At 69.3% G+C, this 57671-nt stretch carries 52 protein-coding genes and 1 riboswitch (1 of these 53 running past the window's edge); of the genes, 29 read left to right on the top strand and 23 right to left on the bottom strand.

What is annotated here, in order from left to right; translation table 11 throughout:
- Both GT354_RS36815 and GT354_RS36810 read right to left on the bottom strand, forming a co-directional pair.
- On the bottom strand, positions 1-717 hold the 5' end (the start) of the coding sequence (locus GT354_RS36815; RefSeq protein WP_161360737.1) for an acetate--CoA ligase family protein. 1479 nt of this gene lie to the left of the window's left edge; only the first 717 of its 2196 coding nucleotides appear in the window; it begins with the start codon at positions 715-717; its stop codon lies off the left edge, out of view.
- Between the two features lie 220 nt (positions 718-937).
- Complete coding sequence (locus GT354_RS36810; protein WP_161360728.1) at positions 938-2455, bottom strand: class I adenylate-forming enzyme family protein; 1518 nt, start codon at positions 2453-2455, stop codon at positions 938-940.
- Positions 2456-2698: 243 nt separating this feature from the next.
- Here GT354_RS36810 and GT354_RS36805 point away from each other — a divergent pair, with 243 nt between their 5' ends.
- Complete coding sequence (locus GT354_RS36805; protein ID WP_161360727.1) at positions 2699-3832, top strand: acyl-CoA dehydrogenase family protein; 1134 nt, start codon at positions 2699-2701, stop codon at positions 3830-3832.
- 122 nt (positions 3833-3954) lie between these two features.
- On the opposite strand, the gene GT354_RS36800 is transcribed toward GT354_RS36805, so the two are convergent.
- Both GT354_RS36800 and GT354_RS36795 read right to left on the bottom strand, forming a co-directional pair.
- Positions 3955-4605, bottom strand: coding sequence for a TetR family transcriptional regulator (locus GT354_RS36800; protein ID WP_161360726.1), 651 nt, complete (start codon positions 4603-4605; stop codon positions 3955-3957).
- Positions 4606-4609: 4 nt separating this feature from the next.
- The gene (locus tag GT354_RS36795; RefSeq protein ID WP_161360725.1) at positions 4610-5413 is read right to left on the bottom strand and encodes an SDR family oxidoreductase; all 804 of its coding nucleotides are present in this window, start codon (positions 5411-5413) and stop codon (positions 4610-4612) included.
- A 215-nt stretch (positions 5414-5628) separates the two neighbouring features.
- Here GT354_RS36795 and GT354_RS36790 point away from each other — a divergent pair, with 215 nt between their 5' ends.
- The 5 genes from GT354_RS36790 to GT354_RS36770 all read left to right on the top strand — a co-directional run bounded on the left by GT354_RS36790 (position 5629) and on the right by GT354_RS36770 (position 11714).
- Entirely contained in the window at positions 5629-6387 is a 759-nt protein-coding gene (locus GT354_RS36790; RefSeq protein ID WP_237535817.1) for an enoyl-CoA hydratase family protein, read from the top strand.
- A gap of 102 nt (positions 6388-6489) precedes the next feature.
- Positions 6490-7359, top strand: a complete 870-nt coding sequence (locus GT354_RS36785; protein ID WP_161360723.1) for a CoA transferase subunit A — start codon at positions 6490-6492, stop codon at positions 7357-7359.
- Complete coding sequence (locus GT354_RS36780) at positions 7356-8129, top strand: CoA-transferase (protein ID WP_161360722.1); 774 nt, start codon at positions 7356-7358, stop codon at positions 8127-8129. Before GT354_RS36785 ends, GT354_RS36780 begins: the two co-directional genes overlap by 4 nt.
- Positions 8126-9211, top strand: a complete 1086-nt coding sequence (locus GT354_RS36775; protein ID WP_346012342.1) for a nitronate monooxygenase family protein — start codon at positions 8126-8128, stop codon at positions 9209-9211. The genes GT354_RS36780 and GT354_RS36775 overlap by 4 nt, the downstream gene beginning before the upstream one ends.
- A gap of 301 nt (positions 9212-9512) precedes the next feature.
- Positions 9513-11714 (top strand): MMPL family transporter, encoded by a 2202-nt coding sequence (locus GT354_RS36770; RefSeq protein WP_161360721.1) that lies wholly within the window; start codon positions 9513-9515, stop codon positions 11712-11714.
- 296 nt (positions 11715-12010) lie between these two features.
- On the opposite strand, the gene GT354_RS36765 is transcribed toward GT354_RS36770, so the two are convergent.
- Complete coding sequence (locus GT354_RS36765) at positions 12011-13177, bottom strand: acetyl-CoA C-acetyltransferase (protein WP_161360720.1); 1167 nt, start codon at positions 13175-13177, stop codon at positions 12011-12013.
- Between the two features lie 171 nt (positions 13178-13348).
- Between GT354_RS36765 and GT354_RS36760 the strand changes: the two genes are divergently transcribed.
- Both GT354_RS36760 and GT354_RS36755 read left to right on the top strand, forming a co-directional pair.
- On the top strand, positions 13349-14491 hold the full coding sequence (locus GT354_RS36760; protein WP_161360719.1) for an acyl-CoA dehydrogenase family protein: 1143 nt from the start codon (positions 13349-13351) through the stop codon (positions 14489-14491).
- A 13-nt stretch (positions 14492-14504) separates the two neighbouring features.
- The gene (locus GT354_RS36755) at positions 14505-15533 is read left to right on the top strand and encodes an acyl-CoA dehydrogenase family protein (protein ID WP_161360718.1); all 1029 of its coding nucleotides are present in this window, start codon (positions 14505-14507) and stop codon (positions 15531-15533) included.
- A gap of 140 nt (positions 15534-15673) precedes the next feature.
- On the opposite strand, the gene GT354_RS36750 is transcribed toward GT354_RS36755, so the two are convergent.
- Positions 15674-16450 carry an enoyl-CoA hydratase/isomerase family protein gene (locus GT354_RS36750; protein WP_161360717.1) on the bottom strand — a complete coding sequence of 259 codons (777 nt, stop codon included), beginning with the start codon at positions 16448-16450 and terminating at the stop codon, positions 15674-15676.
- 149 nt (positions 16451-16599) lie between these two features.
- Here GT354_RS36750 and GT354_RS36745 point away from each other — a divergent pair, with 149 nt between their 5' ends.
- Positions 16600-18234 carry a FadD3 family acyl-CoA ligase gene (locus GT354_RS36745; protein ID WP_161360716.1) on the top strand — a complete coding sequence of 545 codons (1635 nt, stop codon included), beginning with the start codon at positions 16600-16602 and terminating at the stop codon, positions 18232-18234.
- Between the two features lie 68 nt (positions 18235-18302).
- On the opposite strand, the gene GT354_RS36740 is transcribed toward GT354_RS36745, so the two are convergent.
- Positions 18303-19142: an enoyl-CoA hydratase/isomerase family protein gene (locus GT354_RS36740; RefSeq protein ID WP_161360715.1), complete on the bottom strand. Its 840-nt coding sequence runs from the start codon at positions 19140-19142 to the stop codon at positions 18303-18305.
- A gap of 153 nt (positions 19143-19295) precedes the next feature.
- Between GT354_RS36740 and GT354_RS36735 the strand changes: the two genes are divergently transcribed.
- Positions 19296-20240: a TIGR03619 family F420-dependent LLM class oxidoreductase gene (locus GT354_RS36735; protein ID WP_161360714.1), complete on the top strand. Its 945-nt coding sequence runs from the start codon at positions 19296-19298 to the stop codon at positions 20238-20240.
- A gap of 68 nt (positions 20241-20308) precedes the next feature.
- The gene (locus GT354_RS36730; RefSeq protein WP_161360713.1) at positions 20309-21097 is read left to right on the top strand and encodes a glucose 1-dehydrogenase; all 789 of its coding nucleotides are present in this window, start codon (positions 20309-20311) and stop codon (positions 21095-21097) included.
- Between the two features lie 307 nt (positions 21098-21404).
- Here GT354_RS36730 and GT354_RS36725 read toward each other — a convergent pair whose 3' ends face one another.
- The 4 genes from GT354_RS36725 to GT354_RS36710 all read right to left on the bottom strand — a co-directional run bounded on the left by GT354_RS36725 (position 21405) and on the right by GT354_RS36710 (position 24992).
- The gene (locus tag GT354_RS36725; RefSeq protein WP_161360712.1) at positions 21405-21887 is read right to left on the bottom strand and encodes an SUKH-3 domain-containing protein; all 483 of its coding nucleotides are present in this window, start codon (positions 21885-21887) and stop codon (positions 21405-21407) included.
- Positions 21884-22834, bottom strand: a complete 951-nt coding sequence (locus GT354_RS52945) for an SUKH-3 domain-containing protein (protein WP_202512692.1) — start codon at positions 22832-22834, stop codon at positions 21884-21886. Before GT354_RS52945 ends, GT354_RS36725 begins: the two co-directional genes overlap by 4 nt.
- Positions 22835-22848: 14 nt before the next feature.
- Positions 22849-24036 (bottom strand): YwqJ-related putative deaminase, encoded by a 1188-nt coding sequence (locus tag GT354_RS36715; RefSeq protein WP_161360711.1) that lies wholly within the window; start codon positions 24034-24036, stop codon positions 22849-22851.
- Positions 24037-24293: 257 nt separating this feature from the next.
- A complete protein-coding gene (locus GT354_RS36710) occupies positions 24294-24992 on the bottom strand; it encodes a hypothetical protein (protein WP_161360710.1) in 699 nt (232 codons plus the stop codon).
- Between the two features lie 499 nt (positions 24993-25491).
- Here GT354_RS36710 and GT354_RS36705 point away from each other — a divergent pair, with 499 nt between their 5' ends.
- Positions 25492-27216 (top strand): D-aminoacylase, encoded by a 1725-nt coding sequence (locus GT354_RS36705; RefSeq protein ID WP_161360709.1) that lies wholly within the window; start codon positions 25492-25494, stop codon positions 27214-27216.
- 204 nt (positions 27217-27420) lie between these two features.
- Here GT354_RS36705 and GT354_RS36700 read toward each other — a convergent pair whose 3' ends face one another.
- Positions 27421-28161: a TetR/AcrR family transcriptional regulator C-terminal domain-containing protein gene (locus GT354_RS36700; protein ID WP_161360708.1), complete on the bottom strand. Its 741-nt coding sequence runs from the start codon at positions 28159-28161 to the stop codon at positions 27421-27423.
- Between the two features lie 98 nt (positions 28162-28259).
- Here GT354_RS36700 and GT354_RS36695 point away from each other — a divergent pair, with 98 nt between their 5' ends.
- The 6 genes from GT354_RS36695 to GT354_RS36670 all read left to right on the top strand — a co-directional run bounded on the left by GT354_RS36695 (position 28260) and on the right by GT354_RS36670 (position 34949).
- Complete coding sequence (locus GT354_RS36695; protein WP_161360707.1) at positions 28260-29318, top strand: ATP-binding cassette domain-containing protein; 1059 nt, start codon at positions 28260-28262, stop codon at positions 29316-29318.
- A complete protein-coding gene (locus GT354_RS36690) occupies positions 29315-30106 on the top strand; it encodes an ABC transporter permease (protein WP_161360706.1) in 792 nt (263 codons plus the stop codon). Before GT354_RS36695 ends, GT354_RS36690 begins: the two co-directional genes overlap by 4 nt.
- A gap of 104 nt (positions 30107-30210) precedes the next feature.
- Positions 30211-30426 carry a type II toxin-antitoxin system VapB family antitoxin gene (locus tag GT354_RS36685; RefSeq protein ID WP_161360705.1) on the top strand — a complete coding sequence of 72 codons (216 nt, stop codon included), beginning with the start codon at positions 30211-30213 and terminating at the stop codon, positions 30424-30426.
- Entirely contained in the window at positions 30423-30842 is a 420-nt protein-coding gene (locus GT354_RS36680) for a PIN domain nuclease (RefSeq protein ID WP_161360704.1), read from the top strand. Before GT354_RS36685 ends, GT354_RS36680 begins: the two co-directional genes overlap by 4 nt.
- Before the next feature lie 202 nt (positions 30843-31044).
- On the top strand, positions 31045-33642 hold the full coding sequence (locus tag GT354_RS36675) for a bifunctional FO biosynthesis protein CofGH (RefSeq protein WP_161360703.1): 2598 nt from the start codon (positions 31045-31047) through the stop codon (positions 33640-33642).
- Between the two features lie 203 nt (positions 33643-33845).
- Positions 33846-34949, top strand: a complete 1104-nt coding sequence (locus tag GT354_RS36670) for an ADP-ribosylglycohydrolase family protein (protein ID WP_161360702.1) — start codon at positions 33846-33848, stop codon at positions 34947-34949.
- Between the two features lie 115 nt (positions 34950-35064).
- On the opposite strand, the gene nagA is transcribed toward GT354_RS36670, so the two are convergent.
- Both nagA and GT354_RS36660 read right to left on the bottom strand, forming a co-directional pair.
- Complete coding sequence (gene nagA / locus GT354_RS36665; RefSeq protein WP_161360701.1) at positions 35065-36207, bottom strand: N-acetylglucosamine-6-phosphate deacetylase; 1143 nt, start codon at positions 36205-36207, stop codon at positions 35065-35067.
- Positions 36204-37169 (bottom strand): ROK family protein, encoded by a 966-nt coding sequence (locus tag GT354_RS36660; protein WP_161360700.1) that lies wholly within the window; start codon positions 37167-37169, stop codon positions 36204-36206. Before GT354_RS36660 ends, nagA begins: the two co-directional genes overlap by 4 nt.
- A 234-nt stretch (positions 37170-37403) precedes the next feature.
- Between GT354_RS36660 and GT354_RS36655 the strand changes: the two genes are divergently transcribed.
- The 4 genes from GT354_RS36655 (at position 37404) to GT354_RS36640 (ending at position 41818) form a co-directional block, all read left to right on the top strand.
- On the top strand, positions 37404-38195 hold the full coding sequence (locus GT354_RS36655) for a DeoR/GlpR family DNA-binding transcription regulator (RefSeq protein ID WP_161360699.1): 792 nt from the start codon (positions 37404-37406) through the stop codon (positions 38193-38195).
- A 403-nt stretch (positions 38196-38598) separates the two neighbouring features.
- Positions 38599-39909: an extracellular solute-binding protein gene (locus GT354_RS36650; RefSeq protein ID WP_161360698.1), complete on the top strand. Its 1311-nt coding sequence runs from the start codon at positions 38599-38601 to the stop codon at positions 39907-39909.
- Positions 39910-39989: 80 nt separating this feature from the next.
- A complete protein-coding gene (locus GT354_RS36645) occupies positions 39990-40901 on the top strand; it encodes a sugar ABC transporter permease (protein WP_161360697.1) in 912 nt (303 codons plus the stop codon).
- On the top strand, positions 40898-41818 hold the full coding sequence (locus tag GT354_RS36640; RefSeq protein WP_237535816.1) for a carbohydrate ABC transporter permease: 921 nt from the start codon (positions 40898-40900) through the stop codon (positions 41816-41818). Before GT354_RS36645 ends, GT354_RS36640 begins: the two co-directional genes overlap by 4 nt.
- A 90-nt stretch (positions 41819-41908) precedes the next feature.
- Here GT354_RS36640 and GT354_RS36635 read toward each other — a convergent pair whose 3' ends face one another.
- Positions 41909-42253 carry a cupin domain-containing protein gene (locus GT354_RS36635; RefSeq protein WP_161360696.1) on the bottom strand — a complete coding sequence of 115 codons (345 nt, stop codon included), beginning with the start codon at positions 42251-42253 and terminating at the stop codon, positions 41909-41911.
- Between the two features lie 258 nt (positions 42254-42511).
- Between GT354_RS36635 and GT354_RS54940 the strand changes: the two genes are divergently transcribed.
- Both GT354_RS54940 and GT354_RS56020 read left to right on the top strand, forming a co-directional pair.
- The gene (locus tag GT354_RS54940) at positions 42512-42934 is read left to right on the top strand and encodes a DUF3263 domain-containing protein (RefSeq protein WP_346012341.1); all 423 of its coding nucleotides are present in this window, start codon (positions 42512-42514) and stop codon (positions 42932-42934) included.
- Positions 42935-42946: 12 nt separating this feature from the next.
- A complete protein-coding gene (locus tag GT354_RS56020; RefSeq protein ID WP_161360695.1) occupies positions 42947-43705 on the top strand; it encodes a LytR C-terminal domain-containing protein in 759 nt (252 codons plus the stop codon).
- A gap of 93 nt (positions 43706-43798) precedes the next feature.
- Here GT354_RS56020 and GT354_RS36620 read toward each other — a convergent pair whose 3' ends face one another.
- From GT354_RS36620 to GT354_RS36595, 6 genes are all read right to left on the bottom strand, one after another.
- Positions 43799-45037: an MFS transporter gene (locus tag GT354_RS36620; protein WP_161360694.1), complete on the bottom strand. Its 1239-nt coding sequence runs from the start codon at positions 45035-45037 to the stop codon at positions 43799-43801.
- Positions 45034-45684: an HAD-IA family hydrolase gene (locus GT354_RS36615; protein ID WP_161360693.1), complete on the bottom strand. Its 651-nt coding sequence runs from the start codon at positions 45682-45684 to the stop codon at positions 45034-45036. Before GT354_RS36615 ends, GT354_RS36620 begins: the two co-directional genes overlap by 4 nt.
- 84 nt (positions 45685-45768) lie before the next feature.
- On the bottom strand, positions 45769-46953 hold the full coding sequence (locus GT354_RS36610; protein WP_161360692.1) for a GNAT family N-acetyltransferase: 1185 nt from the start codon (positions 46951-46953) through the stop codon (positions 45769-45771).
- Positions 46954-46998: 45 nt separating this feature from the next.
- On the bottom strand, positions 46999-48114 hold the full coding sequence (locus GT354_RS36605; protein WP_161360691.1) for a DegT/DnrJ/EryC1/StrS family aminotransferase: 1116 nt from the start codon (positions 48112-48114) through the stop codon (positions 46999-47001).
- Positions 48111-48593: a cupin domain-containing protein gene (locus GT354_RS36600; RefSeq protein ID WP_161360690.1), complete on the bottom strand. Its 483-nt coding sequence runs from the start codon at positions 48591-48593 to the stop codon at positions 48111-48113. Before GT354_RS36600 ends, GT354_RS36605 begins: the two co-directional genes overlap by 4 nt.
- A 38-nt stretch (positions 48594-48631) precedes the next feature.
- Positions 48632-49774, bottom strand: a complete 1143-nt coding sequence (locus GT354_RS36595) for a tagatose-6-phosphate kinase (RefSeq protein ID WP_161360689.1) — start codon at positions 49772-49774, stop codon at positions 48632-48634.
- A 783-nt stretch (positions 49775-50557) separates the two neighbouring features.
- Here GT354_RS36595 and otsB point away from each other — a divergent pair.
- Positions 50558-51421, top strand: a complete 864-nt coding sequence (gene otsB, locus GT354_RS36590) for a trehalose-phosphatase (protein WP_161360688.1) — start codon at positions 50558-50560, stop codon at positions 51419-51421.
- A 3-nt stretch (positions 51422-51424) separates the two neighbouring features.
- Here the strand turns inward: otsB and GT354_RS36585 are convergent, their stop codons facing one another.
- Positions 51425-52900: a trehalose-6-phosphate synthase gene (locus GT354_RS36585; RefSeq protein WP_161360687.1), complete on the bottom strand. Its 1476-nt coding sequence runs from the start codon at positions 52898-52900 to the stop codon at positions 51425-51427.
- A 119-nt stretch (positions 52901-53019) separates the two neighbouring features.
- Positions 53020-54006, bottom strand: a complete 987-nt coding sequence (locus tag GT354_RS36580; protein WP_161360686.1) for a glucosyl-3-phosphoglycerate synthase — start codon at positions 54004-54006, stop codon at positions 53020-53022.
- A gap of 193 nt (positions 54007-54199) precedes the next feature.
- A riboswitch (SAM riboswitch) is annotated at positions 54200-54348 on the top strand.
- Positions 54349-54364: 16 nt separating this feature from the next.
- Between GT354_RS36580 and thrC the strand changes: the two genes are divergently transcribed.
- The 4 genes from thrC to GT354_RS36560 form a co-directional block, all read left to right on the top strand.
- The gene (gene thrC / locus GT354_RS36575) at positions 54365-55654 is read left to right on the top strand and encodes a threonine synthase (protein WP_161360685.1); all 1290 of its coding nucleotides are present in this window, start codon (positions 54365-54367) and stop codon (positions 55652-55654) included.
- On the top strand, positions 55651-55929 hold the full coding sequence (locus tag GT354_RS36570) for a MoaD/ThiS family protein (RefSeq protein ID WP_161360684.1): 279 nt from the start codon (positions 55651-55653) through the stop codon (positions 55927-55929). Before thrC ends, GT354_RS36570 begins: the two co-directional genes overlap by 4 nt.
- 495 nt (positions 55930-56424) lie before the next feature.
- A complete protein-coding gene (locus GT354_RS36565) occupies positions 56425-56628 on the top strand; it encodes a cold-shock protein (RefSeq protein WP_161360683.1) in 204 nt (67 codons plus the stop codon).
- Positions 56629-57162: 534 nt separating this feature from the next.
- The coding region (locus GT354_RS36560) for a TCP-1/cpn60 chaperonin family protein (RefSeq protein ID WP_272923947.1) at positions 57163-57671 on the top strand (509 nt) is incomplete at its 3' end.

Here is a 57671-nt window from a genome sequence, read left to right as displayed (position 1 = left end):
CACCCCGACCTCCTCCTGGTCGGAGAAGTGCCGGACGAAGTCCGCGATCTCCAGGTCGGCCTCGTTGCCGACCGGGGCCCAGTGCGAGACGCGGATGCCGATCTCCTGCGCCGCGAAGACCGGGCGACCCTGGTGGCCGCTCTGGGTGATCAACGCGATGGCGGGGCCGTCGAGGTCGGTGCGGAACTCCTCGAAGGCGTTGAGATTGGTGTTGGGCCCCAGCAGGCGCAGCGAGCCCCCTTGGGTGAGTTGCGCGAGCCGGTCCTGCGCCTGCGCCCCCGCGGCGCCGGCCTCGGCGAAGCCGGCGGCGAACACGACCGCGAAACCCACGCCCGCGCCCGCGAGTTGCTCCAGTACCTCGGCCGGGTCACCGACCAGCACCACCGCGAGATCGATCTGTTCGGGCACCGCGGCGATGTCGGGGTGACAGGGCAGCCCGGCGATGCGCTCGTGCTTGGGGTTGACCGGGAACAGTCGAGCGCCCACGCGCTCGGCCCACGCGATCAGTTGCGCGGTGATCCGCGCGCCCGGTCGGCCCTCGGTGTCGGACGCACCGATCACGGCGACGGTGCGCGGTCGGAAGAAGCGATCCAGGTCGGCGGGGCGGAGCGCGAGTGGTCGGCCGGTCACGTCGAGTTCGGCCGACGGATCCGCGTTCGCGGTGACGCTGGTTCGAGTGTGCCCCGGGAAGTGGTGTCCTCTGCTGTCGTGAAGCATCATCGCGCCCGTCCCTTTTCGATCTTTCGTCGCCGCCAGATCCGATCGACACCCGATCGAGGCCAGAATCGAGCTGACGGTTAGTCAGTTAGCTTGCTGATGGGACGTCAGGGCTGTCCACTGTCTCACCGGCCCGGTCCCGACGCATCTGTCCGATCACCTGGACATTTGCTGACTTGGTCAAAGATGTAGCGGCTGTCTGCTGGTCATCGATTGGTTACTACACGTCCCCAAAGGACTTCTCACGCTCCGTCAGGGACTTGCGGTCCACTTTGTCCATCCCGGTCAACGGCAACTCCGGCACGACGCGGACCGCTTCGGGGAGCTTGTGCGCCGACAGTCTCGGAGCCGCGAACTCGCGCAATGCGGCGAGTGACGGCGCGGATGCTGCACGTGACACCACCACCGCGACGCCGATCTCTCCCATCACCCGACTCGGTCGTGGGACCACCGCCACGGCGGCCACGTCGGGATGGTCGAGCAGCACCGCCTCCACCTCCTGCGGGTACACGTTGTACCCGCCGCGGATGTACATCTCGGTCATCCGCCCGGTGATCCGCAGGCAGCCCGCGGCGTCGATCAGGCCGAGGTCGCCGGTGCGCAACCGACCCTCGTCGTCGAGGGCCGCGGCCGTGGCCCCGGGGTTGCGCCAGTAGCCCGCCATCACGGCGGGCGAGCGCAGGCAGATCTGTCCTTTCTCCCCCGGGGCGACGAGCTCGCCGGTCTTGGGATCGCGAATCTCCAGCTCGGTGCCCGGTCGGGGACGGCCGACCGTGAACAGGGCCTCGGAGTCGGGGGCGTCGAACGCGGTGAGGGTACCGAGTCCGCCGGACTCCGTCGACGAGTAGCGAATCGAGTAGCCCGCCCCGAATCGGGTCCGGGCCTCGTGCACGACCGGGGCGGGGGAGGGACCGCCGCCCACGATCAGCCCGCGCACGTGCGCGAGGTCGTAACGGTCGAACTCCGGGCGGCCGAGCAGCAGCGAGACCTGCGCGGCGACGCCGCCGACGTACGGGATGCGCTCGCGGGCCACGACGCGCAACGCGTCCTGGGCCCGCCAGCGGCCGAGCACGTGCAAGGTGGCGCCCATCTTGAGGTAGCCGGCCAGTTTGGTCATGAAGCCGACGTGCGGCAGGCCGGTGGCGACCAGTTGCGGGCCGCCTTCGCCCCAGCGGTCGCCGGTGTCCATCGCGGTGATCGCGGCGATCTGCCGGGACGTGAACAACGCGCCTTTCGGGATCCCCGTGGTGCCCGAGGTGAAGACCACCGTCTCGGGCAGGTCCGGGTCCTGATCCCCCGTCACCGGCGGTGCGGGCGGGATCTCGTCGAGCCGAAGTTCGGCCCAGACGTCGTGCGCGCCGGTCGCCGGCACGCAGCGCACGAGCTCGGGGCCCGCGGGAACGCCCTCGGCCAGCTCGTCGGTGACCAGGACCAGATCGGGCCCGGCCTGGGCCAGGATCGCGGCGCGCTCGACGGGGGTGTAGCGCGGTCCCACCCCCGTGGTGATCGCGCCGAGCCGGGCCAGCGCCAGGTAGGCGACCACGTACTCGGGGCCGGACGGCAGCACCAGGGCGACCACGTGTCCGGGGCGCACTCCGCGCCGCGCCAGGCCGGCCGCGACCTGGTCGGTGACCGCGTCCAGACCCCCGTAAGTGAACGCGCTCCCGCCGTGCACGAGGGCCCGGCGCTCGGGGAAGCGGCGGGCAGCCTCGCGAAGAACTCGGGCGAGAACGGTCACAAGAAGGTCCCTTCGGCCTGCACACGCGGATTGGGCGTGGGGGTGGTGTATGCCACACAACACGACACGCCCGGGGTAACGCGACGTTTCAGAGGTGTGACGAAAGCAATGTTCAAATCGTATGACGGTGTGTCAGATACTGGTGCTCGCGGGCTGCCGGATCGTCAATGGGGCCGACCGGAACTCGGGCCGGGCAACCGTCCCGGACCCGCGTGACATGTGAGTGCCAAGGAGTTGCGGTACGTGGACGTCGAGTTCAGCGATGAGCAGCAGGAGATCCGCAGAGCACTCCGGGACGTGTTCGACAAGCACAGCGCCTCGCCTGCGGTTCGGGCGGTGATGGCCACCGAGACCGGCTACGACGCCGACGTGTGGCGGCGTGTGTGCGCGCAGACCGGTCTGCCCGGTCTCGCGGTTCCGGAGGAGTACGGCGGGGTCGGCTTCGGCTTCACCGAGTTGGTCGTGGCTCTGGAGGAGATGGGCCGGTCGCTGTTCCCCTCGCCCTTCTTCGCGTCGTCGGTGCTGACGGCGTACGCGCTCGTGCACGCGGGCGACGAGGGCGCACGGGCCGAGTACCTGCCGGGGATCGCGCAGGGCACCATGCTGGGCGCGCTCGCGCTGGCCGAGCCGGGCAACCGGGACGTGCGCGCGGTGGGCATGGGCGCGCGCGACGTCGGCGGCGGCCGGTGGCGCCTGGACGGGGTCAAGACGCATGTGATCGACGGGTTGATCGCGGACCTGGTCGTGGTGGTGGCGCGGGTCGACGAGGATCTTGCGCTGTTCGCCGTTCCCGGCGACGCCGCCGGGCTGACCCGGGCGGCGCTCCCGACCCTGGACCAGACGCGCAAGCAGGCCCTTCTGACGTTCGCGGACACCCCCGCCAGGCTCCTGGGTACCACCGGGGCCGGCGCGGCCCTGGAGCGGGTCCTGGCGCTCGCGGAGATCGCGGTGGCGGCGGAGGCGGTCGGCGGTGCGGCGCGCTGCCTGGAGATGACCGTCGAATACACCAAGGGACGCGTGCAGTTCGGCCGCCCGATCGGCTCGTTCCAGGCGATCAAGCACCGTTGCGCGGACCTGTACGTCGAGGTCGAGACGGCGCGCTCCGCGCTGTACTACGCGGCGTGGGCCGCGACCGAGGCCGAGGAGGCGGGATTGGCCACGCCCGGTGAACTGGCCGTGATGGCCCCGCTGGCGATGACCACGGCGACCGCCGCGTATCGGCACGTGGCCGAGGAGATGATCCAGCTGCACGGCGGGGTCGGCTTCACGTGGGAGTACGACTGCCACCTGTATCTGAAGCGGGCCACCACGTCGGCGCTGCTGTTCGGCGACCGCGGCGCCGCGCGTGAGCGGATCGCGGAGCTGGCGGGCATCTGAGCCGGTCGCCGGGCGGGGCGTCCTCGAACGCCGGACGGGCTTGAAAAGCTTGTCCTCAAACGCCGGACGGGCTGAGATTCAGCCCGTCCGGCGTTTGAGGACAGCTCGGCCGAAGGCCGGCTCTAGCGCGTCGGGGGCTTCTTCCCCGTGACGCCCATGTAGACGAGCGTCGAGAGCGCCGGGCGGACGTCCTTCATCTTGATGTTCCAAGACTCGAAGCCCTTCTGGTGCCCCGCGACCGCGGCCAGCATCGCCACGAGCGTGCCCGCCATGGCGCTCGGCTGCACGTCGTCGCCGACCTTGCCCTTGGCCTGCATGCTCTCGATGGCCTCGGTCAGCGAACCGGTGACCGCCGTGAGGATCTTCTGGCGCACCTTGTAGAAGCGCTTGTCACCCTCCGCGGAGGCCAGGTCGACCACACGAAGGATGGGCTCGTAGTCCCGCCAGAACTCCAGGAAGCCGTCGGCCAGGGCCTCGGCGGCGGGGTAGCCGCCCTTGCCGGCCCAGTTCTGCTCCTCGGCGAGCGTCTTCAGCCGTTGGCCGTCCTTGGCCATGTCGTTGGCGATCTCGAGGATCGCGCTCTCGACGTCCTGGAAATACTGGTAGAAGGTGGCGGGAGAGGTGCCGGCCATCCGGGCGACGTCGATGACCTTGACGTCCCGGTACGGCGACGTTTCGAGCATCTCGCGGAGGCAGTCGAGCAGCTTTTGCCGCGTCGCCTGTCCGCGTCGCCCGGCGACGCGGCCGTCGACGGTGCGAACTTGTCCTGTCATGCCGTCAGTTTACGGGCGCATGATCGGGTTCGGTGTCCGCCGCACGGAGGAAAGCGGGCATTTCTCCGCCTCCGTGCATGAGCAGTTCGGCTCCGCTGACGTACCGTGACATCGGCGACGCGAGGAACAGACACACGTCGGCGACATCGGAGGCGTCCGCCATGCGACCCAGCGGAATCGTGTCCGCGACGCGCTGCACGCCCGCCTCGTCGCCGTAGTGCAGGTGCGCCTGTTCGGTCCGTACCAGGCCCACGATCACGGAGTTCAGCCGAATCTTCGGCGCCCACTCGACCGCGAGGGTGCGCGTCAGCGAGTTCATCCCGGCCTTCGCCGCGCCGTAGGCCGCGGTGCCCGGCGAGGGACGCACTCCGCTCACGCTGGAGACGTTCACGATGACCCCACCGTCTTCTTGACGGTGCATCAAGCGGTGGGCGGCCTGCGCGAAATACAGCGGACCGAGCAGGTTCAGCTCGACGATCGCCTTGGAGAAACGCGGTGACACGGTCGCGGCGTCGGTGTGCGGCGCACCGCCCGCGTTGTTGATCAAAACGTCGAGCCGGCCGAAGCGCTGCTCGACGAACTCCGCTACGGCGAACGCCGAGTCGGGGTCGCGCACGTCGGCGTGGGTGTACACGGCGGTGCGGCCGGCGACGCTGGGCAGGTTCTCCGGTTCGCTGCGCGAGCACACCACGACGTCGGCTCCGGCGGTCAGGAAGCGCTCGCTGATGCCCCGTCCGATGCCCTTCCCGCCGCCGGTGACGAGGACGACGCGTCCGCTCAGGTCGAGCGGATTGGTGGGGGACGTCATGGCCTGCTCCTGGAGGGCTGCGGTGTCGTGGGCGCCACGCTCGATCCGTCTGGCGTGGGTCGCTCGGGGTCAACTATGGTGGCAGAAATCTGACGATCAGTCAGATCGAATGGTGATGTGCCTCTCACGACCGGACGGCCGCGTCGGCCGCACCCGCCGGTACCCGGGACATGACCAGTCGATCCGACGCTTGCGGCCGAATGGATCTGGTTGCCATGGCTATCCGTTACGAGGTGCGTGAGGGCATCGCCGAGGTGGTGCTCGACGCGCCTCCCGTCAACGCGCTCACCGTCGCCGGTTGGTTCGAACTCGCGGATCGGCTCCGCGAGGCGAGCCGCGACCGACAGGTCCGAGCCGTCGTGCTCCGGGCCGAGGGACGCGGCTTCAACGCCGGCGTCGACATCAAGGAGATGTCCAACACCGAGGGCTTCGACGCGCTGGTGGCGGCCAACAAGGGCTGCTACGACGCGTTCGCGGCGGTGTACGACTGCGAGGTGCCCGTGATCGCGGCGGTGCACGGCTTCTGCGTCGGCGGCGGCATCGGCCTCGTCGGCAACGCGGACATCGTGGTCGCGTCGCACGACGCGTTCTTCGGCCTGCCCGAGGTGGACCGCGGCGCGCTCGGCGCCGCCACCCACCTCGCGCGCCTGGTGCCGCAGCACCGCATGCGTCAGATGGTCTACACGTCGGAGAACGCGCCCGCGTCCGAACTGCACGCGTACGGCTCGATCTACAAGCTCGTCGACCGCGACAAGCTCGTCGACACCGCGTTCGAGGTGGCGCGCGCCATCGCCGCGAAGAGCCCGACCGTCATCCGCGCCGCGAAGGCGTCGCTGAACGGCATCGACCCGGTCGACGTCAAGCGCTCGTACCGCTACGAGCAGGGCTTCACGTTCGAACTGAACCTGACCGGCGTGTCGGACGAATTGCGGGACGCCTTCACCGAGGGTCGCGACGCGGACACATCCAAATGAGTGCCACGGTCGGTTGCCGGGGGTCCGGGGGTTGTCTCCCGGGTCGGCACAGTACCGAGGGTCGCGACGCGGACACATCGAAGTAGACGGGAGCAACCATCCATGGCTGACAAGCGCATGACGCCCGATCAGGTCGTCGCACAGCTTTCCGACGGCATGACCATCGGCATCGGCGGATGGGGTTCGCGGCGCAAGCCGATGGCCCTGGTCCGCGCGATCCTGCGGTCGGATCTCAAGGACCTCACGGTCGTCTCGTACGGCGGCCCCGACGTCGGGCTGCTCGCCCGCGCCGGCAAGGCGAAGAAGCTCGTCTACGCGTTCGTGTCGCTCGACTCGATCCCGTTGGAGCCCAACTTCCGGTACGTCCGGGAGAACGGCCTCGTCGAGGCGGTCGAGTACGACGAGGGCATGTTCCTCACCGGCCTGCGCGCCGCCGCGCAGCGCCTGCCGTTCCTGCCCACGCGCGCGGGCCTGGGCTCGGACATCCTCAAGGTCTCGCCGCACCTGAAGACGATCGAATCCCCTTACGGGGACGAGACGTTGGTCGCGATGCCGGCGCTGAACCTGGACGCTGCGCTGATCCACGCGAACGTCGCCGACGAGCGCGGCAACGCCGCCCTGACCGGCCCCGACCAGTTCATGGACGACCTGTTCTGCCTCGCGGCGGAGAAGGCGTACGTCTCCGCCGAGCGGGTGGTCCCGAGCGAGGAACTGCTCAAGGCGGCCGGCTGCGTGCACACCCTGACCGTGCACCGCTACATGACGCACGGCGTCGTGGAGGCCCCCAACGGCGCGCACTTCACCGAGTGCCCGCCCGAGTACGGCCGGGACGAGGCGTTCCAGAAGGCATACGTGAGCGCGGCGTCCGACCCCGAGGCGTGGGCCGCGTTCGAGCAGCGGTTCCTCAAGGTCGCGAGCGAAGCGGAGTACCAGGCCGCCGTCGCGGAGTTCAAGAAGGAGACGGCCAAGTGAGCACCGACACCCTGACCGACGCCACGCGCGCCGACATCTGCGTCGCGGCCGTCGCGGACTGCTTCCGCGGCGACGGCGAGATCATCGGCAGCCCGATGGGCACGATCCCCACGATCGGCGCCCGACTGGCCCGCGCGACGTTCGAGCCGGACCTGATGCTGTCCAACGGCGAGTCGTACTTCTTCGAGGGTGACGCCCGACTGGGCGCCAAGCCCGACGAGTTCGCCGTGGTCGGCTGGATTCCCTACCGCCAGGTGCTGGACGTGCTCACGTCCGGTCGCCGGCACGTGATGATGGGTCCGGTACAGATCGACCCGCACGGCAACGCCAACATCTCGGCGATCGGCGACTGGGCCAAGCCCAAGCGCCAGGTGCTGGGTTCGCGCGGCGGCCCGGGCAACACCATCAACCACACGACGAGTTACTGGATCCCCAAGCACTCGGCGCGCGTACTCACGCCGAAGGTGGACATGGTCTCGTGCGTCGGCTACGACCGCGCCGCGGAGCTCGGCAGCGCCGGGCGTTTCCACGAGGTCCGACGCGTCGTCACCAACCTGTGCGTGATCGACTTCGAGACCGACGCGAAGGTCATGCGGCTGCGTTCGCTGCACCCAGGCGTCACCGTCGAGGAGGTCGTCGAGGCGACCGGCTTCGAGCTGGTGATCCCGGCCGACGTGCCGACCACACGGGTGCCGGGCGACGACGAGCTGCGGATCATCCGCGACGTGCTCGACCCGCGCGGGATGCGACTGCGCGAGGTGCCGGCGTGAGCGACGCACTGCACCCCGCCCTGCGCAACGGGTTCACCGAGAAGTTCGGCGTCGACTACCCGATCGTGCAGACCGGCATGGGCTACGTGTCCTACCCCCGGCTGGTCGCGGCGACGGCGGAGGCGGGCGGCCTGGGCATCCTGGCCTCGGCCACGATGACCTACGAGGAACTGGTTGCGGCCATCGCGGCGGTCAAGAAGGCCACGTCGAAGTCCTTCGCGGTCAACCTGCGCGCCGATGCCCCGGACGCGGCCGAGCGGATCGACCTGATGGGCCGCGAGGGCATCACGGTCGCGTCGTTCGCGCAGGCGCCCAAGAAGGACCTGATCAAGCGCGCGCACGACCTGGGCATGCTGGTGGTCCCCTCGATCGGCGCCAAACGGCACGCGCAAAAGGTCGCCGAGTGGGGCGTGGACGGCGTGATCGTCCAGGGCGGCGAGGGTGGCGGGCACACCGGCTCGATCCCGACCACGCTGCTGCTGCCGCAGGTGACCGACGTGCTCAAGGGCACCGACGTCACGGTGATCGCGGCGGGCGGCTTCTTCGACGGGCGCGGCCTGGTGGCGGCGCTCGCGTACGGCGCGGACGCGATCGCGATGGGCACGCGCTTCCTGCTGACCTCGGACAGCCCCGTGGGCAACGCGGTCAAGGACGTCTACCTGGCGACCGACGTCAACGGCACCGTGGTGTCCAAGGAGGTCGACGGCGTCCCGCACCGGGTGCTCGCCACGGACTTCGTGAAGAAGCTGGAGGCCCGCTCCGGTCTGGCGCGCTATCCGCGTTCGATAGCCAACGCGGTCAAGTTCCAAAAGCTCAGCGGCGCCAAGCTCACCGACATGGTCCGCGAGGGCCTGGCGATGAAGAAGTCGCAGGGCCTGAGCTGGCCCCAGGTGCTGATGGCGGCCAACACCCCGATGCTGCTCAAGGCGGCGATGGTGGACGGCCGGCCGGACCTGGGCGTGATGGCCTCGGGCCAGGTCGTCGGCGTGATCGACGACCTGCCCTCGTGCGCGGAGCTGATCACCCGGATCGCCGCGCAGGCGAGCGAGATCCTGTACGAGCTGGAGTCGCGCGAAGGCTGACGGCACGACACCCCCAGGGACCCCGCGCATCCGGTGCGCGGGGTCCCTCGTGTTTCCGGGGTCCTGGAGCCGCCTCCTGACGTCTCGTCAAAACACGTGATCGGCACCGTCGTTCCCTCGGTGGCGCGGTGCTGCGCGGTGCCGCGCCGCACGGCGCCGAGTACGGGGTGGGGGGACGCTCCCCGCGGGGTGGGTCTAGGCCCACCGCGCCAGGGGGCCGGCTGCACTGTGTGCCGTCTTCGGCGTCGACAGACTCGATCTGTCAGCGGAAATACGCGGTGAATCACGAGGGGACCTGACGATGACCAAGCAGCCTGCGACCGTTCGCGTCGCACGATGGAGCGCCACCCACCCGTGGCGGGCGATCGGCATGTGGATCGCGTTCATTGCCGTCTGCCTGGTCCTCGGCGGGATGGCCGGCACCGAGAAGACCAAGAACAAGGACTTCGAGTTCGGCGAGTCGGGCCGGGCCAACGAGATCATCCGCACCTACGGAATGATCGCCCCGGCCGAGGAGAACGTCCTCGTCACCGCGAAATCCGGCACCCTGGACAAGCCCGCCGCGGACAAGGCCGCGGCCGACGTGGCGGCGCGGATGCGAGCCCTGAAGGAGGTCGACGCGGTCGGCGCGCCGGTCGAGGCCAAGGACGGCTCCGGTCTCCTGGTGCCGATCACCATGAAGGGCGATCCCGAGCAGGCCAAGGATCACATCGACCCGCTGCTGAACGCCACCAAGGCGGCCCAACGGGCCAATCCCGACCTGCGGGTCGAGCAGATCGGCGACGCTTCGATGAACGTCGCGCTCAACGACCAGGTCGGCAAGGACCTCGGCAAGGCCGAGATGTTCAGCCTTCCGGTCACGTTGATCATCCTGATGGTCGCGTTCGGCGCGATGATCGCCGCCGCGGTTCCGGTGCTGCTCGCGATCACCGCAGTGGTCGGCTCGGTGGGCCTGTTCGGCCTCGCCTCGCACGTCTTCCCCGACGCGGGGACGGTGTCGAGCGTGATCATGATGATGGGCATGGCCGTCGGCGTCGACTACTCGCTCTTCTACGTCAAGCGAGAGCGCGAGGAGCGGGCCAAGGGGCGGGGCAAGATCGACGCGATCGAGATCGCCGCGGCGACCTCGGGGCACGCGGTCGTGGTCTCCGCCGTCGCGGTGATCGTCTCCATGGCCGGCATGTACCTGGCCGACGACGCGATCTTCGCGGGCCTGGCCACCGGCGGGATCATCGTCGTCGCGGTCGCCATGGTCGGCTCGCTCACCGTGCTGCCGGCGCTGCTCGCCAAGCTGGGCAACAAGATCGACCGCCCGCGGATCCCGCTCCTGTGGCGCCTGACGGCCCGTGAGGACCGCGAGCCCCGAGTGTGGAAGGCGCTGCTGAAGCCCGCCCTGCACCACCCGGTGATCACGCTGGTCGTCGCGGTTCTCGCCCTGGGCGCCCTGGCCCTGCCGGCGTTCGACATGAAGCTCCAGAACACCTCCGCGGACGATTTCCCGCGCGAGATGTCGATCATGCAGACCTACGACCGGATGACCGCGGCCTTCCCGGACAAGAACTCCGCGAGCAACATCGTGGTGCTGGCCCCGGCGGACAAGAAGAACGAGTCCAAGGCCGCCCTGGAGCAGGCGATCGCCCGGACCCGGCAGAGTCCGCTGTTCGTCCACGAGACCCCGCAGATCGAACAGTCCCAGGACGGACGGGCGTTCAAGGTCGACGTGACCACGCCGCACCGCAGCTCCAGCGACGAGGCCAAGGCCGCGCTCAAGGAACTGCGCACGGTGATCCTGCCCGAGACCGTCGGCAAGGTGCCGGGCGCCGAGAGCGCGGTCGCCGGTCCCACGGCGGACAACAAGGACTACGGCGAGCGCGTGATGGACAAGCTGCCGCTCGTGATCGGCTTCGTCCTGCTGCTGACCTTCGTGATGATGTCGGTGACGTTCCGCTCGGTGGTCGTCGCGCTCACCGCGATCGGGATCAACCTGCTCTCCGCGCTGGCGTCCTTCGGCTTCCTGGTCCTGGTCTTCCAGCACACCTGGGCGGAGGGGATCCTGGACTTCAACTCCAACGGCACGATCATCTCGTGGCTGCCGCTGTTCCTGTTCGTGGTCCTGTTCGGCCTCTCGATGGACTACCACGTCTTCGTGGTCAGCCGGATTCGCGAGGCCGCCCAGTCCGGCCTGAACACCCGGGACGCGGTCGAGAAGGGCATTACCGGTTCGGCCGGCGTGATCACCAGCGCCGCGATCGTGATGGTCTCGGTCTTCGCGGTCTTCGGCACGATGAGCATGATGGACATGAAGCAGATGGGCGTCGGCCTGGCCGCCGCGGTCCTCATCGACGCGATCGTGGTCCGCATCGTGATCCTGCCCTCGCTGATGACCCTCCTGGGCACCGCCAACTGGTGGCCGACCCGCATCCCCCGCCTCCACGCCCCGTCCCACGCGGCCCCGCAGACCCCGGCCCCGTACGAACCCCACGTCTACGAACGCCAACTCTGACCCCGACCCGACCCGACGCCGAAGGCGCGACCACTCACGGGGGTGGTCGCGCCTTCGGCGTTACATCCGTTCGGGTGACCTGCTCGACGTAACCCCTGGCAGCCGGGGGATGCTCGCCTGGTTGCGGGCGGCGGCCCTGATGCGTGACCGGATGCGGCGTGAGCGACGACAAAGCGCACGTGGTGATCGTCGTCGACCTTGCCGGGCGGGCGGATGTGTACTACCGGGGTAGGGCCTGAAAGCCGAACGCGGGCCCACCCGGTTTCGGTGGGGCCCGCGGTTGCTCGGCTGAGGGGTCAGCCCAGGCGTTCGATGATGGTGGCGTTGGCGAGGCCGCCGCCTTCGCACATGGTTTGCAGGCCGTAGCGGCCGCCGGTGCGTTCCAGGTGGTGGAGGAGGGTGGTCATCAGGCGGGCACCGGTGGCGCCCAACGGGTGGCCCAGGGCGATGGCGCCGCCGTTGGGGTTCACCTTTTCGTGGGGGGCCTTGATGTCCTTCATCCAGGACAGGACGACCGGGGCGAACGCCTCGTTGATCTCGACCGCGTCGATGTCGTCGATGGTCAGGCCCGACTTGGCGAACGCGTACTCGGTGACCGGGATCGGGGCGGAGAGCATCTCGATCGGGGAGGCGCCGCGCACGCTCAGGTGGTGGATGCGGGCGCGCGGGGTCAGGCCGTACTGCTTCAGCGCCCGCTCCGAGACGATCAGCAGCGCGGCGGCACCGTCGGAGATCTGCGACGCGACGGCGGCGGTCATCCGGCCGCCCTCCATCAGTACCTTGAGGCCGGCCATCTTCTCCAGCGTGGTGCCGCGACGCGGCGGCTCGTCGACCGAGATCAGCGTGCCGTCGACGTCGATCGGGGCGATCTCGCGCTCGAAGTACCCGTTGTCGATCGCGTGCAGCGCGCGTTCGTGCGACGCGAGGGCGAACTGTTCCATCTCCAGGCGGGAGACGTCCCACCGCTTCGCGATCAGCTCGGCGCCGTAGAACTGGTCCACCGGCTCGTCGCCGTAGCGCGCGACCCAGCCCTTCGACCCGGAGAACGGGTCGGTGAAGCCGAACTGCGCCGCCGAGGTCATCGCGGCGCCGATCGGGATCTGGTTCATGTTCTGCACGCCGCCGGCGACGACCACGTCCTGTGTGCCGGACATCACGCCCTGCGCCGCGAAGTGGATCGCCTGCTGCGACGAGCCGCACTGGCGGTCGATCGTCACGCCCGGCACGGCCTCGCTGTAGCCCGCCGCCAGCCAGGACGTACGCGCGATGTTGCCCGCCAGCGGGCCGATCGCGTCGACGCAGCCGAACACCACGTCCTCGACCACGTCCGGGTCGATCCCGGTGCGCTCGATCAGCGCCTTGATCGCGTGGGCGCCCAGGTCGGCCGGGTGTACGCCCGCCAGGCTGCCCTTCTTGCGGCCGACCGGAGTACGGACCGCATCGACGATGTATGCCTCGGCCACGGGAGTCCCCTCATGTATTCGGACCGGCTGCGTGTCGGATCGCACGCCTGCGCCGGTGTCGCGACACCGTTCGGAGCCGTTAACCTGACGACCCGTCAGTTATGCTACCCGTGTCCGACCGGGTTTCGACCTGTGTGTCCTCGGTCTCACACCCGTCGAGGGAGTCGCCCAGTGGATCTCGAATTCACCGAGCAGGAGCAGGAGTTCCGCCGGGAGGTGCGCACCTGGCTCGATGCCAACGTGCCCGCCGATCCACTGCCGTCGATGGACACCCGGGAGGGCTTCGTCGCCCACCAGGCGTGGGAGAAGAAGCTCTTCGACGCGCGCTGGGCGGTGGTGTCCTGGCCGAAGGAGTACGGCGGCCGCGAGGCCGGCCTCACCGAATGGCTCATCTTCGAGGAGGAGTACTACCGCGCGGGCGCCCCGGGCCGGGTCAGCCAGAACGGCATCTTCCTCTTCGCGCCGACCGTCTTCGAGTTCGGCAGCAAGGACCAGCAGGACCGCTACCTGCCCAAGATGGCCTCCGGTGAGGAGATCTGGGTCCAGGGCTGGTCCGAGCCGGAGGCCGGCTCCGACCTCGCCAACGTGCGCTCGCGCGCCGATCGCGACGACGAGCGCGGCGGCTGGCTGCTCAGCGGCCAAAAGATCTGGAGTTCGCGCGGCACCTTCGGGCACCGCCTGTTCGGCCTGTTCCGCACCGACCCCGACGCGCAGCGTCACCGCGGCCTGACCTACTTCATGGTCGACCTCGCCGGCGAGGGTGTGACGGTCCGTCCGATCCCGCAGCTGGACGGGGAACCGGGCTTCGCCGAGGTCTTCCTCGACAACGTCTTCGTCCCCGACGCCGACGTGCTCGGTGGGGTGAACGAAGGCTGGAAGATCATGATCGCCACCACCGGCAGCGAGCGCGGCCTGAACCTGCGCAGCCCCGGTCGCTTCGTGGCCCCCGCCGACAAGCTGATCGACCTGTACAAGGAAAGCCCACGGCCCGCCGAGCGGGACGCGGTCGTACAGGCGTGGATGGACGCCGAGGCGTATCGGCTGTTCACGTTCGGGACGGTCACCAAGCTCGCGGCGGGCGGCTCGATCGGCGCCGACTCGTCGATCAACAAGGTCTTCTGGTCCGAGATGGACGTCGAGTTGCACGCGACCGCGTTGCGCCTGCTCGGCGAGGCGGGCGAACTCGACGACGGCGACGGCGGCTGGCTGGACGGCTTCCTGTTCGCGCTCGGCGGCCCGATCTACGCCGGCACCAACGAGATCCAACGCAACACGATCGCCGAACGCATCCTCGGCCTGCCCCGAGCGAAGTAGAAGGATTCCGACGATGCGTCTCGCATACACCGAAGACCAGGAACTGTTCCGCGACACCGTCCGGGACTTCCTCGCCGACCAGTGCACCACCACGCACGTACGCGCCGCGTGGGCGGCCGACAGCGCGATCTCGGCCCGCTGGCAGGAGCTCGCCAAGGTCGGCGTGACCGGCATCGTGGTCCCCGAGGACCACGACGGCCTGGGCATGGGCGACGAGGAACTCGCGGCCGTGCTCGTGGAGACGGGCTACGCCGCGCTGCCCGAACCGCTCCTGGAGGCGGCCGTCGCGGTCGGCCTGTTGGCCGAGTTCGCGCCGGACGCGGGGTGGTTGGCCAAGATCGCGTCGGGGGAGGCGACCGCGTCCGTACTGCTGCCCGGTCAGCGCTTCGCGGTCGAGGCCGCCGCCGCCGGCCTGCTGGTCATCGGCCTCGACAACGGCGACGTCCACGTGGTGAACCCGGCCGACTGCACGCTCACCCCGCAGCGCTCGGTCGACCGCAGCCGCAAGCTGTACCGCGTCGCCTTCGAGCCGACCCCGGAAACCCTGGTCGCCTCGAACGCGCAACGGTCGCTGGCCCGTGCGGCCGACCGGGGCGCGCTGGGCGCCGCGGCGCAACTGCTCGGCCTGACCAAGCGGATGCTCGACACGACCGTCGAGTACGCCAAGCAGCGGGTCCAGCGCGGCGTGCTGATCGGCACCCACCAGTCGGTCCAGCACCACCTGGCCAACGTGCTGATCAAATTGGAGTTCGCCAAGCCGGTCGTGCTGCGCGCGGCCTACTCGCTCGCGCGCGACCTGCCGTCCGCGGCCCGGGACGTGTCGATGGCGAAGATCTACGCGAGCGAGGCGGCCGACCTCGCGGCCCGCAACTGCCTCCAGGTGCACGGCGCGATCGGCTACACGGAGGAACACGACCTCCAGCTGTTCATGAAGCGCGCATGGGCCCTGGGCACCGCGTGGGGCGACGCCGGCACCCACCGCGACCGCATCGCAACCGACCTGCTCGGCGACGCCCCGGCCCCGCCCACGCCGTCCTACTGACCCGCGAGAACCCCGCGAAAGCCCCGCGAGAACTCTGCGGGCACCCCTGACCTGACGACGCATCAGGGCGGCCGTCGTCGGGACGAGGCCCCGGCCCGCTTCGGCGAGTCGGGGCCTCGGCACGCCCGTGAGCCGGCGGCTCACCGCACCCGATACTCCTTGCTCCGTCCCTGGAACAGGCCCGCCTGCTCCGACCAGTCCAGGTTGCCCAACTCGATCATGTGCGGGGCCATGGTGAGCGCCTGAGCCCGGGTCAGGTCCCGCGCGGCCCAGATCGAGCGCACCGACCCCTGCACGCCGTGCGGCGGATACGACGCGATCGTCTCCGCGGCCCAGCGCGCGGTATCCAGGAGGTCGGCGGCCGGCACCACCTCCGACACCAGACCGGTTTCGTACGCGCGCTTGGCGCTCATCCGCTCCGCGTTGCCGAGCAGCGTGAGCCGCATGACCTCGCCGAGCGGCATCCGCTGTGCGAGGTGCATCGACTCGAACCCGGACACCATGCCGTAGGTCGTGTGCGGGTCGAAGAACGTGGCCCCCTCCGCCGCGATCACGAACTCGCACTCGCCGAGCAGGTAGAACGCGCCGCCACAGGCCATCCCGTTGACCGCGACGATCACCGGCTTCCACAGGTCGGAGAACTTCGGCCCGATCCGCAGCATCGGGTCGTCGATCATGTACGGCGAGGACGGCTGGGCGATGTCCACGTCGCGGTCGATCCCGGTACAGAACGCCTTGTCGCCGGCGCCGGTGAGTACCACGCAGCGTACGTCGTCGTCGTGCCGCAGATCACGCCACAGCGAGTGCAGTTCGTCGATCATCGCGGCGTTGAACGCGTTGTGCCGGTCCGGACGGTTCAGCGTCACCCACGCGACGCCGTTCTCCTGCTCGTAGCCCAGCGTCTCGAACTTGCGCATTGCCTCAACCCTCAATCATCGGTGACCCGGCCGCAGCGCCGGCGGTTCGCGGTGGTGTGCGTCTCGATCGGCGTTCCGACGCTTCCCTCCCCGCCATGATCTGACGTACCGTCAGCTTCTATCAACCTCTGGCCTCTCCGGGAGCGATCATGCAAGGGGACCTTGAGTGGGGGAGCATTCCCGCCCTCGTCGACAGCGCGGCGGATCGCTTCGGTGACCGTGAGGCCGTGGTGGACGGCAATGTACGGGTCACCTACGCCCAACTGCGGGACCGGATCCGGCGTGCCGCCGGTGCGGTGATCGCGGCGGGCGTCGTCAAGGGCGACCGCGTCGGGATCTGGGCGCCGAACTCACTCGACTGGATCGTGTCGGCACTGGGCACGCTCACCGCCGGCGGCGTCGTGGTGCCGATGAACACGCGGTACAAGGGCGCCGAAGCCACGTACGTGCTCGGCAAGACGCGTGCCAAGGCGCTGTTCGTCTCGGGCACCTTCCTGGGCACGTCCTACGTCGGGATGCTGCGCCAGGCGGCCGGCGGCGCGGCCGAGGGCCGTGCCTTCACCGACCTTCCCGAGCTGAGCCGGGTGGTCGTCCTCGCGGACTCCGCGCCGGACGACTGCATCGCGTGGCCCGACTTCCTCGCCGCCGGCGACCGCGTCACCGACGCCGAGATCGACGCGCGCAAGGCCGAGGTCGGCCCGGACGACACGGGCGACATCATCTTCACCTCCGGTACCACCGGGCAGCCCAAGGGCGTGATGACCACGCAGGCGCAGACGCTGCGCGTGTTCGACACGTGGGCTTCGGTGGTCGGCCTGACCGAGGGCGACCGCTATTTCGTGGTGAACCCGTTCTTCCACACCTTCGGCTACAAGGCCGGCGTCATCGCGTGCCTGATCAAGGGCGCGACCCTCGTCCCGCAGGCGGTTTTCGACGCGGACGCCACGATGTCGGTGATCCAGAGCGAGAAGATCACCGTGCTCCCGGGCGCGCCGACGATCTACACCTCGCTTTTGGACGCGGTCGCGCGCGACGGTCACACGTACGACCTGTCCTCGCTGCGGCTCGCGGTGACCGGCGCGGCGGCGGTACCGCTGTCCCTGGTCACCCGGATGGCCGAGGAACTGGGCTTCGACTCGGTACTCACGGCGTACGGCCTGACCGAGTCGTGCGGCACGGCCACGATGTGCCGCCACGGTGACCCGGCGGAGATCATCGCGGCGACGTCGGGACGCGCGATCCCGGGCGTCGAGGTGGCCACCATGGACGCCGACGGCAAGCCGGCCCCGGCGGGCGAGTCGGGCGAGGTGTGGGTGCGCGGTTACAACGTGATGACCGAGTACTTCGAGGACCCCGAGGAGACCGCGAAGGCGGTCGACTCCGAGGGCTGGCTGCACACCGGCGACGTGGGCGTGCTCGACGAGCAGGGCAACCTGCGGATCACCGACCGGATCAAGGACATGTTCATCAGCGGCGGCTTCAACGCCTACCCCGCGGAGATCGAGTCGGTCCTGTCCGGTCACCCGGCCGTCTCCGAGGCCGCGGTGGTCGGGATACCCGACGCGCGGATGGGCGAGGTCGGCAAGGCGTACCTGTTGCTGCGCCCGGGCGCCGAGGTCACCGTGGAGGAGATCGTGGCCTACTGCCGGGCGGAGATGGCCAACTACAAGGTCCCGCGCGCGGTCGAGTTCGTCACCGAACTGCCGCGCAACCCCAGCGGCAAGGTGCTCAAGTTCGAACTCCGCGCCAAGGCCGCCGAGGAAGCGGCGGCGCGGAAGAGTTGACCACGACGCCGGTGGGGTCGAGGCGGACGCGACCGGGGTCGCGCCCACCTCGACCCCGCGGCGCGCGGTCACTTGCCCTCGAACTCCGCCGGCTTGCGGACGGCCTTGGCCGCGTAGCCCGCCACCGAGTCCTCGGAGACCAGGGTCAGCGCGGCGGTCATCGCGGTCAGGCCCAGGGCGGCGTCCAGGTTGGCGTCGGCGAAGGTGTCGATGCTGCGCTTGATCCCCTGGACCGCGAGCGGGGCGTTGGCGGCGATCTCCTCGGCGAGCGCACGGGCGGCCTTGTCGAGGTCCGACACCGGAACGACCTCCTGGACCAGGTTGAGCCGCTCGGCCGTGGCCGCGTCGATCCGACGGCCGGTCAGGGACAGCAGCTTGGCCCACCCGGCGCCGGCCTCGCGGGCGATCCGGATGTCGCCGCCCGCGTCCACCGCGACGCCGATCTGCGCCTCGGGGAGCGCGAACTTCGCGTCCTCGGCGGCGATTCGGATGTCCGCCATCAGGGCCAGTTCGAAGCCGAAGCCCAGGCAGTAGCCCTGCACGGCGGCCACCACCGGCTGCGGCAGCTTCGCGAACACCCGGAAGCGCTCGTGCACCCAACGCAGACCCTCGTAGTAGTTGCGGGTGCGCTCGGCGCCGGAGCGCCCGGTGATCGCGCCCCCGGGCGCGGTCACGTCGATGCCCGCGCAAAACGCCCGCCCCTCGGCGCGCAGCAGCACCACGCGGATGCGTTCGTCGAAGCGGATCCGGTCGGCCATGATGCCGAGCTGGCGAGTCGCCTCCCAGCTCCACGCGTTGAGCTTGTCCGGCCGACACAGCGTCAGCACGCCGATGCCGGCGGCCTCGTCGACCTCCAGGCGCATCCGGACCTCGGCCTCGTCCACGCTTGGGTCGGTGGTGTTGATCACGGTCCGGTTCCTCCAGGAGCGGTGCTTCGGCCTTGTCTGACGACCCGTTAGATCGGAGTATGTGACACGCGTTCGCCACAGTCCAACGCCACACCCGACGCCACACCCGACGTCAGACCCCCACGCTCCCCTCGATCCTTCGGAGGCTTTTCCATGGCCGCGATCCTGCCCCCCGGCACCCTGCACGTCGGCATGCAGTTGCCCATCCAGTCGCAGAGCAAGCTGTACGCGGAAGCCTGGGAGGAGACCTCGGGCCCCGACGAACTGGGCAAGATCGCGCAGGCGTGCGACGCGGCCGGCTTCGCCTACATCGCGGTCTGCGACCACACCGCGATCCCGCGCAGCCACGCCGGCGCGATGGGCACCGAGTGGTGGGACACGATGACCACGCTCGGCTGGCTCGCGGGGATCACCGAGCGGGTACGGCTGATCAGTCACGTGTCGGTGCTCGCGTATCGCCACCCGATGATGTCGGCGAAGGCGTTCGCGACGCTGGACAAGATCTCCAAGGGCCGCGCGATCGTCGGCGCGGGCGCGGGCCACGTCGAGGCCGAGTTCGACATGCTCGGGGTGAACTTCAAGGAGCGCGGCAAGGCGCTCAACGAGGCGCTGGAACTGCTCGACGTCGCGCTGCGCGAGGAGTACGTGACGTTCGAGAGCGAGCGGTGGCCGGTCGCCGACATGGGCGCGCGACCGCGCCCGGTACAGACGCCGCGGCCGCCGATCTGGATCGGTGGCTCGGCGGGCGCCGCGCTCAAGCGGGTGGCCAAGTACGGCGACGGCTGGCTGCCGCAGGGCAGCCCGCGCGAGACCTACCCGGCGCAGCTGGCCGAACTGCGGCGCTACCAGGAGGAGTTCGGCCGCGCCGACGAGCGCCTGGACATCGGCGCGATCACCGAGATCCTCTACGTCGGCGAGCCCGGTTGGGACGTCGGCGCGCACACCGTGAGCGGCAGCCCGGACAAGCTCGCCGAGTCGCTGCGCTGGTACGGCGAACAGGGCGCGAACCAGATCCAGGTTCGCTTCCGCAGCCGCGACCTGGCCGAACTGCTCGACCAGATCGCCCGCTTCGCGGCCGAGGTCGCCCCGCAGCTGTAGCCGGGCGTCCCCACCGGTCCAACCGGTCCCCACCCATCACCGTCCGCACTCCGAAAGGAACTTCTCGCATGGGCAAGCTCGACGGCAGGGTCGTCCTGATCACCGGTGCCGCTCGCGGCCAGGGCGTGGTCGAAGCACGTCTGTTCGTGGCCGAGGGCGCGCGCGTCGTGCTCGGGGACATCCTCGACGAGGCGGGCAAGGCAGCGGCCGAGGAGATCGGCGACGCGGCCAGGTACGTACACCTGGACGTGTCGAACGAGGACGACTGGAAGCGTGCCGTACAGGTCGCGGTGACCGAGTTCGGCAAGCTCGACGGCCTGGTCAACAACGCCGGGATCCTCGCGTTCGCCCCGATCGAGGAGATGTCCGCCGAGGAGTACCTGCGGATCGTGCACGTCAACCAGCTCGGCACCTTCCTGGGCATGAAGACCGCGCTGCCGGCGATGCGCGCGGCGGGCGGCAAGGGCACGATCGTCAACATCGCCTCCTACGCCGGGCTCGCCGGCATGGAGGGCCTGGTCGCCTACGCCTCCACCAAGGGCGCGGTGCTCGCGATGACCCGCGTGGCGGCCCTGGAGGCCGCGCCGAACATCCGGGTCAACGCGATCTGCCCGGGCGGCGTACGCACGCCGATGACCAACCCGGGCGACATCGACGGCCTGACCAGCCCGGTGCCCGCCCCGGGCGAGCCGGACCCGGCCAGTGAGATCTTCGGCGGCATACCACTGGCCCGAATCGGCGAGCCGGACGAGATCGCCACCGCCGCCCTCTACCTCACCGGCGGCGACAGTTCCTACATGACCGGCACCCACATCGTGGTCGACGGCGGCTGGATGGCCGGCGTCAAGCTCTTCTGACCCACGCCCGTCGCGGCGCCCGAGGACAACCCCTCGGGCCCCGCGGGCCGGCCGCCGGCCCGCGGGGGGCAGGTTCCCGAGGTGGGCGGTGCAAGCTGTTCCACCGGGTTCGGTCTCGGTCGGCTTGGGTCGCCCGCCCGCGCTGCGAAGTCCTGTGAACCGGACGCCCGGCCAGGAGTCCGTCGTCGCCGAGATACACCTCACCAACGGAATCGAACCCTACGCTCAGCAGGTGGCGACCAGTGTGGCGGCGACCCCGGCCGGGTCGTTGGGCAAGTGGTGAACGATCCACACGTCACGGGCGCCTTCAGTAGGTGCCGTTCTCCTTGACGCGTATGAAGGCGGTACCCGACGTCAGTGTGTTGACGGCCGCGTCGACGTCGATGCCGAGGAGCCAGTCGCCGGTGTGGTCGCGGGAGAAGACACGACCCGCGCTGTCGATGAGTACTACCGCTTCACCGTCGTCGAGTGTGCCGAGAGGTGCCATCGGGCGGTTCATCTGTGCGCTGAACACCGCGCATCCGTGGGCCGTATGGATGGCATCCAGCGGATCGAACGAGAAGGTACACAACGCCAGTTCCACGCCGGCCCCCTCCTGCCCGATCCGCAGGGAGGCATATCGGGCCCACGCCTCGACGGCGGCCGGGTGCACGGTGTGCACCAACCCGCCGGGCGAGCGATACGCGGCGATGGCCAAGTGCAGGCGTTGGGCTCGTTCGTCGTCCCGGCTGCCGATCTGCCATCCGACTGCGGCGAGGCGCAGCTGTGCCTCTGCGTTGAGCGGTGTCATGTGGGAACAACCTCGATCTGAAAGTACTCGAGCATCGCGGCGCACGAGCGGCATGGTGGTTGGAAGGTCCCGTGCGTGGGGTCGCCCCATTCCCGGATGCGGGTCACGGTGACAGCGGTCGTGTTGACCCGAAACGATTCGCAGGCCCACTCGGCGTCCATGGGTTCGTCCCCCCAGTCCTCCTGCATGTGCCACAACGCATCCGACACCAGGGCGGCCTCCGCGCAGCGGCCGATGTAGGTCGTGCGCAGGCGTACCGGCAGGGCGTCGAAGAATTCCCGCAATACCGGGTGCAGGTTTGGCTCTCCGTCGCCTTTGAGACTGGTGTGGGTGAACACATAGGTGGCGATGGTCAAAGCGCCTGATGTCGCCGGCAGGAATTCCGGCGGCACGCCCTCGAATGGTTCCCGTTCGTCCGCAGGGGCGTCCGAGCTCTCCTCGAACGGTGGGAGACCATCCTCTTCGAGGTGACTGAAATCTACTTCCTCGGTCTTGATTCCGCGCACGAGCACGACGAGAGCTTCGTCGAGGTTCGCACCGAGGTGGAAGTACCCGCCGATGGGGTGATCGAGATAGACCCGGCCGTCGATTCCCATGAACAGTCTGGCGTGCACATCTGCGGTCCAGCCGAAGGGGAGGACGAATTGTCGGTACATCTCCTCTTGTTCGAGCAATGCCTTGGGTACGGCGCCGGCCCTGACGTCACCGATCGAAAAGTCGAACCGACCGAGCGACACCCCGGGCCCGTCCTGCCGTACGGTGATGCCGCCGAATTCGGCCAGCGCGGCATGCAGTGCGGGGAAGACGCACCGATCGCCCTCCATCACGGCGAGTTGTCGATTCGTTTCAGCGACCCAGTCTTCGAAATCTTCCGAAACATCTCGCCCAGGGAACCAACCGGCACCCCTCAGTACTTCCTCCACCTGAGCGGGGAAACGCTCGGACATCAGATTCTTCTTTCTCAAACGCGGGTGGGTACGTGGGTGACCCCAAGGTAATCGATCACCTGAGCACAGGAGCGGCAAGCGGGAGTGTATGAGCCTTGGGGTGCCAAACCGGGGTCGTTGTCATGGTTGATGGAGTGACTGGTCATTCGACCGCCGGAAAGGTAGTCACGGGCTTCTTCGGGCGTCAGGGGTGGCCGGCCCGGGCGCTGTGCCTCGACGGCATGGAGACGGTCCGAAAGCAATGCCACCTCGGAACAGCGTCCGTGTCCGATGCTTCTTTCCAACTCGGGTACGCGATCATAGAGTTCGGCGAGAGCCGGGTGGACGTCGATATCTCCTCGCCGCATGCTCGTGTGGCTGGTGACCACCCCATCGTGTTCGAAGGCGCCGGCCATCGTCGGGCGCGTGCGCTGGCCGACCTGTTTGTCGGCGGCCACAGCGTCTCGTGTGTCGCTCGCGAGCTGTTGCGAACTTTCACCCAAGATCGAGTCCCGTTCGGCCGTACTCGTTTGATTCGGCCTCAGGGTTGTCGTTCGCCCCTCGTAGCTCGTGGCACCTTGGCCAGTCGGATTCCGGCTGCGGCGAATGGCCGGATCGCCTTCCGGCCCTGGTCTGTCATAGGGACGAAAGCCGCCGTTTTCCGGGTTGGCCGGCCCCTTGATCCCGCCGCCTTTGCCCCCGCCTCCGGCTCCTCCGCCGGATCCACCGGGAGCGGAGGGGGGCTGTGTCCGGCCGGAGCCGGATGAGCCGGGCGGTGGGCCACCGGGTTTGCTCGACGATGACGAGGGTTTGCTGCGGCCTTCGGATGGTTTCTTGTTGCCGGGCGTGTTTTCGGTCGGGAGCTTGGGGGTTTTCGCGGCCTGGTCGTTGTCGTTTTTGACGGTGCGTTGGACGCTTTGGCGGAGGCCGGTGCCGGTTTTGGTGACCAGGGTCGAGGTGTTTGTGGTGCCGCGTTGGTGGCTGGAGACGAGCGTGTCGTATTGGGTCTTGAGTCCGGCGCTGTAGCGGTCGTTGCCGAAGGGGTTCGCCTCGCCGACCTGTTTCTGGAGGTTGGCTTGGGCGGCGCCGATGCGGTTGCTCGCGGCTTCCATGCGTTGGGCGGCGGCTTCGACGGATTGGGGGGTCGTCACCGTCTTGGCGCCCGGGGCTGCGGGGGCCGGGGGGCGCCACGGTGGTTTCGAGGCGCTCTCGATGGTGGGCATGTACGGCCCCGAGGGGGCGGACGGTGTCGTTGCCTCGGGAGCAGGGGTGGAAGGGGTGCCGGGCTTGGGCGCCGATGGGAGGTCCGGGGGATTGAAGGTGGGGCCCTCGGTGTCCTTGGCGGGCGGACTTCCGGGGGTGTTTGTGCTTTTGGGCGGCTGCCCTTTGGGGGGCTGGGCGCCCGGGGCGTCGGGCTTGGTGATGTCCGGTGCGGTCGGCTTGGGCGGCGGGGCCGGTGGCTTCGGCGGTTTGGGGGGCATCAGAGGCCGCCCTTCGGGTCCAACGCCGAGCTGATGTTCGACCGGGGGGCCGCGGATGGTTCGGCCGATCCGCCGGGAGGCGTCGAGAGCAACCGGCTCTGGGCCGGGGCGGCGGAGTCGGCGGCCGGGGCGGCGGGTTCCAGGCCGCGTTCGTTCAGTTCCGTGCCCTTGTGGGCCAGTGCGTCCAGGCCGCCGAGGTCTTGGGCGGTGCGCAGTAGGCCCGCCACCTTTGCGGCCATCGCGTCGAAGCGTGTGGTGAGCGCCTTGCGGGCGACGTCGATCTCGTAGAGGTCGTGGGGCGCGCCGTCCGGAGGTAATCGGCCCTCGGCCCGCAGCGACGCGATCTTGTCGCGCAGGGTGCGCAGGTGGACTTCGGCTTCCTGCTGGGCGGTTCGGACCTCGGTTGCCGCGTTCGTGAAGCCGGTGACCAGTTCCTTGGACGCGTTGTACACGCCGACCAGTTGGCTGCTCGACACGTGTCCCCAGTAGCCGGCGAAGGCGTCCGCCGCCGGGCCGCTGTTGTCGGCCATGAGGGCGGTGGCCGCCGTGTCGGCGTCCATCCGTGCCGAGTCCACCTCACCGGCGTACACGTTGTACGCGTTGGACATCCGATCCAGCGCGTCCGCGTCGATCGCCGGCCACTCGACTCCGGTCCATCCCAACGCCTCCGCCACATCGGCGGGCACACTCGGTCCCACGCGTCCCCCTCGCGTCGTCCGTCGATCGTCCATTCCCGGCGTGACCAGGAGGCGGTGAATGCCGGCGCTCTCGCCTTGGCATGCCGTATGCGGACGACTACGAGAAGCGATCGTATTGGCTGGTTGGATGCTTTGGGTGACGGGGCGGTTGCGATGTCCAAGGTTGTGGACGCTCTGGTGGTCTTTGGGCCGGAAGGCCGAACGCGTGCTGTCCCAGAGGGAGTTCGGTGTGCGAGCGGGTGGACTGCTCGGCTTGGGCGGCGGGCGCGCGCCGGCCGTGCACCGGGAGCCGGCGGAGCCGCTCGGCGGGTCGATTCGAGCGTTCTCGATATGCCCCTACGGCATATCTCGGGTGAGACCCGTCTCATCCCGCACGGCCCCCTGGCGGGCTCGGATATCTGACGTACCATCAGTTCCGTGGGTGTACGAGGCCGTGTGCGTGGATGGCATGTGGATGGCCGCGTTTGCAGGCAACACCGAGGGCTGAAGGAGCTTCGCCATGCTGGACCACGTCATCACCGGAGCAACCGTCGTCGACGGGACGGGCGCGCCGTCCTTCCTGGGTGACGTGGGCATCAGGGACGGTCGCATCGTCGCGGTCACCCCCGCCGGCGGCATAACCGAAGAGGCCGCGAGCACCGAGAACGCCGAGGGCCTGGTGCTGGCTCCCGGGTTCGTCGACCCGCACACGCACTACGACGCCCAGCTGCACTGGGACCCGTACGCGACGCCGTCGGTCAACCACGGCGTGACCACGATCATCGGCGGCAACTGCGGCTTCACGCTCGCGCCGCTCAAGGCCGAGGACGCCGACTACACCCGCCGGATGATGGCCAAGGTCGAGGGCATGGCGCTGCCCGCCCTGGAGAACGGTGTCGACTGGAGCTGGGAGACCTTCGCCCAGTACCTCGACAAGCTCGAAGGCAAGATCGCGGTCAACGCGGGCTTCATGGCCGGCCACTGCGCGATTCGCCGCTACGTGATGGGCGCCGACTCGGTCGGCAAGGAGGCCTCGCCGGAGCAGGTCGCGGCGATGGTCGTCGAGCTGGGCAAGGCGATGGACGCCGGGGCGCTGGGTTTCTCCACCGGCCAGTCGAACCACACCGACGGCGACGGCAACCCCGTACCGTCGCGCGCCGCCACGCCCGCCGAGATCCTCGCCCTGTGCGAAGAGGTCGGCAAGCACGAGGGCACCCAACTCGAAGTCATCGTCTCGGGCTGTCTCGACAAGTTCTCGGACGACGAGATCGACCTCCTGGTCAAGATGACCACGACGGCCGGCCGCCCGATGAACTGGAACGTGCTCACGGTCGACTCCGCCGCGCCCGATCGCGCGCCGCGCCAGATCTACGCGTCGGAGAAGGCCAAGGAGGCCGGCGGTCGGATCGTCATCCTGACCATGCCGGTGCTGGTCCCGATGAACATGTCGTTCCTGAACTACTGCGCGCTCAACCTGATGCCGAACTGGGGCCCGATCCTGTCCCTGCCGGTGCCCGAGCGGATCGCCAAGCTGCGGGACCCGCAGGTGCGCGCCGAGATGGTACGCAACGCGGACAGCCCCGAGGCGGGCGTCTTCCGCCGGCTCGCGGACTTCGGCCGCTACGTCATCGGCGACACCTACTCCGAGGCGAACGAGGGCCTGTCCGGCCGCGTCGTCGCGGACATCGCCAAGGAGCGCGGCCAGGACGACTTCCAGACCCTCATCGAGATCTGCATCAACGACGACCTGCGCACGATCCTGTGGCCGATGCCGACCGACAACGACCAGGCGTCGTGGGACCTGCGCCGCGACGTGTGGGAGAACGAGCACGTCATCCTGGGCGGTTCGGACGCCGGCGCGCACCTGGACCGGATGTGCGGCGCGACCTACACCACCCGCTTCCTCGGCGACATGCTCCGCGGCCGCAAGATCGTGTCGTTGGAGCGCGCCGTACAGATGCTCACCACCGAGCCGGCCGAGCTGTTCGGTCTGGTCGACCGCGGCCGGATCGCCGAGGGCTTCCACGCCGACCTGGTCCTGTTCGACCCGGCCACCGTGGGCTCGGGCCCGGCCCGGCTGATGAACGACATGCCGGGCGACAGCGCCCGACTGACCAGCGAGTCGACCGGCGTGGTCAGCGTGCGCGTCAACGGCGTCGAGACCATCCGCGACGGGCAGACCACCGGCGCGGCCAACGGCGCACTGCTGCGCTCGGGCAAGGACACGGTGACGGTCTCCGTCTGACGGACATCACCTGAATCGGCACCAACTGGTCGGCACCACACAAGACTCGGCGGCGCACGGGGGTCCTCCCGTGCGCCGCCGCTGCATGTCCGGGGACGGGTCGGCTCGGTCGGCCCTCGGCAGCACCGGGAGTCCCGTACGCGGAATGCCCGCAGCCGGACGAAAGGCCGAAAGCGCGGAGCCGGCCCCGGTCGACGGGTGGTTTCAGCCCTGCCCCGGGCCGAGCAGAGCGGTCAGCAGCCGGTCGAGCGAGCGGGCGAACACCGCGTCGGAGTCCGGGGGTTCGCCGCCGGCCGCCATCGCCGCCGTCAGTTGGGGATAGTCGCCGCTCGCCGCGACCCCCGACAGATACCTGAGCAGGTCCGCGTGCCAGGTCTCCCCGCCGGCCGGCGCCGCGTTGGCGTGTTCCCACTGGGCGAACTGGGCCACGAAGCCGGAGAGCAGTGACATGGCCTCCATCTTCGCGGGGCCGTCGAGGTCGGTGCCCACCAACGCGGTCAGGAAGAACTCGGTCACCCGAAGCGAATTGGGGCCCAGGGATGGGCGTTTGACCAGGAGTTCGACCATCCACGGGTGCCGGCGCGAGAGCGCGAGCTGTTCGTGGGCGACGAATCGCAGGTCGGCGCGCGGGTCGCCCGACGGGGTGTCGGGGAGGCGATACTCGCCGACGATCTCGTCGAGCATCAGGTCGAAGAGGTGTTCCTTCTTCGGTACGTAGTTGTACAGCGACATCGTCCCGGCGCCGAGCGCGGCGGCGACTCGGCGCATCGCGACCGCGTCGATCCCCTCCGCATCCGCGATCTCGACCGCGGCAGCGGCGATGGCCTTACGGCTGTGTGCCGGGCGCGGGCCGCGTCCGGTGCGTTCCGGGCGAAGCCAGATCAGCTCGGGTACGCCGGCGGAGCCGCGGTCGCCCGCGGCGGATGTGGGTTTGGCGGATGCCACCGAAGATCACCTCGGCCCCATCTTAGTTACGTACGCAGTACGTAGTAGTGTGCCGCTCGTGCGCTTCTACGTACGACGTACCTAGTAGGAGGTCGACCATGGATTCCCGCCGCCCGGATCCCACCGACAGAGCTCTCGCCAAACCCGCCAAACCCGCCGGCCCCACCCCACCCGCCGCCCTCGTGGCCGAAGGCCTGTGGAAGACGTTCGGCAAGGTCGAGGCACTGCGCGGCTTCGACCTGACCGTCCCGGCCGGGACGGTGTGCGGCCTCCTGGGGCTCAACGGGGCCGGAAAGACCACCGCGGTACGGGTGTTCTCGACCCTGGTCACCCCGGATGCCGGGTCCGCCCGGGTCGCCGGCCACGACGTGGTGCGCGACCCGGGTCGAGTCCGGCGACTGATCGGCCTGGCCGGCCAGCACGCGGCGCTGGAGGAAGGGGTGACGGGTCGCGAGAACCTCGTCCTCTTCGGCCGGTTCAACCGCCTCGGCTCGCGCGCGGCGAAGGCGCGGGCGGACGAACTGCTGACCGACTTCGGCCTCGCCGACGCGGCCGATCGGCTGGTGCGCACCTACTCCGGGGGCATGCGTCGCCGCCTCGACCTGATCACGAGCTTGATCACCCGCCCACCCGTACTGTTCCTCGACGAACCCACCACCGGCCTGGACCCGCGCAGCCGCAACGACATCTGGCGGGTCGTGCGGGAACTGGCGGCCGAGGGTACGACGGTCCTGCTGACCACGCAGTATCTGGACGAGGCGGACCGGCTCGCCGACGCGGTCGCCGTGGTCGAGCACGGGCGGGTGATCGCGTCGGGGACTCCCGAGCGGCTCAAGGCGGCGATCGGGACCAGCGTGGAGGTCACCGTCCTGGCCGCGGCCGACCTGGAGACCACCGGCGCGGTACTCGGCCGGCTGGGCACCGGGGAGCCGGTGGTCGACCGGGACGAACTACGCCTGCGGGCGGTCACCCGTCCGGGCGCGGGGGTGTCGATGCCGCACCTGATCCGCGAACTCGACGCCGCGGGCGTCACCGTCGTGGACGTGGCGCTGCGCGCGCCGAGCCTGGACGACGTGTTCCTGACCCTGACCACCGACCCCACAGCCGCGGCCTCCACAGCCCCCGCAACCCCCGACGCCGACAAGGCCACCCGATGAGCATCCGCCACGCGCTCTCCGACACCCGCACCCTCGCGACCCGAATCCTGCTCTACTACCGCCACTCGCCGGCGCTCGTCCTGGTGAGCCTGATCGTGCCCGTGGCCCTGGTACTGGTGTTCGGCTACGTCTTCGGCAGCGCGATCGACGTGCCCGGCGACAACTATCGCGAGTACCTGATGCCGGGGCTGTTCGCGCTGGTCGCGATGAACACGGTGATGCCGACCATGGTGGGCACCGCGCGCGACATCGGGCTCGGCGTCACCGACCGGCTGCGCTCGATGCCGGTGTCGCGCCCGGGCCTGCTGCTGGGCCAGGCGGTTGCCGACGCGGTGGTGGGGGTGGTGGTCCTGATCGCGGTGACCGGGCTCGGCCTGGCCGTCGGGTGGCGCGTTCGCGACGGCGCGACCGATGCGCTCGCCGCCTTCGCGCTGCTCGTGTTGTTCCGCTTCGTGATGACGTGGGTGGGCATCCACCTGGGGCTGCTCGCGGGCCGCGAGGACGTCGCGGGCCAACTCGGCGTCCTGGTGCTGCCGATCGCGATGGTCACCAACGCCTTCGTCCCCACCGAGGGCATGCCCGCGTGGCTGCGCGCGATCGCCGACTGGAACCCGATCAGCGCCCTGGTCGCCGCCTGCCGAACCCTCTTCGGCAACCCGACCCCGCCGACCGCGCACGCCGCCCTACCCCTGCAACACCCGGTGGCCGCCACCCTGATCTGGTCGGCGGCCCTGCTCGCGATTTTCGTACCCCTGTCGATCCGACGCTTCGACACACACGGCCGCTGAGCGCCCCCGCTCACGCCGCTCTCGTTCGGGTGGATCTGTCGCGGGTCCGGAGCGGATCGCCCGTTTTCCACCTATTCTGTATGAGACACATACAGGAGGCATATATGAGCAACACCGTGATCGACATAGACGATGAAGCGCTGGCCGAGGCCATGGCGCTGCTCGGGACGAAGACCAAGAAGGACACGGTGAACACGGCGCTCCGCGAGGTTGCACAGCGCCGCCGTCGCCGGCAGGCGATGGCCGAGATGCAGAGGTCCGCCGCAGAAGGCGGGATCGATCTCGAATTCTTGAGCGACAAGCGGAAGTACCGCAGTTGATCGTCGCCGACTACCTCATCGACACAAGCGCCGTCCGGCGGTTGTTGCGGGACACCGCTTTGGTCCTGCCCTGGCATGCCTCGGTCGAGGCGGGGCTCGTCGGGGTCTGCCCGATCACAGAGCTGGAAATCCTGCGCAGTGCTCGCAACTCGGGCGAGGCGGCTCACCTCGACGATTGGCTGGGCAACCTCTACCTGCCCTACGAAACCGACGAGCGCGACATCCGACGAGCCCGAGCGGTGCAACGGAAGCTGACGCACACCGGGGGCCATCGTGCCCCGGGGCCGAGCGATTTGATCATCGCCGCCACGGCCGAACGGCACCGCCTGGCCTTGCTGCACGACGACAACGACTTCGAGGCCATCGCGAAGGTCACCGGACAGCCGTTGGCGCGGGTAACCGGTTCGTTGCCCTGATCGGGACGGGCCCCCGCGACCCGTGCGCGGGCGCACGTGACGTGCGACACGAGTCGTAATGGCCTCGCGCGCGCACGCCTACCCTTGGTCTGTTCGGGGGGCGACGTCGCGTCGGCTCCCGTTTGTCGGTCGGTCGGAGCGTACAAGTCGCGGTCGGCCTGCCGGTACAGCCCGAGCAACAGCGACGACAGCGAGGTGTCGCATGGCCACGATCCCGAACGAGGGACGACCAACCGAGAGTTCGATGCGGCGTGCGCTGCGCCGAGCGCGAGACGGGGTCATGCTCGACGTCTCGGAAGCGTCGGTCCTGCTGCACGCGCGAGGCGCGGACCTGGACGACCTGTGCGCGTCGGCCGGCCGGGTGCGCGACGCCGGGCTCGACGCGGTCGACCGGCCGGGTGTGATCACCTACAGCCGAAAGGTGTTCATCCCCTTGACCCGGCTGTGTCGGGACAAGTGTCACTACTGCACCTTCGTGACCGTCCCCGGCAAGCTCAAGCGCGACGGACACGGAATGTTCCTCAGCCCCGACGAGGTGCTGAAGATCGCCCGCGACGGGGCCGCGCTCGGCTGCAAGGAAGCCCTGTTCACGCTCGGCGACCGGCCCGAGGACCGCTGGCCCGAGGCCCGTGAGTGGCTCGACGCGCACGGCTACGACGACACGCTCTCCTACGTCCGCGCGATGTCGATCCGGGTGCTGGAGGAGACCGGCCTGCTGCCGCACCTCAATCCCGGGGTGTTGTCCTGGACCGACTTCCAGCGGCTCAAGCCGGTCAGCGCGTCGATGGGGATGATGCTGGAGACCACCGCGACCCGGTTGTGGTCCGAGCCCGGCGGCCCGCACCACGGCTCTCCGGACAAGGACCCGGCCGTGCGCCTGCGGGTGCTCGAGGACGCCGGGCGCTCCAACGTCCCGTTCACCACCGGCATCCTGATCGGCATCGGCGAGGACATGACCGAGCGGGCCGAGTCGATCTTCGCGATGCGCAGGATCGCCCGGCAGTACAGCTCGATCCAGGAAGTCATCGTCCAGAACTTCCGCGCCAAGCCGGACACCGCGATGCGGGCCGTCCAGGACGCCGACCTCGTCGAACTCGCCGCCGCGATCGCGGTCACCCGGATCGTGCTCGGGCCCAAGGCCCGGGTCCAGGCCCCGCCGAACCTGATCGGCGACGAGTACGCGCTGATGATCCGGGCCGGCATCGACGACTGGGGCGGCGTCTCGCCGCTGACCCCCGACCACGTCAACCCGGAGTTGGCCTGGCCGCAGATCGACGACCTCGCGGCGCGCACCGCCGAGGCCGGTTACACGCTGCGCGAGCGGCTCACCGTGTATCCCGAGATCATCCACCGCGGCGAGCCGTGGATCGACCCGCGCGTCCTGCCGCACGTGCGCGCGCTGTCCGACCCCGAGACGGGCCTGGCGATCGAGGGCAAGTGCCCCGAGGGTCTGCCGTGGCAGGAGCCCGAGGACATCTTCGCGGCCGCCTCCGGCCGGACCGACCTGCACGTGACGATCGACACGACCGGCCGTACCAACGACCGTCGTGACGACTTCGACAACGTGTACGGCGACTGGGAGTCGCTGCGCGAGCAGGTCGCCGACAGCGCGACCGGGTCGGTGGTGCGGCTCGACTCGGAGGTCAAGGCGGCGCTAGTCCGGGCCGCGGCCGACCCGACGAAGCTCACCGACGCGCAGGCGCTCGCGCTGTTCCACTGCGACGGCCCGGCGATGGACGAACTGGCCCGCATCGCCGACGACTTGCGCCGCGACGTCAACGGCGACGAGATCACCTACATCGTCAACCGCAACATCAACTTCACCAACGTCTGCTACACCGGCTGCCGGTTCTGCGCGTTCGCGCAACGCCGCACCGACGCCGACGCGTACACGCTCTCGCTCGACCAGGTCGGCGAGCGCGCCGAACAGGCGTGGGCGGTCGGCGCGACCGAGGTCTGCATGCAGGGCGGCATCCACCCCGACCTGCCGGGCACCGCCTACTTCGACATCGCCCGCGAGGTCAAGAAGCGTGTCCCGGACATGCATGTGCACGCGTTCTCGCCGATGGAGGTCGTCAACGGCGCGACCCGCACCGGAATGTCGATCCGCGACTGGCTGATCGCGGCCAAGGAGGCCGGGCTCGACACCATCCCCGGCACCGCCGCCGAGATCCTCGACGACGACGTGCGGTGGATCCTGACCAAGGGCAAGCTGCCCGCCGCGACCTGGGTCGAGGTGGTCTCCACCGCGCACGAGCTGGGCATCCGCAGTTCGTCCACGATGATGTACGGCCACGTGGACACGCCGTCGCACTGGCTCGCGCACCTGAGGCTGCTCGGGCAGATCCAGGACCGCACGGGCGGCTTCACCGAGTTCGTGACGCTGCCCTTCGTGCACACCAACGCGCCGGTCTACCTCGCCGGCATCGCCCGCCCCGGTCCGACGCTGCGCGACAACCGGGCCGTGCACGCGATGGCGCGCATCCTGCTGCACGGCAAGATCGACAACATCCAGACGAGCTGGGTCAAGCTCGGCGTCGAGGGCACCAACATGATGCTCGAAGGCGGCGCGAACGACATGGGCGGCACGCTCATGGAGGAGACCATCTCGCGGATGGCCGGCGCCGACAACGGCTCGAAGAAGTCGATCGCCGAACTGGAGGCGATGGCCGCGTCGCTGGGCCGGCACGCCCGCCAACGCACCACCACCTACGGCGAGGTGAGCCCCGAGCGTCAGGCGGTGGCCCGCCGGCACGACGCCGAGGTCGAACGGATCATGCTCCCGATCCTGACCAACTGAGGCCCTGCGCGAATCCGACCGACCGAAGCTCCGCGCAAGGCGCCCGCCGAAGGGGCCGATCCACGTGCACGCGGATCGGCCCCTTCGGCGCGGGCGCGAAGTTCCCGCACCCGCCCGACGTGTCGAATAGGACGAGTGTGCGACCCTCCGACAACCCCGCGCCGGTACGCTGCGTCGGGGTGACGGGGGAGGGGAGCACACACATGGCCGCACTCTGGTCCAGGGACCGGCTACAGGATTTTCGGGCCCGCGTAAGGGGATGTCTCGTCGGCGGCGCGATCGGCGACGCGCTCGGCGCCGGCATCGAGTTCCTCAGCCTCGCGGAGATCCGCGAGCAGCACGGATCCGCCGGTGTGGCCGGTTATGTGACGGCGTATCACCGGCACGGCGCGATCACCGACGACACGCAGATGACACTGTTCACCGTCGAAGGGCTGATCCGCGCGCACGTGCGCCGTGACACCGGCGCGTGGCATCCGCCGACCGACCTGCACGGCGCGTACCTGCGCTGGAAGGCCACCCAGAGCGAGTGGGGCCCCGACGAGCGCAAGGACGAGGGCTGGCTGGTCCGCGAGGAGTGGCTGTACAGCTCGCGCGCACCGGGCTCGGCGTGCCTGCGCGGCCTGGAGGACGAAACGGTGATGGGCACCCTGGAGGCGCCCAAGAACCCCGACTCCAAGGGCTGCGGCGCGGTGATGCGCTCGGCCCCGTTCGGGCTGCTCGTCGGCTGGCGGCCCGAACTGGTCTTCCAACTCGCGGTGGAATGCGCCGTACTGACGCACGGTCACCCCACGGGCTACCTCTCGGCGGGGGCGTTCGCGGTGATCGTGCACGCGGTCATGCAGGGCGCGCCGTTGGAGGAGGGCATCCGGTTGGCTCTCGAACTGGTGCGCTCTCGACCGGAGCACCTCGAGACCGCGCGGGCGATCGAGGCGGCCCTGGGCGCGGTCCGCGCCGGCGTCCCCTCGGCGGAGCGCGTCGAGGCGCTCGGTCAGGGGTGGACGGCCGAGGAGGCGCTGTCGATCGGCCTGTACTGCGCGCTCGTGGCACCCGACATGCGCACGGGCCTGTTGCTCGCGGTCAACCACGGCGGCGACAGCGACTCGACCGGGTCGATCTGTGGCAACCTGCTCGGCGCGATGCACGGCGACACGGTGCTGCCCGCCGACCTGGTCGCCGAACTCGAAGGCCGGGGCGCGATCCTGGAGTTGGCCGACGACTTCGCCATGGAGATGACCCAGGGCACCGCGCTGCACGGCCCGGAAGCCGGCGCCACCACCTGGACCAGACGCTACCCACCCACCTGAACGACCCACCACACACAGAAGATCTTGGAGTCGCGGGGGACACCCGGGCCGAGACCCGGGCCGAGACCCGGGGCGCCGATACCCGCCCACAACTCCAAGATCGTCCGTGCGCGGATCAGGGTCGGCGGGCGTCCACCCACACGCCTGCGGCTAGGACCGCGCGCACCTCCAGCGCGTCGTCCAACACCACCAGGTCGGCTCGCTTGCCCGCCTCCAGGGTGCCGAGCTCGTCGGCAATCCCCAATGCCCGTGCGGGAGTCGCGGACAGGGAGCGGGCCACGTCGGCGATCGGGAGGCCGCCGGCCACGCCGTTGCGCAGCGCGCGGTCCAGGGTCAGCGTGCTGCCCGCGATCGACTCGCCGCCGGTGAGCCGGGCCACGCCGTCGACCACGTCCACGGTCATCACGCCCAGCGGATACACGCCGTCCGGCATGCCCGCCGCGCCCATCGCGTCGGTGATGAACGCGACCCGGTCCGGGCCCGCGCTCGCGTAGGCCAGATTGACCACGCTCGGGTGCAGGTGGACGCCGTCGTTGATCAGTTCGACCACCGCGTCGCTGTCCTGAAGCAGCGCGGTGACCGGTCCCGGCTCGCGGTGATGCACGCTGCGCATCGCGTTGAACAGGTGGGTCGCCACGCTCGCCCCCGCGGCGAGCGCGGCGCGCGTCTCGCGATGCGTACCGTCGGTGTGCCCGACGGCCGCGATCACGCCCTCGTCGGCCAATCGGCGCACCAACTCGATACCACCCGGCAGTTCGGGCGCGAGCGTGACCATGCGGATCGCGCCGGCGGCGGCCTTGAGAAGCGCCGAAACCTCGTCGCGGTCGGGCGAGCGCAGTTGGGTGGGATCGTGCGCACCACACCGGACCTTGCTCAGGTACGGACCCTCCAGATGCAGCCCGGCCAACCGGCCTTCGTGCACCAATGGGGCCAACTCCCTTACCGTCCGCAGCAGTTCGACCGGCGAGGCGGTGACCAGACTTGCGATGGTGGTCGTGGTGCCGTGCGACCGATGGAATTCGGCCACCCGCAACGCCTCTTCGGCGTCGCCGGAGGTGTACGAACCACCCCCGCCACCGTGTACGTGCATGTCCACGAAACCGGGCACGATCCAGCCGCCCCCGACATCGATCAGCCGATCCGACGGATCGTCGATTCCCGGGCCCGCAAAGGCGATCCGATCGTCCACGACGCGTACCGAGGCGCCTTCGACCACCCCCGAGGGCAGTACCACGCGCGCATTGCCGAGCACCGTCACCCGTGCACCTCCAAGGCGTCCCACGCGATCAGACCGGCGCCACGACAGCCGGCCTCGTCTCCGAGTGCCGCCGTCACGACCGGCGGCACATGCTCGACCACCGCACGCTCGGCGAGCAGCGTACGCAGTGGATTGAACAACTGCTCGCCCGCGAGCGAGAGCCCGCCACCGATCACGAGCAGCCGCGGATCGTACAGCGCGAGGCCGGTCAACAGACCGTCCGCGAAGGCCGATACGCCCTTGCCCCACACCCCGGCGGCGACCCGATCCCCGGCCGCGACCCGCGCGACCACCTCGGCCGCGCTCAGCGGCGGATCGTCGCCGGGCGCCGCGTCGGCGAACGCGTGCGCGATCGCCGGACCGGAAAAGTGTGCCTCCAGACAGCCCACCGCGCCACACGTGCACTTGCCGACGCCCGGGCGCACGGTGATGTGGCCGATCTCGCCGGCCTGCCCGTGCGCACCCGGGTAGGGTCGGCCGTTCAGGACGAGAACCGACGCGAGGCCGGTGCCGATCGCCACGAACAGGAAGTTGTCGCAGTCGTGCCCGGCGCCGAGCCGGCCCTCGGCGAGCGCGCCGGTGCGCACGTCGTGGCTGAGCGCCGCCGGCAGGTCGAGCCGGTCGGTCACCAGGGCGCGCAACGGGACCTCGCGCCACTGGATGCTGGCCGACCACACCGCCAGACCCGCCACGTCGTCCACGATCCCCGGTACCGCGACTCCGGCGGCGCGCGGCACGCCGCCCAGCTCGACCGCGCGGTCGCGCAGTTCGGCGGCGAAGTCGACGATGCCGCTCACGACCGCGTTCGGGCCCTTGGTACGGCCGGTGGAGCGTCGTTCGGAGTACACCAGGCGCCCGGCCGGGTCGACCACACCGCCCTTCATGTCGGTTCCGCCCACGTCGAGGGCGACGACGCAGTCCGCGCCGGACAGATCGGACGGCGAGGTGTTCACGTGCGGCATCGGCGTCTCAAGTCTGGTAGATGGATGGACTCCGGGAGCCGCGGAGCCGGTGTTGTGTTTGCGCGTTTGTGCTCATTGGATAGCAGTTGAAAACATGAACACGCAACAGCATCGTTGAGTAAGCGCGGCGTTACTGCCGCCCCGGCGCGTGCCTCATCGGGGACGCCCGGGAGGATGTTTCGCACGGTCCGACAAGAAGCCGACACGACTGTCGGACATGGCTGGAGGTCACGGGTGAGCCGTTACGAGCGGTGGGGCGCGCTTCTCGAACTACTGGCCAAGCACGGCCGGCTCGAAGTCGAGGACGTGGCCGCCGAGCTGGACGTCTCGCCGGCGACGATCCGCCGCGACCTCGACCAGCTCGCCCAGCAGCAGATGCTGACCCGGACCCGGGGCGGCGCGGTCGCGCACGCGGTGTCCTACGACCTGCCGTTGCGCTACAAGACGGCCCGGCACGCGTCCGAGAAGCAGCGCATCGCGCACGCGGTCGCGGCGCTGGTCAAACCGGGTGAGACGGTCGGCATCAACGGCGGCACGACGATGACCGAGGTGGCCCGCGCCCTGGTCGCCAGGGCCGACCTGCACACCGAGGGCGACTCGTCCGCGCAGGCGTTCACCATCGTCACCAACGCCCTCAACATCGCCGGTGAACTGGCTGTTCGACGGCACGTGAAGATCGTGGTGACCGGTGGTGTGGCCCGCCCGCAGTCCTATGAGCTGATCGGCCCGCTCGCCACCGGCATCCTGCACGAGGTGGCCCTGGACGTGGCGATCCTGGGGGTGGACGCGATCGACGTCGAGCACGGGGCGAGCGCCCACCACGAGGGCGAGGCGAGCATCAACCAGTTGATGGCGGCCGGGGCGACCCGGGTGGTGGTCGCCGCCGACTCGTCCAAGCTGGGCCGGCGCGCCTTCGCCCGGATCTGCCCACTGGACCGGGTCGGCGTGCTGGTGACCGACACCGCGGCGCCCGAGGAGACCACGTCGGCGTTCGCCGAGGCCGGCGTTCGGGTCATTCGCGTCTGAGCGCGAAAGGGCCGGGCGGGTAGCGCGCAGGCCATTCGACACGTGTCGCATGGCCTGCGGAAATCCCGGGGCGAGCCCGAACTCCAACCAACTCGACAGATTGAATTCGGTATCGAACCGGCGTCCTCGGCGTCGGTTCCTTTGTGTGCCCGTCGGCATGGGTAACGAATTGCTCCGCAAACTTGGTCCACCCCTCCTCCGATTCCCGAAATTGGTGTAGACCTTTCTCTCGACGGGGTGTTGACTGCCTCCACCGCGAGTCCGCAAAATGCTCGGTGTTGCTCAATAGGTTGCTTGAACCCCGGGTTACGAACAGATTCACGCAAGCATGTGCATGGGGTTTTGCGTGCCAAAACCCCGCCGAACGGTCCTGATTTCCTGAAGGCATGAAGGCGGTACTGCGATGAAGCGGCACCAGATGGCGTTGGCGGCGACAGGACTGTCGGCCGCACTGCTTCTGTCAGCGTGTGGTGGGTCGGACGACAAGGACGACGACAAGGCGTCGAGCCCGTCCGACGCCCCGGCAGGCGCCCCCAAGGACGGCACGATCAAGCTGGTCGTCGCGGACTACGGCAGCGGCGACGGCAGCCAGCAGAAGTACTGGGACGGCGTGATCCAGAGCTTCAACGCCAAGGTCCCCGGCGTGAAGGTGAACCTGCAGGTCATCAACTGGGATGACATCGACAAGCAGGTCGCGACCATGATCCAGAACAACGACATGCCGGATCTGCTGCAGACCGGCGGTTACGCGGACAAGGTCGTCGACGATCTGCTTTACCCGGTGGACGAGGTGATGTCGTCCGCGACCAAGGCCGACTTCGTGGATTCGTTCACGCCGGCTGCGACGGTCAAGGGCAAGCAGTACGGCATTCCCTTCACGTCGAGCACGCGTCAGTTGATCTACAACACGGACCTGTTCGCCAAGGCCGGGTTGACCGAGCCGCCGAAGACATGGGACGAGGTCAAGTCCTTCTCCGAGAAACTCAAGAACGCCGGGGTCAAGGTGCCCTATGGGTTGCCGCTGGGCAAGGAGGAGGCCCAGGGCGAGTTCATGAACTGGATGCTGGGCAACGGCGGCGGCTACAAGACCGGCGACAAGTACACGGTCAACAGCCCGGCCAACGTCGAGGCGCTGAACTGGGTCAACGACAACCTGGTCAAGACCGGCCTGACCGAGTCGAACCCCGGCACCAAGAGCCGCAAGGACGTCTTCACGGACTTCTACGGTGGCAACGTCGGCATGCTGAACAGCCACCCCACCATGATCGCCACGCTGAAGAAGGACTACCCGAACGTCAAGTACGCCACCGCCGTGATCCCCGGCAAGACCGGTCCGCAGGCCGACACTCTCGGTGTCTGCGACTGGATGATGGCGTTCAAGAAGAACGGTCACAAGGACCAGATCAAGGCGTTCCTCGACCACGCCTTCAGCACCGACCAGCAGCTCAAGTTCCAGGAGCAGTACAGCTTCCCGCCGGTGACCAAGTCGGTGATGGCCAAGATGACGGCCAACCCGGCCAACGCGGGTCTCAAGCCGTACATCGACCTGCTGCCCAAGGCGAAGTTCTACCCCCTCAACGACGTCGCGTGGGACGTGATCTCGCCCAAGATCAAGGAACAGCTCGGCAGCGCGGTCTCCGGCCAGTCGCCCAAGGACGTGCTCGACCAGCTCCAGAAGGAAGCCGAGTCGGCGGTCTCGCAGCAAAAGAGCTGACGCCCCGGCGGGGATAAGCGCAAGCTCTGTCCGCAAGGCACCGACATCGACCGTTCGACACCGAAGGAGGGGACGGCTCCGTGGCCGAGTCCACGCGCAAAGCGCCCACCGTCACCACAAGAATCAAAAAGGCGCTGGCCCCGCTGCCGTGGATCGGCCCGGCCGTCCTCCTCATCGGCGTGGTCGTGCTGTGGCCCGTGGTGGTGATGGTCTGGAGTTCGTTCCTCAGGATCCGCCGCACCGGCATCGTCAAGGGATCCAACGGCACCGACAACTACACCAAGCTGTTCGACGAGCCGTTCTTCGTGGATGTGCTCTGGAACACCCTCGTGTGGGTGGCGGTCGTGGTGGCCGTCACCCTGGTGCTCTCCCTGCTCCTGGCACAGCTGTTCAACCAGCATTTCCCCGGTCGGCGGTTCGCCCGCTGGGCGATGATCGTCCCGTGGGCGGCCTCGGTCTTCATGACCGCGGTCGTCTTCAAGTGGATGCTCCACGAGAGCCACGGCGTGATCAACACCGTGATGGTGGACCTGCACCTGCTCGACGAGGGCAAGGACTGGCTCGGGAAACCGTCCACGGCGATGCCCTGGATGATGATCGTCGCCGTGTTCGTGTCACTGCCGTTCACCACCTACACCCTGCTCGCGGGTCTGCAGACGGTCCCCGGTGAGGTGTACGAGGCAGCCAAGATCGACGGTGCGTCCACGTGGCGTACCTACCTGTCGATCACGCTGCCACTGCTGCGACCGGCGATCCTGGTCGCGATCGTGATCAACCTGATCAACGTCTTCAACTCGTTCCCGATCATCTGGGCCATGACCAACGGCGGCCCCGGCTACGAGACCGCGACGACCACGGTGTTCATGTACCAACTCAAGTCCTCCGACATCGGGGAGAGTGCCGCGATGTCGGTGGCCAACTTCGCGATGATCGTGGTGATGGTCGTCTTCTTCCTCTTTGTCAGCCGTTGGAACAAGGAGACCGACCGATGAGCGCCGCGGTCAGCCCCAAGCCGGACACCGGCCCCAAGACGCGGACCACGGGCGCGGGCAGGTCCTCGGGCAGCCCGAAGAAGAACGCCGGCCCGCGCGGCAAGTACAGCCACAAGCAGTTGGCGTTCGGTGCGCTCGCGTGGGTGATCGCGATCCTCTTCGTGTTGCCCTACGTCGAGATGGTCATCACCGCCCTGCGACCCAAGGACGAACTGACCGGCGACGGCTACGTGCCGTCGAAGTTCGAATGGGCGAACTTCGTCGACGTGTGGGACAAGTCCACGCTCGGCGACAACCTCAAGGTCTCGCTGCTCGTCGCCGGCATGTCGACGGTGCTGGTGCTCGTGGTGTCGCTGCCCGCCGCCTACTACACCGCCCGCAAGCGGTTCCGCGGCCGCGGGATCTTCCTGATGCTGGTCCTGGTCACCCAGATGTTCCAACCGACGTCACTGCTCGTCGGCCTGTACCGCGAGTTCTACATCCTGGACCTGCTCGACTCCTACTGGGCGCTCGTGCTCGTCAACGGCGCCTTCAACCTGGCGTTCTCGGTATGGATCCTGACCGCCTACTTCAGCGCGATCCCCGTCGAACTCGAAGAGGCCGCCATGATCGACGGTGCCTCCCGTCTCGGGGCACTGCGCCGGGTCACCCTGCCGCTCGCGATGCCGGGCATCGTCACGGCGGTCATCTTCACCTTCATCGCCGCGTGGAACGAGTTCACCGTCGCGCTCGTGCTGGTCACCACCCCGGACAAGCAACCGCTGACAGTGGGCATCAACAGCTTCCTCGGCGCCTACCGCGTCGAATGGCAATACCTGTTCGCCGGCTCGGTGGTCGCGATCATCCCCGTCGTGGTGCTGTTCGCCTACATCGAGAAGCACGTCGTCTCCGGCCTCACCGCAGGCTCGGTCAAGTAGCGCCGTCGACCCGGGGAAAGCACGAAGCCCACAGGCCCACCGGGGACCTGTGGGCTTCCGCGCGTTTCGCGTCGGACGCCACGTCGGCGGCTACGGCAGGGTGATGTGGTACGCCTTGCGCAGCGTCTCGTGCACGGTCCAGATCGACTCGGCGCCCTCTTCGAGCACGCACGCGTCGCCCGGGCCCAGTTCGATCGTGTCGCCGCCCTTGATCTCCATCGTCGCGCGGCCCGAGATCACCACGAACAGCTCGTTCGCCTCGGTGTCGGTCACCACGCCCGGGGTGATCTGCCAGATGCCGCGGACCTGCTTGCCGTCCGCCGACTCCCACAAGACCTTGCCCGAGACCTCGGGAGAACCGGAGACGATCGTGGCCGGGTCGAGCGGGTCGGGTTCGAGGTCGGCGTCGGCGATATGGACGGCAAAAGTAGACATGCGGCGGAGCTTATAGGTCATCCCGGGCACACCTCCCTGCGGGTGATTCGTAGGCTTTTCTTCGCGGACCATCGCGCCGGTCCGCTCGGCAGTCGGCCCGGCCGGGCACAATGCCGGTGGTGGGTCGACGGGCCCGCCGCACGTGTACGGAAGGGGTGACCGATGGGTGCGGAGCACGATGTGCGGCCACAGACGCCCGTGATTCCCGGGCAGAGTGCGGGCGAGCCCGCATCCGATCAGGTGCCCGGAACCGTCCCCGTGACCCCACTCCCCGGGGAGAGGGGACCTGCTCAGGGGTCCGGAGCCGACGACGACACGGCTGTCGCCGCCCTCGCCGCCGTCGGCGATCGTGTGCCCGGCGTCGATCCGGGCGAGACCCACGCCGCCGAGCCGACCGACGACGTGGCCGAGCCGGGCGCGTCGTCCGAGCCGGGTGCGTTGTCCGAGCGGGATCGGGACATCCTCGAATTCGAGCGCCAGTGGTGGAAGCACGCCGGCGCCAAGGAACGCGCCGTGCGCGACCGCTTCGGGTTCTCCGCGACGCGCTACTTCCAGGTCCTCAACACCCTGCTCGACCGTCCCGAGGCGTTGGCGCACGACCCGATGCTGGTCCAGCGGTTGCGCCGGTTGCGCGAGGCCCGTCAACACGCCCGCTCGACCGTGCGCCGTCCCGGTCGTTAGCAGGGGGTCGCGGTGTGGCAGGCGCGCAAGGACGAGTACGACGCCTTCGAAGGGTTCGGTAGGTACGCCAGGATCTGGAGCAATCCGCAGGCGTGGACCGGAGTGCCGGACAAGCCGCCGGTGCCGCCGGCGGGAGCCGAGGGCCCCGAGGCTTTCGTGGAATTCGGGGACGCTCGCGCCGCTGAACGCGATCCGATCGCCGGCCCGCGAGCCGAGCGCGCGCCGCTCGGACACCGGTCGCGGCGCGGCCTGATGGCGGTCGCGGCGACACTCGGGGTGGCGGCCGTCGTGGGGCTGCCGGCGATCGGACCGGAAGGACCCGCGCCCCGGATCACCTCGGGTCGGTCGCAGCAGCCCGCCGCCTCGGCCGTACCGGCGCCCGCGCCGCCTGCCGCCCCGGCGTCCGTCCCACCGGCTGCGCTCACCCCCGCGCAGCCGCCGGTGATCCCCCGCGGCGCGCACGGCAAGGTCGTGGTGCTCGACCAGAGCAAGGTGCCCGCGCTCGCGCAGCGGATGGCCCGCCGGCTCGAAGCCGCCGGCTGGGAGGTCACCGGCACCGACGACTTCCGCGGCACGGTCCCCGCGACCACCGTCTACCACCCGGCCGACCAGGCGCCGCAGGCCCGCGCGCTCGCCGTCGGCCTGCCCGGGATCGGTCGGATCAGGCCGGCCTTCGCGGGCATCCCGCTGAACCGGCTCACCGTGATCGTGGTCGACGACCAGCCCGTTCCGCTCCTCGATCGCCTGTTGGGCTCGCTGAGCACTCGCTGACTCTCGGATCGCCGTTCACCTCCGGCCGACCCGAGCCGACGAGCCGAGCACCGGACCAGCCGAGCGAGTGAGCACGGGACGCCGGCTCCCGTGTCAGGGCCGGGGCGCGGGGCTCGGTCGGCGCAGGACGGTCAGGAACACCGCCGCGCCGATCGTGGCGATGGCGAGGGGGATCACGCGGGTCGAGGTGGTCTGGCCGAGCAGGGCCACCAACGCGGGCAGGGTGGTGCTGCCGATCATCGAAGCCACCAGGAGGGCGGAGTTGGCGGTGTGTGCGGCCGGGTGGCTGCGGGCGAGCCAGGCGAGGGTCGTGGGGAAGATCGGGCCCATGGCGATACCGGCCACCGCGAAGGCGATGAGCGCGGCGTCGGGTATGAGGGCGGCGAGGGCGGCGAGGCCGGCGGTCGCGCTGATGTAGGCGAGGAGCGTGGCGGGGGCGGTCCGGCGGGCGAGCGGCGGGATCACCACGCGTCCGATGGTCAGGCCCGCCCAGAACAGCGCGGTACCGACGGCGGCGTAGTCGTCGGAGTGGCCGACGTGGGTGAGGTAGGTGGACTCCAGGCCGGCCGTCCCGGTCTCCAGGCCGGCGTAGAACAAGGCGATCATGATGAACGGGGCGAGCGCGGCGAGTTCGCGGCGGCCGGGTCGAGCGGCAGTGGGTGGTTCGGCTTTTATGGCCCGGGTCGTACCGACGGCGGGGAAAGTCAGCGCGGCGAGGATTGCGGTGGCGGCGAACGAGGCCAGGACGCCTTTCGCGCCCAGCGGGGCGATGGCCAGGGATCCGAGGATCGCGCCGGTGCCGAAGAGCGCGTTGATCATGTTGACCATGACCACGTTGTGCTCGGTGAACCCTTGCGCGAACGTGGAGTTGAGGTGCAGGACGAGCGAGCCGTAGCCGGAGCCGGCCACGGCGACGCCGACGAGGAAGACCTCGAATCCCGGTGACAGTCCCATCGTCGCGGTGCCGAGGGCGAACAGGATCAGGGAGTGCGTGGTGACGCGCATGGGGGTGGCGACGGCGCGTGGGGGTGTTCGGCGGCGGGTCAGGGCGGCGCACCCGACGATCGCGACGAGTGCGCCGAGGTTGTAGACGGTGATGGACTGGGCGGCGGCGCCGTCCGACACCGCGAAGTGGTCGCGCAGTTTGGGCAGCGCCGCCCCGATCGTTCCGGTGCACATGCCCAGAAGCAGCATGAGCGACATCGCGGCCGTCATGCCGGCCGGGGTCAACGCGGGATGCCGGGCAGGGGCGGGGCCGGTCGGGAAGGCGGGGGTGTCGGCCGGCCGGTCGTGGGCGGGGTCGGCGGTGCTGCGCGACTCCGGTTCGCTCACGCGTGCACCTCCAATCCGTAGCCCGGCTTGACGCGTACGGTGGTGAGGGTGTCCACGAGGGCGTCGGCGGGCAGTTCCGCGGGCGTCACGGTTCCGGTCACGCCGAGCACGGTGGCTCCGGCCGCACGCCCTGCGGCCACGCCCGCGGGTGCGTCCTCGACCACGAGGCAACGTTCGGGTGCGTGGCCCAGCCGTTGCGCGGCGGCCAGATAGCCTTGCGGGTCCGGTTTGCCCACGGTGATGTCGTCGGAGGTGATCAATACCTCGGGCACGCCGAAACCGTTGGCACCCAGCCGGGCTCGGGCGACCCGGGTGCATCCCGAGGTCACCACCGCCCAGGGGATGCCGGCCCGGTCCAGTGCGGCGACGAGTTCGCGGGCACCCGGTTTGGCCGGGATGTCGCGGGCGGCGCGGACCTCCTCGTCCTGGAGGAGGGCGACTTCGGCGCGGGTGTCGAGGTGCGGTGCGGCCAGCCGGACCACGTCGTGGTCCGTGCGTCCGTGCGACAGCGCGACGACCGCGTCCGGGTCGAGGCCGTGGGTGTGGGCCCAGGAGCGCAGGTGCGCGACGATCTGCGGGAGCGAGTCGACCAGGACTCCGTCCATGTCGAACAGGACGGCGTGGCACGGCAGTCCTTGTACGAACATCGGCAGCTCTCCTCGTTGAATCCGGGGTCGGGGAGGTCGGAACCTGTCCCTGACCCGGGGATGGGGATGGGGTCGGGGCGGGGTTCAGAAGGTGTCGGGCAGCCACGGTTCGCGGTCGTCGGTCGTCCGGCTCAGGCGTCGCAGTGCGGCCGGCCGGCCGCGGACGCCGACGACGCGCATGCGGGCAGGAGAACCGAATGCCCCGGCGTACCAGGCCGCGAGGTGGCCCGACGTCAGCTCCACGTCGGGGTTGTCGCCGGTCGTTTCCAGCCGGCCGGCGCCGCCGTGGACGGACAACCGGTATCCGGTGGTGCGGCCCTGGGGGTCGGCAACGGAGAGGACGAGGTCGACATCGAGGTCCTCGTCCCAACCTCGGGCACGTACGGCCTCGACGGGGTCGACGAGGGCGAGCATCCAGGGATACCAGGTCCGAGCGCGCGCGGAGAACTGGGAGAGGTGGTCGAGCAGGCCGCTCAGGACGGGTGTGGCCGTGGGACCCAGGTGGATGTCCTGCACCTGACTGGCGTGCTCGCCCAGGAATCCGATCAGGGTGTGCAGGCTCTGCCGGTCGCGGGCCGCCAGTTCGTGGACGAACATGTCGTGACCCCACGGCTTGACGGGTGCCGTGGTCGCGGTGAGGTAGCCGGTGACCTCTCCCGATGTGTCGGTCAGGTGATAGGTGGTGGCGGGGGCGGTCGCGCGTTTCCATTCCCACCACCAGGCGGGGCGTCGGACGGGGCCGTTCCAGGCGCGCGCCTCCTCCTGCTGAAACGCGTGTACCCCTTCGACGATACCGAGGCCGGGGGCCGTTGTTCGGCGGAACTCGCGCAGTTGGGCGGCGGGGAGCACCCATCGGCAGGGAGTGGCGATCGTGCCCCATCCCCAGCGCCGGTACAGACCGACCGACGGTGTCCACAACGAGACCGCGGCCGCGCCGTGTTCGTCGCGCAGCCCGCGTACCAGTTCGGCCATGAGCCGGCCCGCGATCCCTCGCCCACGCGCTTCGGGCGCGACGCAGACCGCGGAGACGCACGCGGAGGGCACGGCTCGGCCGCCGAAGAACTGCGGCACGGGAATGCCCATCGCGCCCGCGAGGACGCGTCCGTTCTCGGTGGCGACGCGGGTGAGGGCGTGCGGTCGCAGATAGCCGATGTCGGGAATCTCGGTCCCGAAACTCGCGTGCGCGAGAGCCGCGTACGCGGCGATCTCGCGATCGTCTCGCGGGGCGACGATCTCGACCTCGGGCGCGGCGATCCGCACGCTCCCCACCTCGTCTTCCTCTGTGGCGTCGGGTTCGACGCTGTCATGGGGCGGTCAGCGTGAGCCGGCGAAGAACCTTTCGACTCCGGTGCAGACGTGGTCGATCTGTGCGTCCGTCATGGAGGGGAACAGCGGGAGACACAGAGTCTCGCGCGCCAGTCGTTCCACGACGGGCAGTTCGCCGGCGGCGAGCTTGAGGTCGGCGAAGGCCGGCTGTAGATGCATGGGCACGGGATAGCGGACGACGGCGTCGGTCCCGTCGGCGCGCAGGTGGGCGAGAAGGTCGTCGCGCAACGGCGTCTGCACCTGGAAGAGGTGGTAGACGTGTTCGCGATCCCCCGCTCCGGCCTGGAACCGGATCGGCAGCGAGCCCAGGCGGGCGCGGTACGCCTCGGCGATGGCGACTCGGCGCCGGCTCCACGCGTCCACGTGGGGCAGCTTGTGCGCGAGGACCAGCGCCTGCATCGTGTCGAGTCTGGAGTTGTAGCCGAGCACGTGGTGCTCGTTCTGCGCGACCTGCCCGAAGTGGCGTAGCAGGCGCAGGCGTTGGGTGGTTTCCTCGGCGCGCAGGCTGACGGCGCCCGCGTCGCCCGCCGCGGCGAGGTTCTTGGACGGTGCGAAGCTCCAGCAGCCGGCGTCGCTGTCGCTTCCCACCCGCCGGTCGCCGGAGTAGGCGCCGACCGCTTGCGCGCAGTCCTCGATCAACAGCAGGTCGTGGCGGTCGGCGAGCGCGCGCGCGGCTCGCATGTTCACGGCCTGGCCGAAGAGGTGGACGACGAGGAGGGCCTTGGTCCGGTCGGTGACCGCGGCCGCGGCCGCGTCGAGGTCGATCAGGTGGGTGTCCGGATCGCAGTCCACCAGGACGGGTGTGGCGCCGACCCGGACGACGGACATCGCGGTCGCGTGGAAAGAGTTCGCGACCGTGATCACCTCGTCTCCCGGGCCGATGCCGAGGGCGTCCATGGCCAGGATCAGCGCGTCGGTCCCCGAGTTGAGGCCGACGGCGAACCGGGCTCCGAGGAAGTCGGCGAAATCGGTCTCGAATCGGGTGACCGGTTCACCGAGGATGTAGTTCCCCTCGCGCAGCAGGTCGCCGATGCGCGGGATCAGGGTGTCGAGGTCGGGGAACTGGGCGGGGTAGTCGTAGCGCGGCACTCGCCAATCGCTCACGGGCGAGCCTCCTCGTGTTCCGCGGCGATGCGGCCGTCGCCGCGGGCGAAGTCGTCGGCGATGCGTACGACGTCGTCCAGGTGGGGGGTGGAGATCTCCACCATCGTCATGTCGGTGACGGCCTCGAAGCGGTGTACGTGGCCGGGCGCCAGATGGATCACGTCGCCGGGGCCGGTCAGGACCTGGGTCGGCTCGTCGTCGGGCGACGCCGCGTGGTGCAGATGCGCCTCTCCGCTCAGGACGAGACACGCCTCTTCCTTGTGGTGGTGGTACTGGAGGCTGGTGCGGTGCCCGGCCTTGATATGGATCAGCTTGAAACCCCAGGGGGCGGCCTCGGGGACGAGCCAGCGCTCTTCGCCCCACCCCTTGCTCACCGTCTTCGTCTCCGCGACGGGACCGGCCTGGATGCCGGGGACGGACAGGCGCACACAGTCGTCGCGATTGCCGAACAAATCGTCGAGGTAGTTGCCTTGGGACACGGTGAAATCACCTTTCGTGCTCGCGGGGGGCGGACGGTTCAGAGCAAGGTGGCGTATCGGCCGATCACGTGCTCGATTCGCAACCGCAGGTACTGGTCGAGATCGATCCCACGGCGCGCGACCGTCGCGGAGACGGACTCCTTGAGCTGAACGAACGCCTCCGTTCCGAACATGTAATGACCGGCGATAATCGCGCGTCGAAGATCGTCGTCGGGTGTTCCCTGGATCATCCATTTACGCCAGAGCCCGGATTCGTAGGCCATGGCCAGGAATGAATCCCGGGCATTGCGAAGTCCTACTTCCTCAAGCAATTCGAGAAGTGCCCGAGTCTCCGCGACACCGATTTCCGGGGCAATGTTCATCGCGTGGACACCGGCCGTTCGCAATCGGCCGATCTCGGCGAACGAAAGATAGTCGGCGTTGTGCGCCTTGAGTGCGAGCCCGCTCTTCTGCGTCAGATCACTGAGCGCCCGCACGGCGTATTCGACCGCAGCGGGGGCGGTCCGCAGCGCGCCGGTGTTCGTGGTCTCCAAAACCTTGGTGCCGGTCTGCGCGACAACGAAGGTCGGCGCGGGCAGATCGGCCGCCCGCAGTCGCGCGAGGACGTCGTGCAACTGTTCGTCGAACTCCGCCGGGTCGTTCGTGTCGACGCCTTGGTCCTCGAACCCGATCTCGAATCGCAGATCCACGTTTTCGACACGTGCCGCTTCGACGCAGCGCCCATAGAGTTCGACGAGTCGTTCGACCGCGAGGGAATGCTCCGCGGGACCGTCGACGTCCATGCACGTGTCGATGTGGAGGAGTTCGAAACCGCACCGGATGTCCTCGACGAAGGACACCGTGGCTGAGTCGAGGGCCTGCTCAGGGGTAAGGCCGCTCGCCCGCTCCGTCGGTAATTGGTATGGACCACCGTGGTCGCGGCACAGCATGAGGAGGTGCTTGGGGTCGCGCTTGCGCACGTACTCGGCGAATGCCTCGGTGTCCCACCCCTCGACATATCCGCCCCCCAACGCGGCCGCCTCTATCTGGCGCCGGCTGGGAATGAGCATGAGATTGAACTCGTGACGATAGGCAAATTCTATACACGCGTCGATCGAATTGCGTGACATAGGCCCGACGCCGAGAGGAGAAGGGATTCCATAACGTCCGCCGGGTTGTTCCACAGGCTTCACGTTGGCCATCCAATTGCCGTATCGATCTGATGGGAATTTAGCTTGCGCCGCACTCTCGAATCATCGACCACCGGTCCGAAGTCGACAGTAGGTCGACTCGTGCAGGCTGTCAACGGTCAAAATCGGAGATGCGGCACAGCCGTAGCGGAACTGATCATTCCCGCACCTCGGCGGAAATGTGTTCTCGCATACCTCGCTCCCACCCATTCGTTTTCCCCCTTCCGGTGGGCGTACTGCAACCGCGCACCGGGCGTGCTCGTGGCGCGTTTCAGGCGAGCTTCCGGGCCTACCGACCACAGACGCGTGGATTGCTTTCGCGCGCCTCTCGGAGGTGATTTCGGGGCGGTTGGCGACGGTTGAGCCGGGGTATTGCAGGCCGGCCGGATGCGTTTTGCGGCTGTCCGGATAAGGCCGGTGTGCGAGTCCGGCCCAACGGCGCGGCGACCACGCCGACGCCCGCGCACACGCACGTCGCCGAGACGCGTTCGGCGGGGTCTTTCCACGCGTCGGTGGCTTCGGCCCCGGTAGCGGTGCGGAGATCGACGCGGCGGACTCGTCGACGAGGGTCGGCCGGACGCCGGGTGGGCCCGGATGCGGCAGGTCGCTTCGGCGATCCGCGCGCGCGTCGGGCGGCCCGCGTCATTCGGACAGAGGACGGCGACGCCCGCGGGAACGGGTGGCGGATCGCCGAACACCCGGCCAAGGCCCGTCCGATACGCCCCCGAAGGCGGCTCGTACAGCCCCCGACCTGTCCGGACAGCCAAGTCCTGCCGAAGTACTAGGTTGGACCGCATGCCCACGAATCGGACCGCACTGCCCGAACCCGTCACCTCGGCCGGTCGCGCCGGTCTCGCCGCGTTGCTCGCGCAGCCACAACGGGCCGTCGTCGCCTTGGACTTCGACGGCACGCTCGCCCCGATCGTCGACGACCCCGACCAGGCCAGAGCCGACGTGCGCGCGGTCCGGGCGCTGTCCCGGCTGACCCCGCGGCTGGACGCGGTGGTGATCGTGACCGGCCGCCCGGCCGCCGTCGCGGTCGAGTACGGCCGCTTCCGCGGCGTCGAGGGCCTCGAACACCTCGTCGTGCTGGGCCACTACGGTCTGGAGCGATGGGACGCCCGGACCGACCGGGTCACCGCCCCCGAGCCGCCCAGCGGTGTGCACGAGGTGCGGCTCGCGCTGCCGGGCCTGCTCCGGTCGCTCGGCGCGTGGGACGGCACGTGGACCGAGGACAAGGGCAGCGCGCTGGCCGTGCACACGCGCCGCGCCCCCGACCCGCAAGGCACCTTCGACCTGCTGCGCGCTCCCCTCGACGACCTCGCCGCGCAACACGGCCTGACCGTCGAACCCGGGCGCATGGTCCTGGAGTTGCGCCCCGAAGGGATGGACAAGGGGCGTGCCCTCACCGGCTTCCTGAAGGAGCGTCAGGCGGCGTCCGTACTGTTCGCCGGCGACGACCTCGGCGACCTCGCCGCGTTCGGCGCGGTCGAGGAACTGCGCGGCCGGGGCGTCGCCGGGATCACCGTGTGCAGCGGCTCCGCCGAGGTGGACGCCCTCGCCAAGCGCGCCGACCTGGTCGTACCGGGCCCCGCGGGCGTCGCGGACCTGCTCGCGGGGCTGGCCGACCACCTCACCGGTGACCGGCCACAGCACTAGCGTCTAGCGCGAAAGCGCGTCGAGCGCGTCCAACTGCTCCAGGAACCACTGTTGCGGGTTGAGCGCGACCGCCGCCGCGGCGAGCCGCCTGGTGCGGGCCAGGCGCTCGCCCGGTTCCATGGTCAGCGCCTGATGCAACGCCTCGGTGGTCTGTGACACGTCGAACGGGTTGACCACGACCGAGTCGTCGCCCAACTCCTCGAACGCGCCCGCCTCGCGGGACAACACGAGCGCGCAACCGCCGTGCGACTCGTCCAGCAGCGACACCACCGGAACCTCCTTCGCGACGAGGTTCATACCGTCGCGGATCGGGTTGACCAAGGCGACGTCGGCGAGCCGATACGCCGCGAGCGAGCGCGGGAAGTCGTCGTTGACGTGCAGGATCAGCGGCTGCCAGTCGCCCGTGCCGAACTCGTCGTCGATCTCCTTGGCGACGCGCTGCACGGCGGCCGTGTACTCGCGATACTCCGGCAGGTCGTGGCGCGAGGGGTAGGCGAACGCGACATGCACCACGTTGCCGATCCATTCGGGGCGGGTGCGCAGCAGTTCGCGGTAGGCGTGCAGGCCGCGGACGATGTTCTTGGACAGTTCCGTACGGTCCACCCGCACGATGACCTTTCGGCCGCCGACCGCCTCGCGCAGCCCCGCGAGACGGGTGTCCACGTCGGCCCGCGACGCGCGTTCGCGCAGGAAGTCCGCGTCGGCGCCCAGGCCGTGCACGCCGATCTCGGTGACGCGTCCGCCGTGCTTGACGGTCATCGCCTCGCGGTCGACCTGCGCGTCGAGCACGTCGGCGCAGCAGTCGAGGAACGCGAGCGCCCAGCGCCGGGTCAAAAAGCCCGCGTGGTCCGCGCCGAGCACACCCTCCAGGACGAACCGCGCAATGTCGTCGGGCAGCAGTCGGAAGTAGTCCGGCGGCGCCCACGGCGTGTGCGAGAAGTGCCCGATCCGCAGGTCGGGGCGCAACCGGCGGAGCATCACCGGCACCAGGGTCAGGTGGTAGTCCTGCACGATCACCTTCGCGCCCTCGGCGGCCTCCTCGGCGAGGGCGACCGCGAACGCCTCGTTGTACGCCTCGTACGAGGCCCACTCCTTGCGGAAGCGGGCGTCGAAGACCGGCTTGGTCGCGGTGTCGTAGAGCAGGTGGTGGACGAACCACAGCGTCGAGTTCGCTATGGCGTTGTACGCCCGGGCGAAGGTGCCCGGGTCGATGTCGAGCATGCGCACCGCGAGGCCGCCGGTGTCGTGACCGGCGAGATCCAGCCGACCCGAGGGGGCCGCGCGGGTGGCGGTGCGGTCGGCCTCGCCGAGCGCGGAGCACACCCACACCGCACCGGTGCCCTGCCCCGCGGTGGACAGGCCCGAGACCAGGCCGCCTCCGCCCCGGCTCACCGAGAGCGTGCCGTCGTCCTCCAGGGAGAAGGACACGGGACCGCGATTGGACGCGACCAGGACACCGGCGGGAGGGGGAGCACTCATGTCCCCGACCCTAGCCACGGCCGCCGGTTCGCAAACCCGGGCGGATGGCGACCCTCGGTGACGAGAGTCACGCGCACCGCGCGCATCGGGCCCGCTTCGGCCCGGTTCGCCGCCTCGACTCAGCGCCCGACCAGGCGGGCACGCTCGCGGTATCGGGCGATCGTGGCCATCGGTGGTCGTTCCGCGACGGCGATGTCGTGCGTGCGCAGACGAAACCCGTGCGCGTTGCGCTCGAACTGGGTCAACTGGGTCAACTGGGTCGGCGACGTCTTGGTCTCGGGGCCCACCGGTACGCGATGCAGTCGTCGTTCGGCCGCCTGGAGTATCTCCGCGGACATCCGCCCGAGCCCCGCCTCGTCCTGGTGACTGTGTCGCCGCACGCCCACGTCCACCTGAGCCATCGCGTCGAGCCCGACGAGCCGCAGCGTGTCCACGAGCATGGCGGTCTCGATGCCGTAGCCGCACGGGAACGGCAACTGTTCGAGCAGCGAGCGCCGCGCCGCGTACTCGCCGCCGAGCGGCTGGACGAAACCGGCGAGTTCGGGCCAGTGCAGATTGAGCAGGGGACGGGCGACCAACTCGGTGACCCGCCCGCCGCCGGCCGGCACGATCGTGTCGCCGATCTCCAGAGGCCGGTCGTACATGGCCTTGACCAGCTGGACCGAGGGATCGGTGAGCAACGGACCGACGATGCCGGTCACGAAGTCGGCCGAGAAGTCCTTGAGGTCGGCGTCCACGAACGCCACGATGTCGCCGTCGGTGACCAGCAGCGAGCGCCACAGCACCTCGCCCTTGCCGCGCACCGCGGGCAGCTCCGGCAGGATGTCGTCGCGGTGCACGACCCGCGCGCCCGCGTCGGCGGCGAAGCGCGCGGTGCGGTCGGTGGAGCCGGAGTCCACGACCACGAGTTCGTCCACGAGCCGGGCCCGCTCGACCAACTCGATGCGGATGGTCTCGACGATGGCCCCGACGGTCGTCTCCTCGTCGAGCGCGGGCAGGACGACGCTGACCCGGGTGTCGTTCTTGGCGTCCAGGAGCTTGTCGACGGGCCAGTCCGCGGCGACGGAGGACCGTCGTCGTAGCCAGGCGCTCACCTCGGGCAGCACGTTCGAAAATCCCCTGTCTCGGGTTGTGATCCGACCTCGGTCGATTCCACCCTTTATCGTCTCGCGAGGTGGACCGGATGATCGACCGGGCACCGGTTCGGTTACAGTCGTCGTCACCGGATACGACGATCGCACGTCGCGCCGGACAAACGCGGACCGGCCGCCCCTCACGGGGTGTGTCCACCGCCATAGCAGCTCATCCAGAGGGGCAGAGGGAACGGCCCGTTGAAGCCCCGGCAACCATCCGTTCGTCACATCGTGACGCGCTTTCGGCGCGAGCGAGTGTCGTCGATCGGACAGGTGCCAAGTCCGGCCCGTGGGAGCCACGGGTAAAGATGAGGACAGAAAGGCCCTCGCCATGGCGCCATCCCGTACCAGCACAGTGACCGCCACCCGCATCGCCGGCGTCACCCCCACCTCTTTCGGACCCGCAGTGGCACTGTCGTGTCGTGAGTGCGGCCAACGCGTCGAACTCGGTCCGACCTACGCGTGCGAGTCCTGTTTCGGCCCTCTCGAGGTCGCCTACGAATTCGGCCCCGTGACGCGCGAGCAGATCGAGGCCGGCCCGCAGAACATCTGGCGCTACGCGCCCCTGTTGCCGGTGTCCGCCGACGTCGCGTCGCGGCCCAACCTGAACCCGGGCTTCACCAAGCTCGTCCATGCCGAGAACCTCGGCCGCGAGCTGGGCATCCGCAAGCTTCACGTCAAGGACGACTCCGGGAACCCGACGCACTCCTTCAAGGACCGCGTCGTGGCGATCGCCGTCGAAGCCGCCCGCACCTTCGGTTTCACCACGCTTTCGTGCTCGTCCACCGGCAACCTGGCCGGCGCGGTCGGCGCCGCGGCGGCGCGGGCGGGACTGCGCAGCTGCGTGTTCATCCCCTCCGACCTGGAGGCCGGCAAGGTCGTCACGGCCGCGGTGTACGGCGGCGAACTCGTCGCCATCGAGGGCACGTACGACCAGGTCAACCGCTTCTGCTCGGAGCTCATCGGCGACCCGGCCGGTGAGGACTGGGGCTTCGTCAACGTCAACCTGCGCCCGTACTACGGCGAGGGTTCCAAGACGCTGGCGTACGAGATCGCCGAACAGCTCGGCTGGAAACTGCCCGAGCAGATCGTGATCCCGATCGCGTCGGGTTCGCAGCTCACGAAGATCGACAAGGGCTTCCGCGAGTTGATCGCGCTGGGCCTGGTCGAGGACGCGCCGTACAAGATCTTCGGCGCGCAGGCCACGGGCTGCTCGCCGGTGTCGGCCGCGTGGAAGTCCGGCCAGGACGTGATCCGCCCGGTGAAGCCCGACACGATCGCCAAGTCGCTCGCGATCGGCAACCCCGCCGACGGCCCGTACGTGCTCGACGTGTGCAAGCGCACGGGCGGCGCGGTGGAGGACGTGAACGACACCGAGGTGGTCGAGGCGATGAAGCTGCTCGCCCGTACCGAGGGCATCTTCGGCGAGACCGCCGGCGGGGTCACGGTCGGTTGCCTGCGCAAGCTGATCGCCGCGGGAACGCTCGACCCCGACGCCGAGACGGTCGTGCTCAACACGGGCGACGGCCTCAAGACCCTGGACGCGGTTACGCCGACGACCGGCCCGACCGCGACCATTCGACCCACCCTGGAATCCTTCCGAAAGGCCGGCCTGGCATGAGCGTCTCCGTTTTGATTCCGACGATCCTGCGCACCTACACGGGTGGGGCAGCCAAGGTCGAGGCCGAGGGAGGCACCCTCGCCGAGGTTCTCGACGACCTGGAAAAGAACCACACCGGAATTCGCGCGCGCATCCTCGACGACGAGGGCAAGCTGCGTCGCTTCGTGAACCTGTACGTGAACGAGGAGGACGTGCGCTTCGCGGACGGCCTGAACACCCCCATTCCGGACGGCGGCAGCGTTTCGATCATCCCGGCGGTCGCGGGCGGTTGCTGATCACGGATCGTGATCGGCGGCTGCGGGTCGTCCTCGATCCGGAACGCAGAGCTTGATCGAAACCGCGGGACTTGATCGAAAACGCGGTTTCTGATCGAAAACGTAAAACGGAACCGAAAAATCCGCTGCGCGAGAGGCTCGCGCGGCGGATTTTTTCGTTGCCGGCGGGGTGCGCGCCGCACGTGTAGCGGCACATGTTTAGCGAGGTCTATTCCCGCTTTTCGCGGCGCGGCGTCGGCAAACCCGTGGTCGGGATCACACCCGATTTGTTTCGAAGGTCGCTTTTCTGCCGTATTGAAATGCGGCTTGTGTAGCATTTCGAGTACTAAGCGATGTTTATTCCCCAGTGAATTCTCGTCCGATTGACCTGTTGCTCCGGGCGTTCGTCCGGATACATTCAGCCGCGGTCGTAGCAGAAGGCCGGGGCCTTCTGGATACGACCCGGAGCTGCGGCGTGCAGTATCCGTGAAAGGGCCAGTAACAGGGGAGTTAGGAATGGCTCAGGGCGCCGTCAAGTGGTTCAACGCGGAGAAGGGGTACGGCTTCATCGCGGTCGACGGTGGTGCGGACGTTTTCGTCCACTACAGCGCGATCCAGATGGACGGGTACCGGACGCTCGAGGAGGGGCAGCGAGTCGAGTTCGAGATCTCGCAGGGGCAGAAGGGGCCGCAGGCGGACATGGTCCGACTGGCCGGCTGAACCCGGGCTGATACCCAGGGGGAGTTCCGCTCCTCTGCTTGTAACGGTCCATCACGGACTGCACGACACATCACATCGGCAACACGCAACACGCAGCACGCATCACAACACGCAACACGCGATCACGCATCATGCGGCACGCGCGCACGCGCGGCACGTGGCAGGCGTTACACCTGACGCGATCCGACGCGATCCGCGCAAGCGCCACGCAGCACGCGTCGCGCACGCTTCATGCGGCACAGGTGATCAGTGACCGGGGCCCGGCTCTCCCGCCATGCGGGGGCCGGGCCCCGGTCGTTGTGCAACGCGTGCGGGTGGGCGCGGAGCACGCGCGGACCACCCCGTTGCGCTTGCACTCGGCATGGTCGAGTGCTAATCATTGGCGTTAGCACTCTGGATGTGAGAGTGACAGAAACGGACCGGGCCGGTGAGGCTCGATACCCGCGGGGGAGGGATCCCCGCGGTGGTCGGGTCGTCCGTCGCGGGCACCTGTGCGGTCCGGCACTCACCCCCGTTCTGGGAGGACTTCACCACATGGCCAAGATCATCGCGTTCAACGAGGAAGCGCGCCGCGGCCTCGAGCGCGGGATGAACCAGCTCGCCGACGCCGTCAAGGTCACGCTGGGCCCCAAGGGCCGCAACGTCGTGCTCGAGAAGAAGTGGGGTGCGCCCACCATCACGAACGATGGTGTGAGCATCGCCAAGGAAATCGAGCTCGAGGACCCGTACGAGAAGATCGGCGCCGAGCTGGTCAAGGAGGTCGCGAAGAAGACGGACGACGTCGCCGGTGACGGCACGACGACCGCGACCGTCCTCGCCCAGGCGCTCGTTCGCGAGGGCCTGCGCAACGTGGCCGCCGGCGCGAACCCGATGGCCCTCAAGCGTGGCATCGAGAAGGCCGTCGAGGCCGTCTCCGAGCAGCTGCTGGCGCTTGCCAAGGACGTCGAGACGAAGGAGCAGATCGCCTCCACCGCCTCGATCTCCGCCGCTGACCCCCTGATCGGCGAGATGATCGCCGAGGCCATGGACAAGGTCGGCAAGGA

It is taken from the genome of Streptomyces sp. SID3343 (assembly GCF_009865215.1).
In the GTDB taxonomy this organism is placed as follows: Bacteria; Actinomycetota; Actinomycetes; order Streptomycetales; family Streptomycetaceae; genus Embleya.
The sequence above is the reverse complement of the archived record's forward strand: the minus strand, read 5'-3'. Positions and strand labels throughout refer to the sequence as shown.

What these genes read in the sequence shown, in the direction of transcription:
- GT354_RS36800 (WP_161360726.1), bottom strand. Translation starts at nt 4,605, where the DNA reads ATGACAGGACAAGTTCGCACCGTCGACGGCCGCGTCGCCGGGCGACGC.
- GT354_RS36795 (WP_161360725.1), bottom strand. Translation starts at nt 5,413, where the DNA reads ATGACGTCCCCCACCAATCCGCTCGACCTGAGCGGACGCGTCGTCCTC.
- GT354_RS36790 (WP_237535817.1), top strand. Translation starts at nt 5,629, where the DNA reads ATGGCTATCCGTTACGAGGTGCGTGAGGGCATCGCCGAGGTGGTGCTC.
- GT354_RS36785 (WP_161360723.1), top strand. Translation starts at nt 6,490, where the DNA reads ATGGCTGACAAGCGCATGACGCCCGATCAGGTCGTCGCACAGCTTTCC.
- GT354_RS36770 (WP_161360721.1), top strand. Translation starts at nt 9,513, where the DNA reads ATGACCAAGCAGCCTGCGACCGTTCGCGTCGCACGATGGAGCGCCACC.
- GT354_RS36755 (WP_161360718.1), top strand. Translation starts at nt 14,505, where the DNA reads ATGCGTCTCGCATACACCGAAGACCAGGAACTGTTCCGCGACACCGTC.
- GT354_RS36750 (WP_161360717.1), bottom strand. Translation starts at nt 16,450, where the DNA reads ATGCGCAAGTTCGAGACGCTGGGCTACGAGCAGGAGAACGGCGTCGCG.
- GT354_RS36745 (WP_161360716.1), top strand. Translation starts at nt 16,600, where the DNA reads ATGCAAGGGGACCTTGAGTGGGGGAGCATTCCCGCCCTCGTCGACAGC.
- GT354_RS36735 (WP_161360714.1), top strand. Translation starts at nt 19,296, where the DNA reads ATGGCCGCGATCCTGCCCCCCGGCACCCTGCACGTCGGCATGCAGTTG.
- GT354_RS36730 (WP_161360713.1), top strand. Translation starts at nt 20,309, where the DNA reads ATGGGCAAGCTCGACGGCAGGGTCGTCCTGATCACCGGTGCCGCTCGC.
- GT354_RS36725 (WP_161360712.1), bottom strand. Translation starts at nt 21,887, where the DNA reads ATGACACCGCTCAACGCAGAGGCACAGCTGCGCCTCGCCGCAGTCGGA.
- GT354_RS52945 (WP_202512692.1), bottom strand. Translation starts at nt 22,834, where the DNA reads ATGTCCGAGCGTTTCCCCGCTCAGGTGGAGGAAGTACTGAGGGGTGCC.
- GT354_RS36715 (WP_161360711.1), bottom strand. Translation starts at nt 24,036, where the DNA reads ATGCCCACCATCGAGAGCGCCTCGAAACCACCGTGGCGCCCCCCGGCC.
- GT354_RS36705 (WP_161360709.1), top strand. Translation starts at nt 25,492, where the DNA reads ATGCTGGACCACGTCATCACCGGAGCAACCGTCGTCGACGGGACGGGC.
- GT354_RS36695 (WP_161360707.1), top strand. Translation starts at nt 28,260, where the DNA reads ATGGATTCCCGCCGCCCGGATCCCACCGACAGAGCTCTCGCCAAACCC.
- GT354_RS36690 (WP_161360706.1), top strand. Translation starts at nt 29,315, where the DNA reads ATGAGCATCCGCCACGCGCTCTCCGACACCCGCACCCTCGCGACCCGA.
- GT354_RS36685 (WP_161360705.1), top strand. Translation starts at nt 30,211, where the DNA reads ATGAGCAACACCGTGATCGACATAGACGATGAAGCGCTGGCCGAGGCC.
- GT354_RS36675 (WP_161360703.1), top strand. Translation starts at nt 31,045, where the DNA reads ATGGCCACGATCCCGAACGAGGGACGACCAACCGAGAGTTCGATGCGG.
- GT354_RS36670 (WP_161360702.1), top strand. Translation starts at nt 33,846, where the DNA reads ATGGCCGCACTCTGGTCCAGGGACCGGCTACAGGATTTTCGGGCCCGC.
- GT354_RS36660 (WP_161360700.1), bottom strand. Translation starts at nt 37,169, where the DNA reads ATGCCGCACGTGAACACCTCGCCGTCCGATCTGTCCGGCGCGGACTGC.
- GT354_RS36650 (WP_161360698.1), top strand. Translation starts at nt 38,599, where the DNA reads ATGAAGCGGCACCAGATGGCGTTGGCGGCGACAGGACTGTCGGCCGCA.
- GT354_RS36640 (WP_237535816.1), top strand. Translation starts at nt 40,898, where the DNA reads ATGAGCGCCGCGGTCAGCCCCAAGCCGGACACCGGCCCCAAGACGCGG.
- GT354_RS36635 (WP_161360696.1), bottom strand. Translation starts at nt 42,253, where the DNA reads ATGTCTACTTTTGCCGTCCATATCGCCGACGCCGACCTCGAACCCGAC.
- GT354_RS36615 (WP_161360693.1), bottom strand. Translation starts at nt 45,684, where the DNA reads ATGTTCGTACAAGGACTGCCGTGCCACGCCGTCCTGTTCGACATGGAC.
- GT354_RS36595 (WP_161360689.1), bottom strand. Translation starts at nt 49,774, where the DNA reads ATGGCCAACGTGAAGCCTGTGGAACAACCCGGCGGACGTTATGGAATC.
- otsB (WP_161360688.1), top strand. Translation starts at nt 50,558, where the DNA reads ATGCCCACGAATCGGACCGCACTGCCCGAACCCGTCACCTCGGCCGGT.
- GT354_RS36585 (WP_161360687.1), bottom strand. Translation starts at nt 52,900, where the DNA reads ATGAGTGCTCCCCCTCCCGCCGGTGTCCTGGTCGCGTCCAATCGCGGT.
- thrC (WP_161360685.1), top strand. Translation starts at nt 54,365, where the DNA reads ATGGCGCCATCCCGTACCAGCACAGTGACCGCCACCCGCATCGCCGGC.
- GT354_RS36570 (WP_161360684.1), top strand. Translation starts at nt 55,651, where the DNA reads ATGAGCGTCTCCGTTTTGATTCCGACGATCCTGCGCACCTACACGGGT.
- GT354_RS36565 (WP_161360683.1), top strand. Translation starts at nt 56,425, where the DNA reads ATGGCTCAGGGCGCCGTCAAGTGGTTCAACGCGGAGAAGGGGTACGGC.